The organism is Mesorhizobium sp. M0701 (assembly GCF_040320365.1).
In the GTDB taxonomy this organism is placed as follows: domain Bacteria; phylum Pseudomonadota; class Alphaproteobacteria; order Rhizobiales; family Rhizobiaceae; genus Mesorhizobium.
This window is the reverse complement of record NZ_JAMYPO010000020.1, coordinates 57,672-106,889: the sequence shown is the minus strand read 5'-3', so window position 1 is coordinate 106,889 and position 49,218 is coordinate 57,672. Positions and strand designations below refer to the sequence as shown.

At 62.8% G+C, this 49,218-nt stretch carries 44 protein-coding genes and 1 riboswitch (1 of these 45 cut by a window edge); of the genes, 14 read left to right on the top strand and 30 right to left on the bottom strand.

Features of this window, described 5'->3' with window-relative positions; genetic code table 11:
* Positions 1-303 precede the first annotated feature (303 nt).
* The 7 genes from NKI24_RS19755 to NKI24_RS19725 form a co-directional block, all read right to left on the bottom strand.
* Positions 304-1,113, bottom strand: a complete 810-nt coding sequence (locus tag NKI24_RS19755; protein ID WP_352747570.1) for an MBL fold metallo-hydrolase — start codon at positions 1,111-1,113, stop codon at positions 304-306.
* Between the two features lie 185 nt (positions 1,114-1,298).
* Positions 1,299-1,490: a YdeI/OmpD-associated family protein gene (locus NKI24_RS19750; protein ID WP_352449783.1), complete on the bottom strand. Its 192-nt coding sequence runs from the start codon at positions 1,488-1,490 to the stop codon at positions 1,299-1,301.
* Positions 1,491-1,553: 63 nt separating this feature from the next.
* Positions 1,554-2,348, bottom strand: coding sequence for a helix-turn-helix domain-containing protein (locus NKI24_RS19745; RefSeq protein ID WP_352747566.1), 795 nt, complete (start codon positions 2,346-2,348; stop codon positions 1,554-1,556).
* Between the two features lie 75 nt (positions 2,349-2,423).
* Positions 2,424-2,768 carry a hypothetical protein gene (locus NKI24_RS19740; protein ID WP_352449694.1) on the bottom strand — a complete coding sequence of 115 codons (345 nt, stop codon included), beginning with the start codon at positions 2,766-2,768 and terminating at the stop codon, positions 2,424-2,426.
* Between the two features lie 146 nt (positions 2,769-2,914).
* Positions 2,915-3,685, bottom strand: a complete 771-nt coding sequence (locus tag NKI24_RS19735) for a type 1 glutamine amidotransferase domain-containing protein (protein WP_352449695.1) — start codon at positions 3,683-3,685, stop codon at positions 2,915-2,917.
* Positions 3,682-5,181, bottom strand: a complete 1,500-nt coding sequence (locus tag NKI24_RS19730; RefSeq protein ID WP_352747562.1) for an aldehyde dehydrogenase family protein — start codon at positions 5,179-5,181, stop codon at positions 3,682-3,684. Before NKI24_RS19730 ends, NKI24_RS19735 begins: the two co-directional genes overlap by 4 nt.
* On the bottom strand, positions 5,178-5,819 hold the full coding sequence (locus tag NKI24_RS19725) for an NADPH-dependent F420 reductase (RefSeq protein ID WP_352449697.1): 642 nt from the start codon (positions 5,817-5,819) through the stop codon (positions 5,178-5,180). The genes NKI24_RS19730 and NKI24_RS19725 overlap by 4 nt, the downstream gene beginning before the upstream one ends.
* Before the next feature lie 381 nt (positions 5,820-6,200).
* Positions 6,201-6,316: riboswitch (guanidine-I (ykkC/yxkD leader) on the top strand.
* A gap of 102 nt (positions 6,317-6,418) precedes the next feature.
* On the opposite strand from NKI24_RS19725, the gene NKI24_RS19720 reads away from it, so the two are divergent.
* From NKI24_RS19720 to NKI24_RS19690, 7 genes are all read left to right on the top strand, one after another.
* Positions 6,419-7,483 (top strand): putative urea ABC transporter substrate-binding protein, encoded by a 1,065-nt coding sequence (locus NKI24_RS19720; protein ID WP_352449698.1) that lies wholly within the window; start codon positions 6,419-6,421, stop codon positions 7,481-7,483.
* Positions 7,484-7,521: 38 nt separating this feature from the next.
* Positions 7,522-8,400, top strand: coding sequence for an ABC transporter permease (locus NKI24_RS19715; protein WP_352747581.1), 879 nt, complete (start codon positions 7,522-7,524; stop codon positions 8,398-8,400).
* The gene (locus NKI24_RS19710) at positions 8,397-9,206 is read left to right on the top strand and encodes an ATP-binding cassette domain-containing protein (RefSeq protein ID WP_352747558.1); all 810 of its coding nucleotides are present in this window, start codon (positions 8,397-8,399) and stop codon (positions 9,204-9,206) included. Before NKI24_RS19715 ends, NKI24_RS19710 begins: the two co-directional genes overlap by 4 nt.
* A gap of 10 nt (positions 9,207-9,216) precedes the next feature.
* Positions 9,217-10,425 carry an agmatinase family protein gene (locus tag NKI24_RS19705; RefSeq protein WP_352704165.1) on the top strand — a complete coding sequence of 403 codons (1,209 nt, stop codon included), beginning with the start codon at positions 9,217-9,219 and terminating at the stop codon, positions 10,423-10,425.
* A gap of 2 nt (positions 10,426-10,427) precedes the next feature.
* Positions 10,428-10,967, top strand: a complete 540-nt coding sequence (locus tag NKI24_RS19700; RefSeq protein WP_352747556.1) for a hypothetical protein — start codon at positions 10,428-10,430, stop codon at positions 10,965-10,967.
* A 47-nt stretch (positions 10,968-11,014) separates the two neighbouring features.
* Positions 11,015-11,608 (top strand): HupE/UreJ family protein, encoded by a 594-nt coding sequence (locus NKI24_RS19695; protein WP_352747553.1) that lies wholly within the window; start codon positions 11,015-11,017, stop codon positions 11,606-11,608.
* A gap of 338 nt (positions 11,609-11,946) precedes the next feature.
* Entirely contained in the window at positions 11,947-12,069 is a 123-nt protein-coding gene (locus NKI24_RS19690; RefSeq protein ID WP_352449789.1) for a hypothetical protein, read from the top strand.
* Positions 12,070-12,482: 413 nt separating this feature from the next.
* Here NKI24_RS19690 and msuE read toward each other — a convergent pair whose 3' ends face one another.
* The 6 genes from msuE to NKI24_RS19660 all read right to left on the bottom strand — a co-directional run bounded on the left by msuE (position 12,483) and on the right by NKI24_RS19660 (position 18,132).
* Positions 12,483-13,073 (bottom strand): FMN reductase, encoded by a 591-nt coding sequence (msuE, locus tag NKI24_RS19685; protein WP_352449703.1) that lies wholly within the window; start codon positions 13,071-13,073, stop codon positions 12,483-12,485.
* A 73-nt stretch (positions 13,074-13,146) separates the two neighbouring features.
* The gene (locus NKI24_RS19680; protein WP_352747550.1) at positions 13,147-14,202 is read right to left on the bottom strand and encodes an aldo/keto reductase; all 1,056 of its coding nucleotides are present in this window, start codon (positions 14,200-14,202) and stop codon (positions 13,147-13,149) included.
* Between the two features lie 19 nt (positions 14,203-14,221).
* A complete protein-coding gene (locus NKI24_RS19675; RefSeq protein ID WP_352743833.1) occupies positions 14,222-15,169 on the bottom strand; it encodes an ABC transporter ATP-binding protein in 948 nt (315 codons plus the stop codon).
* Positions 15,147-16,145: an ABC transporter ATP-binding protein gene (locus NKI24_RS19670; protein ID WP_352747547.1), complete on the bottom strand. Its 999-nt coding sequence runs from the start codon at positions 16,143-16,145 to the stop codon at positions 15,147-15,149. Before NKI24_RS19670 ends, NKI24_RS19675 begins: the two co-directional genes overlap by 23 nt.
* Before the next feature lie 2 nt (positions 16,146-16,147).
* Positions 16,148-17,146 carry an ABC transporter permease gene (locus NKI24_RS19665; protein ID WP_352471358.1) on the bottom strand — a complete coding sequence of 333 codons (999 nt, stop codon included), beginning with the start codon at positions 17,144-17,146 and terminating at the stop codon, positions 16,148-16,150.
* Positions 17,146-18,132, bottom strand: a complete 987-nt coding sequence (locus NKI24_RS19660) for an ABC transporter permease (RefSeq protein WP_352449708.1) — start codon at positions 18,130-18,132, stop codon at positions 17,146-17,148. The genes NKI24_RS19665 and NKI24_RS19660 overlap by 1 nt, the downstream gene beginning before the upstream one ends.
* A gap of 314 nt (positions 18,133-18,446) precedes the next feature.
* Between NKI24_RS19660 and NKI24_RS19655 the strand changes: the two genes are divergently transcribed.
* The 5 genes from NKI24_RS19655 to NKI24_RS19635 are packed head-to-tail and all read left to right on the top strand — an operon-like array spanning position 18,447 to position 24,853.
* Complete coding sequence (locus NKI24_RS19655; RefSeq protein ID WP_352747543.1) at positions 18,447-20,057, top strand: ABC transporter substrate-binding protein; 1,611 nt, start codon at positions 18,447-18,449, stop codon at positions 20,055-20,057.
* A gap of 60 nt (positions 20,058-20,117) precedes the next feature.
* Positions 20,118-21,302, top strand: a complete 1,185-nt coding sequence (locus NKI24_RS19650) for an LLM class flavin-dependent oxidoreductase (RefSeq protein WP_352747540.1) — start codon at positions 20,118-20,120, stop codon at positions 21,300-21,302.
* Positions 21,303-21,311: 9 nt separating this feature from the next.
* Positions 21,312-22,349 carry an ABC transporter substrate-binding protein gene (locus NKI24_RS19645; RefSeq protein WP_352449711.1) on the top strand — a complete coding sequence of 346 codons (1,038 nt, stop codon included), beginning with the start codon at positions 21,312-21,314 and terminating at the stop codon, positions 22,347-22,349.
* Positions 22,350-22,367: 18 nt separating this feature from the next.
* Complete coding sequence (locus NKI24_RS19640; RefSeq protein WP_352747579.1) at positions 22,368-23,585, top strand: acyl-CoA dehydrogenase family protein; 1,218 nt, start codon at positions 22,368-22,370, stop codon at positions 23,583-23,585.
* Positions 23,586-23,590: 5 nt separating this feature from the next.
* Entirely contained in the window at positions 23,591-24,853 is a 1,263-nt protein-coding gene (locus NKI24_RS19635) for an FAD-dependent oxidoreductase (protein WP_352449712.1), read from the top strand.
* A 36-nt stretch (positions 24,854-24,889) separates the two neighbouring features.
* Here NKI24_RS19635 and NKI24_RS19630 read toward each other — a convergent pair whose 3' ends face one another.
* Both NKI24_RS19630 and NKI24_RS19625 read right to left on the bottom strand, forming a co-directional pair.
* Positions 24,890-25,981: a rhodanese-like domain-containing protein gene (locus NKI24_RS19630; RefSeq protein WP_352747537.1), complete on the bottom strand. Its 1,092-nt coding sequence runs from the start codon at positions 25,979-25,981 to the stop codon at positions 24,890-24,892.
* Positions 25,978-27,339 carry an LLM class flavin-dependent oxidoreductase gene (locus tag NKI24_RS19625; protein ID WP_502901474.1) on the bottom strand — a complete coding sequence of 454 codons (1,362 nt, stop codon included), beginning with the start codon at positions 27,337-27,339 and terminating at the stop codon, positions 25,978-25,980. The genes NKI24_RS19630 and NKI24_RS19625 overlap by 4 nt, the downstream gene beginning before the upstream one ends.
* 181 nt (positions 27,340-27,520) lie before the next feature.
* Here NKI24_RS19625 and NKI24_RS19620 point away from each other — a divergent pair, with 181 nt between their 5' ends.
* Positions 27,521-28,960: an FAD/NAD(P)-binding protein gene (locus tag NKI24_RS19620; RefSeq protein WP_352747577.1), complete on the top strand. Its 1,440-nt coding sequence runs from the start codon at positions 27,521-27,523 to the stop codon at positions 28,958-28,960.
* Positions 28,961-29,040: 80 nt separating this feature from the next.
* Here the strand turns inward: NKI24_RS19620 and NKI24_RS19615 are convergent, their stop codons facing one another.
* Together NKI24_RS19615 and NKI24_RS19610 are read right to left on the bottom strand one after the other, a co-directional pair.
* A complete protein-coding gene (locus tag NKI24_RS19615; RefSeq protein WP_352747534.1) occupies positions 29,041-30,636 on the bottom strand; it encodes an ABC transporter substrate-binding protein in 1,596 nt (531 codons plus the stop codon).
* A 97-nt stretch (positions 30,637-30,733) separates the two neighbouring features.
* On the bottom strand, positions 30,734-32,329 hold the full coding sequence (locus tag NKI24_RS19610) for an ABC transporter substrate-binding protein (protein WP_352747531.1): 1,596 nt from the start codon (positions 32,327-32,329) through the stop codon (positions 30,734-30,736).
* A gap of 352 nt (positions 32,330-32,681) precedes the next feature.
* Between NKI24_RS19610 and gcvA the strand changes: the two genes are divergently transcribed.
* Entirely contained in the window at positions 32,682-33,692 is a 1,011-nt protein-coding gene (gene gcvA / locus NKI24_RS19605) for a transcriptional regulator GcvA (protein ID WP_352747529.1), read from the top strand.
* A gap of 31 nt (positions 33,693-33,723) precedes the next feature.
* Here gcvA and NKI24_RS19600 read toward each other — a convergent pair whose 3' ends face one another.
* From NKI24_RS19600 to NKI24_RS19540, 13 genes are all read right to left on the bottom strand, one after another.
* Positions 33,724-34,584 (bottom strand): NADPH-dependent oxidoreductase, encoded by an 861-nt coding sequence (locus NKI24_RS19600; protein WP_352449719.1) that lies wholly within the window; start codon positions 34,582-34,584, stop codon positions 33,724-33,726.
* Positions 34,585-34,634: 50 nt separating this feature from the next.
* Complete coding sequence (locus NKI24_RS19595; RefSeq protein ID WP_352747527.1) at positions 34,635-35,729, bottom strand: LLM class flavin-dependent oxidoreductase; 1,095 nt, start codon at positions 35,727-35,729, stop codon at positions 34,635-34,637.
* A gap of 73 nt (positions 35,730-35,802) precedes the next feature.
* Positions 35,803-37,158: an LLM class flavin-dependent oxidoreductase gene (locus tag NKI24_RS19590; protein ID WP_352747524.1), complete on the bottom strand. Its 1,356-nt coding sequence runs from the start codon at positions 37,156-37,158 to the stop codon at positions 35,803-35,805.
* Positions 37,155-38,336, bottom strand: coding sequence for an acyl-CoA dehydrogenase family protein (locus tag NKI24_RS19585; RefSeq protein WP_352747522.1), 1,182 nt, complete (start codon positions 38,334-38,336; stop codon positions 37,155-37,157). Before NKI24_RS19585 ends, NKI24_RS19590 begins: the two co-directional genes overlap by 4 nt.
* 4 nt (positions 38,337-38,340) lie before the next feature.
* Positions 38,341-38,682, bottom strand: coding sequence for a DUF3088 domain-containing protein (locus tag NKI24_RS19580; protein WP_352684476.1), 342 nt, complete (start codon positions 38,680-38,682; stop codon positions 38,341-38,343).
* Positions 38,683-38,689: 7 nt separating this feature from the next.
* A complete protein-coding gene (locus tag NKI24_RS19575; protein WP_352747521.1) occupies positions 38,690-40,045 on the bottom strand; it encodes an LLM class flavin-dependent oxidoreductase in 1,356 nt (451 codons plus the stop codon).
* Positions 40,046-40,060: 15 nt separating this feature from the next.
* Entirely contained in the window at positions 40,061-41,236 is a 1,176-nt protein-coding gene (locus tag NKI24_RS19570; RefSeq protein ID WP_352449724.1) for an acyl-CoA dehydrogenase family protein, read from the bottom strand.
* A gap of 24 nt (positions 41,237-41,260) precedes the next feature.
* The gene (locus tag NKI24_RS19565) at positions 41,261-42,700 is read right to left on the bottom strand and encodes an NAD(P)-binding domain-containing protein (RefSeq protein WP_352747517.1); all 1,440 of its coding nucleotides are present in this window, start codon (positions 42,698-42,700) and stop codon (positions 41,261-41,263) included.
* 1,161 nt (positions 42,701-43,861) lie between these two features.
* A complete protein-coding gene (locus NKI24_RS19560) occupies positions 43,862-46,063 on the bottom strand; it encodes a xanthine dehydrogenase family protein molybdopterin-binding subunit (RefSeq protein ID WP_352747515.1) in 2,202 nt (733 codons plus the stop codon).
* A gap of 3 nt (positions 46,064-46,066) precedes the next feature.
* Positions 46,067-46,525, bottom strand: coding sequence for a (2Fe-2S)-binding protein (locus tag NKI24_RS19555; RefSeq protein WP_352467057.1), 459 nt, complete (start codon positions 46,523-46,525; stop codon positions 46,067-46,069).
* Between the two features lie 237 nt (positions 46,526-46,762).
* Complete coding sequence (locus NKI24_RS19550) at positions 46,763-47,059, bottom strand: DUF4917 family protein (RefSeq protein ID WP_352747575.1); 297 nt, start codon at positions 47,057-47,059, stop codon at positions 46,763-46,765.
* A 675-nt stretch (positions 47,060-47,734) separates the two neighbouring features.
* The gene (locus tag NKI24_RS19545; protein ID WP_352479100.1) at positions 47,735-49,150 is read right to left on the bottom strand and encodes a mannose-1-phosphate guanylyltransferase/mannose-6-phosphate isomerase; all 1,416 of its coding nucleotides are present in this window, start codon (positions 49,148-49,150) and stop codon (positions 47,735-47,737) included.
* Between the two features lie 54 nt (positions 49,151-49,204).
* Positions 49,205-49,218, bottom strand: the 3' portion of a protein-coding gene (locus tag NKI24_RS19540; RefSeq protein WP_352479197.1) for a hypothetical protein. 148 nt of this gene lie beyond the right edge of the window; only the last 14 of its 162 coding nucleotides appear in the window; its start codon lies off the right edge, out of view; its stop codon occupies positions 49,205-49,207.

The window sequence follows — 49,218 nt, the reverse complement described above, 5'->3', positions numbered from 1 at the left end:
TCCCCGAACTTGAAACCGACCAATGGATCGTCACCCATCACGAGGAACGTCACTCCCCGCCGGTACGGAAAGTCGCCGACCGGATTGCCGCCTTGATGCGGGGGCACCAGCCGCTGTTTCGCGGCGAGACGCCGATCCGGTAAGCCTCAGGCAGATCGGCCGCCAGTGGATCAAGAATCAGATATTTTGGTGGGCCGGACGATGGTACCGCCGCCGTTGAGGACGCCGGAGTGCGGCGCGCTGCTCGTCGAGATCCTTGCCTTGGGCGAAGAGAGCGGTATAAACCGACCAGCACAGGGCCGCCTATCCGGTCACTCGTCCTCCTGCCGGCTCATAGCCGTATGCTTCGCCCTTACGCACCACGCGACCGATGCCCGGCCAGCCAAGGTGCGCGCCGGCGATCCACGTCCCCGCCTCGGCCGCGTCACTGAAAACCTTTAGGCGGGTTGCGCGCGCGGTCAGCTGATCGTCGTCATAGCCCCAACTGAACGCGGGATTGCCGAACTGCAAGGCCGGCACATGAACGATGTCCCCGAAGAATAGGAAACGGTCCTCGTCCGTGTCGAACGTGTAGCCAGTATGACCGGCAGCATGACCGGGCAAGGCGACCGCCCTCAATCGCTCACCCACCTGGTCGCCATTCTGGACAGGCTTCAGCAGGGGCCGGAACTGCGCAAGGTGCGCGTAAACGAAAAAGCTCCCCACAGCCGCCTCGGAAATTACGATCGCCTTCAAGTTTGGAAAGAGCACTCGGCCGTCGGGGGTCAAAAGTCCGTGCACATGATCCTGATGGGCGTGGGTGAGCGCCAAGACCGTGATCGAAGCCGGGTCGATCTTGGCTTCCGCCATGGCCTGCTCAAGACGCCCCACTGTCGGGGCCCAGCCCCCTCCTCCGCTGTCGATCAGAACGCCGTCAACGCCTGGACCTGCCAGCGCGAAGCAATTGACAGACAGGCGAAGCGCCCCTGCCAACGCAGCTTGCGGCACCGGATTATCCTGCGGGTCCCGCAGAAGGTCCGCCGGCATCTCGATGTAACCGTCCGAGAGCGACCAGACGCGCCACCTTCCTGACGTGCTGCCGAGCACGTTATTGGTTTGCGATGTCACGATCATATGGCCACCTGCCGCAAACGAAAATGGAGGATAGGTTCGATTGTCACTATTTGGCTCTCTGCATCCTCTGCGCAAAAACGTGGGGAAATCGATGAAGATCAATGCGGAAAGCACCCGATCTCGATAGGCCACGGATCGGAAGATGATCGTTGACGGATCTGCTAGCTTCGCGGCGATGCCAGCTCTTATTGCATTCCCATGTAGATTCCTCCCTTCGTAAGCTCGTCAATCATCTGATTTATGCGCTTTCGGCGTGTTTCCGGGTGACGGGCGCGCTCGATCCAATGCAAGTAATCATTGCGCTGATAGGGAGGCCGTTGCTCGAAAGCAGTTATCAGATTTGCGGCCTCGAGCGCTGCACGCAAACTGTCGGGCATCTTAGCCAACGGACGTTTCAGCAACTCACATCTCCGCCATTCGATGCTGGAATAGATCACAAGTCAGCCGTCGCGCCTGCGAGACCGCAGCCGGCCTGGCGACAGCCCTTTCAATCGGGTCACGACGCGATTCATATGGGCCTGGTGAGTGAAACCCGCGTGCTGAGCAATCTCGGCCAGCGGCAGATCGCTATTTTCCAAAAGCTCGACCGCGCGATCAACGCGGCGGCGTAAAATGAATTGATGTACCGGCAATTGCGTCGCCTCGCGAAAGGCGGCGGTGAAGGCGCGTCGTGGTATTCCCGCGATTCCGGCAAGATGGTCGATCGACACCCCCTTTTCCAGATCGCCGTCAATCGTAGCGAGGACCCGGTCGAACCGCTGCGAGGTTAGGACCGGAGACTTCTGCTGCCGCTGGCGTGCATGCCCGAGACGGAGCAGGTTCGCGAAAACCAGGCCCAGCGCCCATTCGCGGACGATCGGGTTGGCTGGCGAGTCGCCTTCGAGGCGTCGGCACAACTCGGCCACCAGCGAATCGCGTATCGGTCGATCGGTCAGGATGACCAGGTCCTCGGGGGTCCCGCCTGCCGATACCAGGAGCCTTGACGCCAGCGCGGAGTCAACGGTGATCATCGTCAGCTCTCGCGGCTCCTCGATCTTGAACCGCGTGGCACGCTCGGGAAGACTGAGCAGCAGGTCGCCGGGGCGGGTGAAAACGCGCCGCAGCCCGCGGCCAAGATCGATCTCTGCATAGGATGAACCGCTGCGAATCACTCGCAGCTGAACGACTCCGGCCGGCGCGTGGCGATAGTCGCCGGCAGGAAAGAACAACCTCTTTGCACTTGCCGCGGTCACCATCGTTGTACCGGGCGTCCGGACGCAAGTTCCTCCAGGACTTCGATGATCGATCGCCGCATCCTCGATCCTTGATGCCTACACTTTTGCCCGTTTGACTGGTCCACCAGGCGCATCATTTGCCAGGGCAGTCAGTTCACCAATCCGGGGCACAAAGATGTTGTGCAGTGTCTGGGTCATAATGCTCATTTCACGCTGAACTTGCAGTTCCTGTGCGGCGGGAAACAATGTGTCCTGCAAGAAGAGCTCCAGGCCTGCCTTGTCGTCCCATATCTCGATGATGCGATAACCATCGTCTGTGGCATGCGCGATGTGCTGGTAGATGCCGCCAGCGGGCCGCCTCTCCACGCCGATCCGATCGAGGATGCGGCTATAATCTTCGGCCGTCAGGCCGGCAATATCAAGTGTCGTCACTACGGCCATGGTTCATCCCCGCTGCTGATAGTGGTTGTTTGAGGTGGAGTTCTTGGACGGACCCCGGATCCTACTGGGCCGATGTCGTTTGGCATCGCCCGCCCTGACGGCGAGTTTGTCTCCCGAACTTCACCGACAGGAGCGGTCTTTGATCCTCAGCCACCGAGCGCCTCGATGACAAGACGGGCGGTCGCCGCTCCGGAGAAGTTCTGCTGGCCGGTGATCAAATTGCCGTCGCGCACGGCAAAATCGCGCCACAGCCCGGCCTGAATATAGTTCGCGCCGAGCGCACGCATCTCATCCTCGATCCGCCATGGCATCAGATGCGTACCGTGCGGCAGCGCGCCCATCTCCCAGACGGCATTGTCGGCGAAGTCCTCCTCGACATTGGCGAACCCCGTAACAGTGCGCCCTTTGGCCAGCAGCTCGCCGGTTGAGAGGCGCGCGTAGCGCAGCAGCGCGACGCCATGACACAAGGCGGCCGCGACCTTGCCGGCCGCGAAAAAGTTGACGAACAGCCGCTGCAGCTCAGTTGCGCCTTCGAAGGTGAACATCGGCGCCTGGCCGCCAGCGACGACGATCGCGTCGAACGCGTCGACCGACAGCTCTGCGATGGGCCGGGTCGTCTCCACCAGCGCCGCCAGTTTCGGCGTCGACAGGAAACCGAGCGAGATCAGATCCCTATCCGAATAGCCGGACGGATCGCGCGGGTCGCTCAACGCATCCGCCTCGCATTTGCCGCCCTCAGGCGAGAAGATCGCGACTTCGTATCCGCGCTCGGTGAAGGCGAGCCAGGGATGAGTTAACTCGCTCCACCAAAACCCGACCGGCCAGCCTGTGGTGGTTGACACAGCCGGGTTTGAAAGGACCATCGCGACGCGCTTTGGACGCAGCGGGTCGAGTGGGTTGGAATCGCGCACGCTCATCGGGCCATCTCGACTGGTTCGCCAAGATTCGCCCAAATCGTCTTGTATTGGGTGTAGCTTTCCCACGCCTCGCGGCCCTGCTCACGGCCATAGCCGCTCATCTTGAAACCTCCGAACGGCGCATTAGGATGGTACTTGTGCCAGCAGTTCAGCCAGACCGTGCCTGCCTTGATCCGGTCGGCGAGCCGCAAGGCGCGGCCGAGATCGCTGGTCTGGATGCCCGAGGCGAGCCCGTAGCTCGTATCGTTGGCGATCCGGATCGCGTCCTCCTCGCTGTCGAATGGAATCACTGGCAAGACAGGGCCGAAAATCTCTTCGCGCGATATCCTTAGGTCGTTGGGCGCATCGGCGAAGATGGTCGGCTCGATGAAGAGGCCCTTGCCGTTCACCTGGCGGGTGCCGCCGCCCGCGGCCAGTCGCGCGGTGCGCTTGCCCTCTTCGACATAGCTCAAGACCTTGTCATACTCGCCCCGCGATGCGATCGGCCCGATCATCGTCGCAGGGTCCAGCGGATCGCCGAGCGTCGCCGACGACGCCATGGCGCTCAGCTTCTCGACGACCTCGTCATAGCAGGCGTGTTCAACCAGCAGGCGCGATCCGGCGACGCAGACTTCGCCCTTGTTCCAGAAGATGCCCCAGAAGGCTGCCTGCATCGCGGCATCGATATCGGCATCGGCGAAAACGATATTGGGACTCTTGCCGCCGAGCTCCATGGTCAGGTGTTTCATCGTCCCGACACCGTTACGCATGATGCCCTGGCCGACGGTGGTCGACCCGGTAAAGGCGATCTTGTCGACGCGGGCATCGTTGACCAGCGCGTCGCCGATGGTGCCGCCCGGGCCGGTTACGAGATTGTAAACGCCTGGCGGCACGCCCGCGTCGAGGATCACTTGCGCCAAGGCGAGGGCCGTCAGGGGCGTGTCGGTCGCAGGCTTGTGAACGACCGTGTTACCCGCCGCGAGTGCCGGCGCGATTTTCGAACAGGACAGCGCGAGGGGAAAATTGAACGGGGTGATCGCAGCGACCACGCCGAGCGGCTCGCGCCGCGTCAGGATCCTGATATTTGGTTCGTAGCTGGTGCGGTAGGCGCCGTCCATCGCGCTCATGGCGAGCCCGCCATGAAAGCGGAACAGTCCTGAGCAGTGCGGCATGATGATATCGCGGAAATCGCGATAGGGCATACCCATATCCATCGCCTCGCGCACCGCGAAATCCTCGGCCCGCTCGTCCATTAGATCGGCGATGCGAAACAGGATTTTAGCGCGCTCCTCATGATGCATCCGCGCCCAGGGTCCTTGCTCGAAAGCCCGCTGCGCGGCCGCGACGGCATCGCTCGTGTCGGTGACGTCCGCCTTCGCAATATCGGTGATCGCCGCGTCCGTGGTCGGATCAAAAGTCGTCGAAGTCTCGCCGCTGACGGCATCGCGCCATTGGCCATCGATCAGCAGACGTCCTACTGGAATCGCCTTGCGCCGCGCGGGTAGATAATCAGTCATGAACCGGTTCCGTCCTGTCGAATGAGATTGAAGGAAATTGTCGGCCCCATCCCGCGCCGATAGGCGAGCTGGACCAATAGCAGCATCATCGGCTCGATCAGGCGCGAGGCCGTGAGATCGCCGACATCGACCGGCATTGTCGGCAGATCGGCGAGAAGCCGGCAAACCGCCGCCTTGGCATCTGCGTCATTGCCGGCGACATAGCTCGTCACCGGATCGCCGTTGAGACGCGGATCATCCCTGTCAAGCAATTCGGCAAAGGTCGGAATGCACTTGACGACAAGGGCGCCCCGCGCGCGCCTCTGAACCTCCTCGCCTACAGACGTAGTAGTGCCTAGCAGCATCGTGGAAAGGTCAGGCGCGACTGCATTGGTATTGTCCCAGACGATCTTGCCCGACAAATCGCCAAGCGCGTCCATCGCCAGCTCGAGAGCCGGCCATGGCGTCGCCAGGGCAATTACGTCGGCCCATCTCGCTACTTCGTCAGGGGCACCGAAGCCAACACGGAGGGTTGCCGCAATTGCGCGCAACTTGCCTTCGTCACGACTGAAGCTGAGGCGAATTTCGTGCCCGGCGAGGCCAAGACATTTCGCCAAGGCCTTCCCGAGCGAGCCTGGTCCGATGATCGCAACTTTCACAACTGCCTCCCGACACGCGATCGGGCTTGCCTAGCATCATTGCGGTCGCGCTTATTTCACGAATTGCCCTTGCACGATCGGGCGCACTCGTCACATGGGTCGGCGCCAATTGGCATCCGGATCCGCCGCGCGCTCACGCCCTTCCCGAACGTGTCCCTATTGGGCATGTATGTGTGGGCGACCATAGAGCAGGGTGCGATCAGCGGAGGTCCCCAGGGCACAAGCCTGCTCATATTGGTTGACGCTAGATTTTCCTTGCCTAATCCGTCGGCGTTGCGATGACTTTTGTGGCATCAGCATAACGCGATTGCCTGCAAATCCGGGGAAAGGCCGCCTCAGGACGGCTTTCCGGACTGGCACGCCCCTTGCTTCGTTATTCACGTGCAGAGCGTCTAGGGTTCCGGCCGTGTCGATCACGGTGCTGGTCCAAGAGACGCGACCGCTTGAGATGCATTGAGGCATCTGGCGGAACACGGCGGGCCAAAATCCCGGGAGAACCCTGCACGGGTTTGCTGGCGCGAACCTCTCCCGGATGCGCGCTCCGTGAACCCCCCAAACAGACGTTCGGACGTAATCCGGATCGCAAACAGGGGTATGTAATGCTTCGCAAACTGGCCACAATCATCCTAGCCGCATCACTCAGCCTCCCCTTCATCTCAGCCGCGCAAGCGGCGCCCAAGAAAGACTTCAAGATTTGCTGGTCGATCTATGTCGGCTGGATGCCGTGGGGCTATCTTTCCGACAGCGGCATCATGAAGAAGTGGGCCGACAAATACGGCATCAATGTCGAGATCACCCGCATCAACGACTATGTCGAGAGCATCAACCAGTACACGGCCGGCGGCTTTGACGGCTGTTCGATGACCAACATGGATGCGCTTTCGATCCCGGCCGGCGGCGGTGTCGACACGACGGCCTTGATCGTCGGCGATTTCTCCAACGGCAACGACGCGGTCATCCTCAAGAACAAGACCGCGCTCAAGGATATTGCCGGCCAGAAGGTCAATCTCGTCGAGCTCTCCGTCTCACATTACCTACTTGCGCGCGCGCTGGAGACGGTGGGGTTGGCCGAAAAGGACATTACGGTGGTGAACACCTCCGATGCCGACATGGTCGCTGCCTACGGCACCAGTGACGTCACCTCCGTCGTCACCTGGAATCCGCTGGTCTCGGAAATCGCTGCCATGCCGGGCGCCCACAAGGTATTCGATTCGACTGAGATCCCCGGCGAGATCATCGACATGATGGTCGTCAACACCGCGACGCTGAAGGACAATCCGGCCTTGGGCAAGGCGCTTGTCGGTGCATGGTATGAAGCCATGGCGCTGATGACGTCGGGCACGCCCGAAGGCAAGGCGGCCAAGGAAGAGATGGCCAAGGCGTCGGGGACGGATCTTGCCGGTTTCGACGCTCAGCTTGCATCAACGGCGATGTTCTTCGAGCCGGCCAAGGCGGTCGCATTCACCAACGGCGCCGAACTGCCGAAGACCATGGATCTGGTGCGCAACTTCCTGTTCAGCCACGGCATTCTTGGTACCAACGCGCCGAGCGTCGACGTGATCGGCATGAGCTTCTCCGACGGCTCGACGCTGGGCGATGTCAACAACGTCAAGCTCCGCTTCGATCCGGCCTTTATGGCAGAGGCGGCGGGCGGAACGCTCTGACGCGGGAGCGCGACATGCTAGCCAGAGGAACCGGCATCATGCAGGCCGCAGCAGGCCCCGAAGTCGCGCGCCTGCTACTTAGCAGGCCGAAAGGGCGGCTTCGCATCATCAACGCGACGGTCTCCCGCGGCGGAGCGTTGCTGCTTGGGACGCTTCCGTTTGCCGCCGTGGCGATTGCCTATCTCTTCGCTTCGTCGCAAAGGCTGGCGGTCAATCCCAGCGACAAGCTGCTGCCCTCCCCTGCACAGATGTGGTCGGCCTTTTCAGACCTGGCGACAGTGCCGGACAAGCGCTCCGGCGACCTGATCCTGTGGGCCGACACCTATGCCAGCCTGATCAGACTGTTCGCCGGAGTCGGCATGGCCACGCTGGTGGCGCTCAGCCTTGGCGTCGCCATAGGTTTCATCCCGCGCGTCAGGGCCTTTCTACTGCCCTTGGTCACAGTTGTCTGCGTCATCCCGCCACTGGCGCTGCTGCCGATCCTGTTCATTGCGCTCGGCCTCGGCGAAACGGCCAAGATCACCTTGATCGCTCTCGGCGTCACACCGGTCATGGTGCGCGACATCGCCAACCGGGTGATGGAATTGCCGCCGGAGCTCGTCGCCAAGGCACAGACGCTCGGCGGCAACAGCTGGACCATGGTGCTCAGGCTGGTGCTGCCACAGGTCATGCCGCGCCTCATCACTTGCGTACGGCTGGCGCTTGGGCCGGCCTGGCTGTTCCTGATCGCGGCAGAAGCCATCGCCTCCACCGAGGGGCTCGGCTACCGCATCTTCCTCGTTCGTCGCTACCTATCGATGGACGTCATCCTGCCTTACGTCGCCTGGATCACGCTGCTTGCGGTAATGACCGACTGGCTGCTCGTGCGGCTCTCTCACATCATCTCGCCTTGGGCGCATCCGGTGCGGACCAGATGAGCCGGATCCTCGTCCATAGGCTGGAGAAGAGCTACGGCGACGCCCGCGTGCTGGAACGGGTCAACGTCTCCGCCGAAGCGGGTGAATTCCTGTCGCTGGTTGGCGCCAGCGGTTGTGGAAAATCGACGTTCCTGCGCATCCTGCTTGGCCAGGAACAGCAAAGTGGCGGCGTGGTCATCGTCGGCGACCAGCCGATCGTGCCGGAACCGAGGCCGCAGCGCGGCATCGTCTTCCAGCGCTATTCCGTGTTTCCGCATCTGACCGCGCTACAGAACTTGCTGCTGGTCGAGGACTTCCGTTCGGGCGGACCGTTCGGCCGCGTCTTCGGCGCCAGGCGCAAAAGCGCCAGGCAAGAAGCCGAAACCATGCTGGAACGGGTCGGGCTTGGCCATGCGCGCGACCTCTATCCGGCCACGCTTTCTGGCGGCATGCAGCAGCGGCTGGCGATCGCGCAGACCTTGCTCGGCCGGCCGCAGATCCTGCTTCTCGACGAGCCGTTCGGCGCACTCGATCCCGGTATTCGCATCGAGATGCATGAGCTGCTCACCGAGCTCTGGACCGAGCACGGCATGACCGTGGTCATGGTCACCCACGATATCGGCGAGGCATTCAAGCTCGGCACGCGCGTGCTGGTCTTCGACAAGGTGCGCCACGACCCCCAGTTCCCGTCCGCCTATGGCGCGACGATCACCTACGATCTGAAGCTCGACCGCAAGCACCGGGCTTCCGCACGAGACGTGGCCGAAGTGGCCGCGATGGTCGGGACGACCCGACTGGATAGCGCAATCGCGACGACGGCGTCGTGAAGGAGGTTTCATGCACAGAGATAGTCCAGAACGCCGGCATCGTCGCGCCGGGCTCACCGACCACCAGCCACGCCAACGCTTCCACCATCCGAACTTCGAGATCCGCGACATGCAGGGCTGGAAGTCGATCGAGGCGGAAGGAAAGCTGCCCGAGGATGGCTGGCGCAAGGAACAGAAATGGGCACTCGACATGGGCCTGCCCGGATCGGATTCGATCATCGACAAGTCGATCCCGACATTCGCGCGAGGCGAGTTGCCGCATTTCGCCGGCATCAACACCTTCCTCAAGGCGCCCTATGTCGAAAACGTCCGCGATGTCGGCAGATATGACGCTGCCGTCATGGGCATTCCTTTCGACAGCGGCACCACTTACCGGCCCGGAACCCGCTTCGGGCCGCAAGGCATGCGCCGCATCTCGGCGCTCTACACGCCTTACAATTATGAGCTCGGTGTCGACCTGCGCGAGCAGATGACGCTTTGCGACGCCGGCGACGTCTTCACCATCCCCGCCAATCTCGAAAAGAGCTTCGACCAGATCACCAAGGGCGTCAGCCATGTCGCCTCTTCCGGGGCGCTGCCGATCATGCTCGGCGGCGACCATTCGATAGGATTTCCGTGCGTGCGCGGCATCGCCGACGTGACCTCCAAGCGAATCGGCATCATCCATTTCGACCGCCACATCGACATCCAGGAAAAGGATCTCGACGAACGTATGCACACGACGCCCTGGTATTGGGCGACCAACCTGCCGAACGTCTCGGCCAGCAATCTGGTGCAGCTCGGTATCGGCGGCTGGCAGGTGCCGCGCTACGGCGTCGCCGAGGCGCGGAAGCGCGGCACCAACGTGCTGACGATTTCCGATATCGAACAGATGGGGCTGGAGAAGGCGGCGGAGATCGCGCTCGAACTCGCATGGAAGGACACCGACGCCGTATACATCTCCTTCGATGTCGACAGCATCGATTGCGGTTTCGTGCCTGGTACGGGCTGGCCGGAGCCCGGTGGCTTCCTGCCGCGCGAGGCACTGAAGCTGCTCGGGCTAGTGTCGGCGCCCGGCATCTGCGGACTGGAAGTGGTCGAGGTGTCGCCGCCCTACGACACGTCAGACATCACGGCGCTGTTTGGCGTGCGGGTTGTCGTCGAGGCGCTCGGCTCGATGGTCGCGCACGGCAATCTCGGCAAGCACAAATCCATCATCGACAAGCCGACGAGCTTTTGACCATGCACGATGATCATCACCACCACAGCCATGACCATGGCGACGGTCACCATCACGGGCCGAACGGTCATCATCACCATCCCCACCCCGTCGGCCACAACGGGCCGGCCGGCAAGCCATTGCAATGGCAGACACCGCATCTACCGCACGACCATGCGCCCGAACCCGCCGACGCGCCGGCGACGGATCTCGATCTCGTCGAGATCGCGTTTCTCGAAGGGTTTTCGCGGGCGCCCGACCCCTCCAGTTTCCTGCGCCTCGCCGGGATTCCGTTCGTCGGCGAGACCGCCGACGGCGTGCGGCTGCATCTTCTGCGCGTCGAGACGCAGGACATGGTCGATGTCGGCGCCGTCATGCCGCTGATTGGTGGCGCCGGCGTCACCTATCACCCGCTGCCCGCGAAACTGACGTCGCGCCGGCGCCGCCTGGCCTTCGTCTACCATGACGGCAGGGGACAAAGACTCCTCGACTTCGGCGAGGCGCGGCTTCTGGCCGACAGGTCCGGCGCCGCACAATTCACCATGCCAGGGGCCGGACAATGAGCACCGGCCTTGAACCGATCGCACCCCTATCAAACAGGTCCAGAACCATGAACAGAACGCTTTCATTCTTCGGCAGACTCGCCCTGGCAGCCGCCACAACCCTCATCCCCTCATTGGCCTTCGCCCATAGCGGCGGATTTCATGCCCACGGGTTTGTAGACGGCCTTCAGCACCCGCTGACCGGTATGGACCACCTGCTTGCCATGATGGCTGTCGGCATCATTGCCGCTCGCGCCGGCGGCAAGGGGATCATCATCGTGCCGTCGTGCTTTGTCTCGGCGATGCTCGCTGGCGCCCTCCTCGGTATCGCCGGCATCGGCCTGCCCTCACTGGAAACCGGCATAACGCTATCGCTGGTGGTCTTCGGCGCCATGATGGCACTTGCCAAGCCGCTTCCGCTCGCTGTGGCCGCCTCGCTGACTGCTCTCTTCGCCCTCTTCCACGGCAATGCCCATGGCCTCGAAATTCCCGAGACGGCCAGCGGCATCGCTTATGTGGTCGGCTTCGTGGTCGCTACTTCGGCTCTTCACGCGACCGGCGCGTTAGCCGCCCTAACACTTCGGCGCTGGCCGCGAGCCATCCGCACGGCAGGGGTCGGCACGTCGTTGGTCGGCGTGGCGCTGGCGGCACAGATCATCTGAACCGCAGCCCATTCATCTGCGATGAACAGGAGGCGAAGGCGTGATCAACCGGCTAACCGTTTGGCAGCGCATCCGAAACGTGCTGTACCAGATCCTGAAGACCCGGTCTGAGCGACTCTGATCTCATCCGGAGATTGAGGCTAGCAGCTTGCCGTACGCCGCGCGCGCGTACGGAGCGGTCCGCCGTGGGTCGCGATTAACTTCCTAGCTGCAGCCGGACGGTCTTGCCTGACGTCGCCGGCCTGTTCCCAGCTACGCCAAATGATCGCCGTCGTGAACTCCGCGCCGGCGAGCGTGACTTGGACGGCACCGCTGCTGGCGGCCTCCCGGGCGAGGTCATGAAGAACTGGCGTGTCAAAGCGCCGAACACATTCGATCGCGAATTCGGCTTCTCACGCATGGGCTACGAGATCGCCGCAGGGTGGGGTGCGGCGATGGCCGATGTAGCATCCAGACAGTAGTTCGAGGTTGATTGCGACGGGACTATGCGCGGATTTCCATTCCAAACACCCTGCCGGCGTCGTTCAAGCACTTGATAAACGATCCTGACACTCCACCGGCGGTTGGCAACACATCTGCGGCCTCCGGAGGCCCACCATAAGTCAAATAAAATCAAACGCTATGGACGGCGGTTCGCCAGTTATTACTTGGCTACCCGAACCAAAACACACCCCTAAGTCATTGATAAATAATAACAATGGTGGGCCCGGAGGATGCATCAAAAGCTTGATTTCATTGACTTTTTCGTGGGCCAAAATCAGAAATCTTCCCGTATCGTTCCGTATGGTTCCGTCGCCGATGTCGGCCAAAACACCGAACGTTCTGCTTATTTGGCCGTCCAAGGCATCCGGCACCTGCTCGAACCCGATATCCGTCAGGCCGAAGCCGCCCGGACCGGTTGGCTCTTCGGCTGGCGCGGTGAAAGCAGGGCAACGAATTGATCCACGGCCTGCCCGGCCCGCGCCAGAACCAGCGAATCTACGAGCTTGCCGTCGGCAAAGTCGCTGTCACTGCCATAGACGGCGCTCGGCACCGTCAGGGCGGAGTAAAAGCCAAACAGCGGGCGAAGCTGATGTTCGACTACCAGCGCGTGGCGCTGGCCACCACCCGTCGCGCCGATCAGGACCGGCCGGTCGACGAGCGCCAGTGGATCGATGAGGTCGAACAGATGCTTGAACAGGCCAGCATAGGAGCCGTTGTAGACCGGCGTCGTGACGATCAGCGCGTCGGCCTGTTCGACCGCGTTTACCACATTCAGCGCCTCCGGCGTCAATTCCTTTCGAGTAAACGCAGCACCCAGACCACGGCCGGCATCGACAAGATCGAGGAAATTTACTGTGACAGACAATCTTTCGCGCAGCGCCTCGCCGAGATGATGCGCCAGCGTCCGCGACTTCGACGGCCTGTGGGTGTTGCCCGAAAGCACGACGATGTTCTGGCGCAGCCGTTCGACGTGGAAATTCATGGGCTCTCTCATCTGTCCAAAGCAATTGGAAACGCGGGCGGGGCCGCCGGCCCCGCCATTTCGTCGGCGACCGTCAGGCGGCGCGCAGAGGCCGTGTCAGCGGGATCGGCGCGGCCGGCTCCGAACGCGGCACGCGGCCTTCGACCGGATGGCTCGGATCATTGAACCCATGCGTTGAGGCATGGCCGGCGGTGACGAGGCAGTCGACAAAGGCCTCGTCCTCGGCGCTCAGCCTGAAGTCCAGCGCCTTCGCATAGCTGTCCCACTGTTCCTCGGTGCGCGGGCCGGCGATCGCCGCCGTGATCAGCCGGTTGTTCAACACCCAGGCCAGCGCGAAATCGGCGGCCGAGACGCCGCGTGACTTTGCGTGCGCCGCGATCTGCCTGGCGATCTCGATCGATTCCGGGCGCCACTCGGTCTCGGCGATGCGCTTGTCGCCACGGCCGGCCCGCGTGTCGGCGGCAGGCGCCTGGTTCGGCTCGTATTTGCCGGTCAGCACGCCGCGCGCCAGCGGGCTGTAGGAGACGATGCCAAGACCGTAATAGGCGGCCGCCGGCAGCTGTTCGGCCTCGGCGGTGCGGTTGACGATGTTATAGAGCGGCTGGCTGGCCACCGGCCGGTCGATGCCGAGTTCATCGGCCAGATGCGCGACTTCGGCGATGCGCCAGCCACGAAAGTTGGAGACGCCGAAATAGCGCAGCTTGCCCTGGCGGATCAGGTCGGCGATCGCCCGCACCGGCTCTTCCAGCGGCGCATCGAAGACGGCGCGGTGGAAGTAGAACAGGTCGATATAGTCTGTTCCCAGGCGCCGCAGGCTGTTCTCGACCGTCTGGATCACCCATTTGCGCGAATGGCCGCCGAGATTAGGCCCCTTGTCATGCGAGTTGACGAATTTGGTCGCCACGACCCAATGATCGCGCGTCGCCTTGATGCCGCGACCGACGACTTCCTCGGACTTGCCGTTGTGGTAGACGTCGGCGGTGTCAATGAAGTTGATGCCTTGCTCGCGCGCCTTGTCGATGATGCGATGCGCGACCGTCTCCTCGGTCGGCCCGCCGAACATCATCGTGCCGAGGCTGAGCGGCGAAACCTTCAGGGCGCTGCGGCCAAGATAGCGGTAGTCGGACATTTTTCTGCTCCGTTGAATTTCAGTTGATGGTTGGTTCGGCGTAGTGGCAGGCGACATGGTGTCCCGGCGCGATCGCCCGGAACGCCGGTTCCTGCGAACGGCACAGATCGGTCGCCAGCGGGCAGCGGGTATGGAAACGGCAGCCGCTGGGGATGTTCTGCGGGCTTGGCAGATCGCCATGGATCGGCGCGGCCTGACGTCGGCGCGCCGGGTCCGGCACGGCATCCATCAGCGCGCGCGTGTAGGGATGCTTCGGCGAGGTCCACAGCGTCGAATTGTCGGCGCTTTCGACGATGCGGCCGAGATACATGACCAGCACCCGGTCGGCGAAATAGCGGACGACTGATAGATCGTGCGAAATGAAGAGATAGGACAGCCCGAGCTGACGTTTCATGTCGACCAACAGGTTGAGGATCTGCGCCTGGATCGAAAGGTCGAGCGCCGAGACCGGCTCGTCGCAGACGACCAGTTCCGGATTGAGGATCAGCGCCCGGGCGATGCCGATGCGCTGGCGTTGCCCGCCGGAAAATTCATGCGGGTAGCGGCCAAGCGAATCCCTCGGCAGACCGACACGCTCGATGATGTCCTCGACGATGGTGCGCCGCTCGGCCGTGTTGCCGATGCCATGGACCTTCAGTGGTGCTGTCAGGATGTCGCCGATCGTGTGGCGCGGATTAAGCGATGCGAACGGATCCTGGAAGATCATCTGGATATTACGGCGCGCCGCCTTCAGCCGGCGCGCGTCGAGAACGGTGATGTCGGTGCCGTTGAACTCGATCCTGCCGCTAGTCGGGTCGACCAGCCGCATGATGGTCTTGCCTAGCGTCGATTTTCCGCAACCGCTTTCGCCGACGAGACCAACCGTCTCGCCGCGTCCGACTTCGAGGGATACGCCATCGACGGCGCGCAGCGTGCCGCCCTGGGCGTGGAAATGAGTGGAAAGGTCAGAGACCGAGAGCAGCGCCATGCGCAACCTCCGGAATGAAGCTGTAGGGGCAGGCGACTAGACGATCCTCGCTCACCTCGACGAGGGCGGGTACGAAATGGGCACAACTGTCGCGCGCCACCGCGCAGCGCGGCCGGAACGGGCAGCCCTTTTCGCCGGCGGCCGAGACGATACTGCCGGGAATCTCCGTCAGCCTGGCGTCGCGGTAGTGGAGATTGGCCTTCAGCCGCGGCGACGCCGCCAACAGGCCGCGCGTATAGGGGTGAAGGGGTGTTCTGAACAGCACGCCGGGCAGCGCCTGTTCAACCTTGCGGCCGGCATACATGACGACGACCTTGTCGGCCCATTGTGCGACGACACCAAGATCGTGGGTGATGAGCACTACAGCCATCGATAGTTCGCGGCGCAGCGTATCGAGCAGGTCGAGCACCTGCGCCTGGATGGTCACGTCGAGCGCCGTCGTCGGTTCGTCGGCAATCAGCAGGCGCGGTCGGCAGGCAACGGCGATGGCAATCATGACGCGCTGGCGCATGCCGCCGGAAAGCTGGTGCGGATAGTCGTCGATGCGCCGCTGCGGATCGGGAATGCGCACCAGATTGAGAAGCTCGATGGCACGGCTCCGCGCTGCCTTGCCGCGTATGCCTTCGTGCAGCGTCAGCACCTCGGTGATCTGCCGGCCGATGGTCAGCACCGGATTGAGCGACGTCATCGGCTCCTGGAAGATCATGGCGATCTCGCGTCCGCGCAGGTTCCGCATAGCCCTCTGGTCGAGACCGAGCAGGTCCTTGCCGGCGAATTCGATCCTGCCATTGGGGATTTTCGCCGAGCGCGGCAGAAGCTGCATCAGGGCGAGCGCGGTCAGCGACTTGCCGGAGCCTGATTCACCAACGATCGCCAGCGTCTCGCCCTCACCGACCTCGAAGCTCAGCCGGCTGACCGGCTCGGTGGTCGGGAAGCGAACCGTCAGATTGTCGATCCTGAGCAAAGGAGCCGCCATCTCTATCGCTCCTGTGAGAAACGCGGGTTGAGCGCATCGTTGAGGCCGTCACCGATCAGGTTCAGCGCCAGCACGGTAAAGACGATCGCCAGTCCCGGAAGCGCTGTCAGATACCAAGCGGTGCGGATCAATTCCCTGCCCGCTCCGATCATCGAGCCCCAGCTGACGACGTTGGGATCGCCGAGGCCCATGAAGGACAGCGCCGATTCCATCAGAATCGCGGTCGCCACCATCACCGACGAGGTCACGATCAACGGCGGCAGCGCATTGGGCAGGATCTCGCGGAAGATAATGCGGACATGGCCGTAGCCGAGGCTGCGGGCGGCCATGACGAAATCCTTCTCGCGGATGGCCCGGAACTCGGCGCGGGTCAACCGCGCCACCGTCGGCCAGGTGATGACGGCGATCGCCACTGTCACGACAGGCGCGGTCGGCTGCGCGATCGCCACCATGACGACCAGAAGCACGAAGCTCGGTATGGTCTGAAAGATCTCGATCAGGCGCACCAGCAGGTCGTCGATCCAGCCGCCGAAGTAGCCGGCGGCGGCGCCGACCAGGATGCCGAAGCTGAGGCCGAGCGCGGTCGCCACCAGGCCGACGAACAGCGAAATCCGCGCGCCATGCAGAATGCCGGAAAGCACATCGCGGCCCATGGAGTCCGTGCCCAGCGGGAAGGCTGGGTTCTGGCCCGGCCACAGGAAGGGCCGGGCCACCATCGATAGCGGATCGGCCGGATAGAGGACTGGTGCGAGCAGTGCGGCCAGCACGACCAACGACAGGAACACCACGCCGAACATGGCATTGGGATTGCGCAGGAAGACCTTCAGCGCACGCCCGCCAGCGGCTATCGGCACCGACGCTGCCGAAGCGGAGCGTGCGTCGGGCGCGTGGAGATTGCTCCAGCTCTTTGCCTCGGGCTCAGGCGGTGCCGCAGGCCCGCGAGCATCGGCATGGAGACGGCGGGAACGGGCATCGCCCGCGGCGAAATCGGTGGAAGCCATCAGCGTACTCCGATACGGGGATCGAGCCAGGCGTGCAGAAGATCGACGGTCGCGTTGGCGATGATGACCAGCAGCGACGACAACAGAAGGATGCCGAGCAGCACGGTGAAATCGCGGCCCATGACCGCTTCGAAGGCGAGACGCCCGAGGCCGGGCCAGGAATAGACGGTCTCGACAACCACGGCGCCGCCGAGCATGCCGCCAACATGCATGCCGGCCATGGTGGTAATGGGGATCAGCGCGTTGCGCAGGACATGGCGAATGGTGATGATGGCCGGCGGCAGGCCCTTGGCTGCGGCGGTGCGCACGTAGTCCTGCGACTGGACCTCCAGCATCGCCGCTCGTGTCAGCCGCGCATAGATCGCCACGTAGAACAGCGCCAGCGACAGTGCCGGCAGGATCATGTAGCGCGCCCTGTCCCAGAGCCCGGCAAGGCCGGTCAGGTTGCTGCCGATGGTTCCCGAGCCGCCGCTCGGCAGCCAGCCGAGCTTGACCGAAAACAGCACGATCAGCATCAAGCCGATCCAGAAACCCGGGATTGAATAGAACAGCAGCGAAATAACGGAGAGCACACGATCCGGCAGGCGCCCGGCAAACACCGCCATCACCGATCCAAGGGCGAGGCCGAGCACAATGGCGACGGCCAGAGCCACCGCCATCAGCACCAGCGTGCCGGGCAGCCGCTGGCCGATCAGGTCGGCGACCGGCATGCCGTAGCGCGGCGAAAAGCCGAGGCTGAAATGCGCCAGATTGTAGAGATAGTTGAACAGCTGGACGAGAAGCGGATTGTCGAGCCCGAAGCGCTGGCGAAGCGCCGCCATCGTTTCGACAGTGGCCGAGCCAGCCTCGCCGGCCATGACATCGGCGGCGTCGCCGGGCGCGAGCTGCAGCAGGAAGAAATTCAGGATGACGATGCCCAGAACGGTCGGCACCGCCTGGATGGCGGTGCGCCGGAAGGTTCTGCCAATGCGCGTCAGGGTCGACATCGTTTTCGCTATCCCGGCTGTGGCTGACGATGCGGGTTTGCTGTTTCCCGGAAAGTTCCGCGCTTTTTAGTTGACAAGATTTATAGACATTGTCAAACCTGATTTAAGAAATTTTATCCTGCAATTGGCTTCATTGCAGAATAGAATTTTATTTCATACTACAAACTTAGCTGTTTGAAGCATGAAATCTTAAGCGCGGGAGCAGGTCGGCCAAATCTTTTCGCAAACGGACCCGCTCTTGGAACAACGGATTTTTAACCTGGTGGCCGACGATCGGTCGATCGGGTCCGGCAGCAAAAAAGGACCAGGACGCGATGTCTCATTTCCTCAGTCCGAACCGCCGCAGGTTCCTCGGCATCTCGGCAGCCGCGCTCGGAGCGACCCTGTTGCCTGCATCGCGCAGCGCCTACGCCGCCGAGCCGAAACAGGGTGGAACGGCGACGCTGGTGCTCTCGGCTGAGCCGCCTGTGCTGACGACCATCGCCCACACGGCATTCAATTCGGTCTACGTCTCGGCAAAGACCACCGAAGGCCTGCTGACCTATGATTTCGATCTCACGCCGCGCCCATCCCTGGCCAGACAATGGTCAGTCAGTGACGATGGGCTGCAATACACCTTCAAGCTGCGCGAAGGCGTGAAGTGGCATGATGGCCAGCCGTTCACCGCCGCCGACGTCGCCTATTCGATCACCACGATCAGAGAGGTTCATCCGCGCGGCCGCAACACCTTCCTCAACCTTGTAGACATCCAGACGCCGGATCCGCTGACCGTGACGCTGGTCCTGTCGAGGCCGGCGCCTTACCTGATCACGGCCTTGGCCGCGGCCGAAACGCCGATCGTGCCGAAGCACCTCTATGACGGCACAAAGGCAGCCGAAAATCCGGTCAACGTCGCTCCGGTCGGCACCGGCCCGTTCGTCTTCAAGAAATGGGTGCGCGGCAGCCACATCGTTTACGAACGCAATCCTGACTACTGGGACGCACCGCGCCCCTATCTCGACCGGTTGATCGTGCGCTTCATCGCGGACGCTTCGGCGCGCGCGCTGGCGCTGGAGACAGGCGAGATCGATCTGGCGCCGGCAACGCCGATTCCGTACAGCGATTTGCAGCGTTTTGAGACGCTGCCGCATATCGGCTTCGAGGAACAGGGCTACCAATATTCAAATGGCATCAGCCGGGTCGAGTTCAACCTGGAGAAATCCTATTTCCAGGATGTTCGCGTCCGCCGTGCCTTCGCCCATGTCATCGACCGCAACGTCATCCGCGAGACGATCAACTATGGCTATGGCGAAACCATTCCAGGCCCGATCAACCCCAATCTGAAGAAGTGGTTCATCGCCGACCTGAAGACCTATCCGGTCGACACGGCCGCCGCCGATAAACTGCTCGATGAAGCAGGCTTGCCGCGCGACGCCAACGGTACCCGGCTCAAGCTTGTCCACGACTATGTCCCGAGCGGCGAAACCTACAAGCGCGGCGCCGACTACATCAAGCAGGCATTGGCCGCGGTCGGGATCGAGGTCACCGTGCGCAGCCAGGATTTCGCCACCTACACCAAGCGCATCTACACCGACCGCGACTTCGACTTCACCTTCAACGGCATGAGCAATCTGTTCGACCCGACGGTAGGCGTACAGCGCCTCTACTGGTCTAAGAATTTCAAACCCGGCGTGCCGTTCTCCAACGGTTCGAAATACAGCAATGCCAAGGTCGACGAACTTCTTGAAGCGGCCGCCGTCGAGGTCGACCACGAAAAGCGCTTCGAGCAATGGGCCGCGATCCAGCAGATTGTGGTCGAGGACCTGCCCGATATCGGCATCGTCAGCCAACCGGAAATCACCCTCTACAACAGGCGCATAGCCGGTCACACGGTGGGCGCCGAGGGCAATGCCGGCTCCCTCGCAACCGCCCATATCGTCGCCTGAGCCCTGACCCGTGCGCGGTCCTTCGCGCGGGTTCCCTTCCTCCACCCGAGAAAGTTCGCCATGACGCTCGCCCACAAGCCTGGTTCCATCGTCGGCACGCCCTTCTTCAAGGCGCCGACCGACTATCCGGACAGCCCGCTGTCGAAAGCGCTTCAGCAGCCGGTGCTAATCGGGCTGTTCCTGCCGATCCAGGCAGGTGGCTGGACCAACTCGACGCTGCCGCGCTCGACCGACTGGCGCTTCGACTACAATCGCGATCTGACGTTGAAGGCCGAGGAGCTTGGCTTCGACCTCGTCTTCGCGCTCAGCCAGTGGCTGCCCAAGGGCGGTTATGGCGGTTTCTTCAACGGCCAGGCGCTGGACAGTTTCGTGTCCGTGGCGGCGATGGCCGCGATTACCAAGAAGATCATGCTGATTTCGACCATGCATGTTCTCTACGGTCCCTGGCATCCGCTGCATCTGGCGAAATTCGGCGCCACGCTCGACCACATCTCCGGCGGCCGCTGGGGCATCAACGTGGTCACCGGCCATCGCGCCGTCGAACATGAAATGTTCGGCTGGAACCGTATCGAGCACGACCGCCGCTATGAACTCGCCGCCGAGTTCGTCGAAGTGCTGCAGCGACTGTGGCAGGACGACGAGAATTTCTCATTCTCCGGAGAATCGAGCTGGAAGCTCAATGGCGGCTTCGTCACACCGAAGCCGAATTACGGCCGGCCGATCCTGGTCAACGCCACTGGCTCCGATGCCGGCATTTCCTTTGCCGGCCGCTATTCCGACATCGTCTTCGTCACCAGCCCGGCCGGCTCCGACATCGCCAGCGCGCTGGAAGCGCTGCCGGCGCATACGAAGAAGGTGAAGGACGCAGCCCTCGGCGTCGGCCGCAAGGTGCGCACGCTGCTCAACCCGCTGGTCATCAGCAGGCCGACCGAGAAGGAAGCCTGGGCGGTCGCCGATGAGATCGTCGCCCATGCCGACAGCCGCACGCCGAAAGGCTTCCAGACTTTCAACAGCGATGCCCAGGCCTGGAAAGGACGCGAGGGCCGCGACGATCCCTACGCCAAGGTCGGCGGCAACATCTATCTCATCGGCACGCCCGAACAGATCGTCGACCAGTTCGTCAAGCTCAAGGACGCCGGCATTGACGGCCTGCAGCTGTCCTTTTTCGATTTCAAGCCTGACCTCGAATTCTTCGGCGAGAACATCCTGCCGCTGATGAAGCAGGCTGGCCTGCGCAACACCTGAGGAGCAATCATGACCGCGACTGCGATCTCCGAAATCTGGTACACACGCTGCCCGGTGCCGACGCCTGTCGGGCTCGCCGCACAGCTCGGGCTTCTCGACGAGACCTTTCGCAAGGAGGGGATCGAATTGAAGTCGATCATCGATTCGGCCAATCGCGACATCCGCCAGAGCCATTTCAACCACACGCTCGACTGGTCGTTCCGCCACGGCGGCAACGTGCCGCCGATCCGCGCGCGGTCCGAAGGGCGCAAGACGCGTCTCGTCGGCATCACTTGGACCGACGAATTCCAGGCAATCATCGCCCTGCCCGGTTGCGGCATCAGGACAACCCAGGACCTGAAAGGCCGCCGCTTCGGCATCGCCCGGCGCCCCGAGGGAATCGTCGACTTCATGCGAGCGACGGCGTTGAAGGGACTGGTCTCGGCGCTCTCGCTCGAGGGCCTTGGCTATGGCGACGTCGAGATCGTCGACATAGCGCTGGCCGACAGCGTGCTCGACAGCCAGGAAGGACCGTCGCTGTTCGGCCTCAAGCGCAAGCAGGCCTATGGTGAGGAAGCCGCAGCCCTGATCCGGGGCGAGGTCGACGCCATCTATGTCAAAGGCACGGCCGGCATCAATGTCGCCAATCTGATCGGCGCCATCCAGGTCGTGGAATTCGGCTTCCACCCCGACCCGAACATCCGCATCAATTCCGGTTCGCCGCGCGTGCTGACCGTCGATGAACTGCTGGCGGAACAACGCCCCGATCTGGTCGCGCGACTGATCGAGACCATCCTGCGCGCCAGTGCCTGGGCCGAGGCGCATCCGGAAGAGACGCAGCGCTTTGTTGCCCGCGAAGCCGGGGCCACCGAGGAACAGGTGCTGGCCGCCAATGGTCCGGATGTCCATAAGCATCTCGGCCTCGGACTGCAGCCTGAGCTCGTCGCAGCGGTTTCCCACTATAAGAGTTTCCTGCGCGACTGGGGCTTCCTCGCCGGCGATTTCGACGTCGAGCACTGGGTCGATCGCCGGCCGCTCGATCTGGTGAACATTCGCGCCGCCGCCTGAGAGAAAGCCAACGTCATGATGTCGACAATTGCCGAGTTTCCGCAACTCCTCGAGAAAGTGGCCGGCCTTGCCGACGACTTCGCGCTGACCGCCGCGCATCACGACGCGACCGGGGAATTCCCATTCGCGAATTTCGACCGGCTTCACCAGGCGGGGCTGCTTGGCCTGGTCACGGCGCGCGAACATGGCGGCTTCGGTGGCGGGCTGACGGAAGCACAGGCGGTGATCGCCGAGATTGGCCGTGGCGAGCCGTCGACGGCGCTGGTGCTAGCCATGCACTACAACAGCCAGTATGCGATGCGGAAATCCGGAAAATGGCCGCGCCATCTGGTTCAGCGGATTGTCGAGCCTGGCCGTCTTGGCCCTGCTTTGATCAACGCCGCGCAAGCCGAGCCGCGGATTGGCTCGCCCGCCCATGGCAAGCCGCCCGAAACCATTGCCCGGCGCGACGGCAACGTCTGGCGGATATCCGGCCACAAAAACTACGTCACCGGCATTCCTATTCTGAAATGGGTGAACTTGCTGGCGCTGACCGACGAGCCGCAGCCGCGTCTGGCTTCATTCCTGGTGCCGACCGACGCGCCCGGATTGCGCGTCGAAAAGACATGGAACGCCACCGGCATGCGGGCCACCGCCAGCGACGATGTCATTCTCGACAATGTCGCGATCCCTGCAGAAGACATCACCGAGGCGCAGCCGGCGTCCGAGCCGCTGAGGCGCGAGGAAGGCGCGACAGCGTTCTTCTTCTCGCTGATCGGCACGGTCTATCACGGTGCCGCCCGTGCTGCCCGTGACCGGCTGGTCTCCTTTGTCAGCACGCACGCGCCGGCAAGTCTTGGTGCGCCGCTGTCGACCGTGCCGCACATCCAGTCAGGGCTGGGCGACATAGAGGTTCGGCTTGCGAGCAGCGCGCGGCTGCTGCGTTCGCTCGCCGAAGATGTCGACGCCGGCCGGCCTGTGGGCACCGACGGCATGACGGTCAGGCATGTCGTCATCGACAATGCCGTTGCCGTCACCTCGCTGGCGCTGGAGCTTGCCGGCAATCCAGGCCTTAACAGAGATTTCCAGCTTGAGCGCCACCACCGTGATGCGCTGACCGCCCGTTCCCACGCACCGCAGAACCACATGATCCGCACGATCGCCGCCAAGGCGACGCTCAGCCGCCATACCGCCCGACAGCTGGCCGAGACACCGGCTATTGCCGCTGGCAAGCCCAAGCTCGCCGCGGTCGGTTGAGCGCCATGACAACAGAACATGTCGAAGTCGCCATCATCGGCGGAGGCCCCGGCGGCCTGACACTGGCGCAAGGCCTGAAGAAGAACAGCATCAGTGTCGCGGTCTTCGAGAAGGACCGCGCCCGCACCGACTATGTCCAGGGTTTTCGTCTGCGCATCCGCCAGCGCGGCATCGATTCGCTGATCGCCAATTTACCGCCGGAACTCTACGACGCTTTTGTCGCCACGCTCGGCCAGGCGCCGGATCGCAACATCCTGCTGGACGAGAATTTCAAGATCCTGGGCGAGGATGCCTGGGGCGGCGGCAACGCGCCGGGCGAGGCCGACGACACGCATATCGAAAAATCGGTAAGCCGTATCACGCTGCGCCAGGTGCTGCTCTCTGGCCTCGACGGCATCATGCGCTATGGCAAGGTCTTTTCACGCTACGACGAGCAGCCGGATGGTTCGGTCGTCGCGCATTTCGAGGACGGTTCGGCAATCCATGCCGATGTGCTGGTCGGAGCCGACGGCGCCCGCTCGCGCGTGCGCCAGCAGCTGGTGCCGCATGCCAGGAGCTTCGATACAGGCGTCAGGCGCCTAGCCGGCAAGATGACGCTGCATGCGGCAGCCCTTCACCAGATCTCGCCGCTGCTACTCGACTACAATGCCGGCGTCAGGCCAACCGAAGGTCATGGGCTTATGGTCACCAGCCACAGGGTCAATGTCGACGCATTACGAAAGCATGGACTGATCAGGCTGGGCGACGCCACCCACAAGGATTTTTCCGGTTTCCATTTCAACAACACCACCAGCTATGTCTGGTGGAACACGGCTTACGAAAAGGACGAACTTGCCACGGACGACGCGCTGGCAAAGCTCTCCGGTTCAGAACTGATTGACCTGCTGATCTCGAAGATCGCCCACTGGCACCCGGAAATCCTCAACCTCATCCGCTACACCGACCCATCGACGGTGGCGCTGCTTCATGTCCACAGCTCCGAACCTGTCGATCCCTGGCCGACGAAACCGGTGACGCTGCTTGGCGATGCCATCCACGCCATGACCTATTTTCGCGCGCTTGGCGGCAACACCGCGATCTACGACGCCGGGCTGCTGGTGCCAGAGCTGGTGGCCGCCAAACGCGGCGACAAGCCGCTTCTCCAGGCGCTGTCGGAGTATGAGGCCAAGATGCTGGAGCACGGCGCCAAAGCCGTGCGGTCTTCGCTGACGGCGATGCAGAAGAACGTGCTGGCGGGCCGTCGCCGCCAATCGGAAGCCGCCGAATAGTGGCCCCCGAAAAAATCGCCTGACAGTGCTCCTGCCCTACGCCGCTTCCACCAGGCTGGCCGACTGGAAGTCATACAAGAGGATCGCGATCTCGAAGCCGCGCCGCTGCAGCCAATGCGCCGTCGTCGCCGCGCGGACACCGAGCAGATCGTCGATCAGCACGACGCGGGCGCCGCGCACGGCGATGGTGCGATAGGCGACAGCGAGCAACTGCCCGCCCTCAGACGCGATCGACCCCGGAATATGCGCTTCGGCGAACTCGTCGGGCGTGCGCACGTCAAGCAGGCAGGTCGTCCGCTTTTCGTCCTTCGCCCAGTTCGCGGCCGTGGCCGCATTGATGCGGGGAAAGCTGTCGCCTTCGGCAAGCTTTGCGATGTGCTCCCCGGCGAAACGCTTGGCATCCTCGCTTGCCGGACCATAGATTGCGGTCTTGCCGGTTTCGAGTGCAAGACCGGCCTCGCGCCATGCCTTGGTGCCGTCGTGCAGATAGGCGACCCGGTTGGGCACGCCGGCATCGATCAGTGTCTGCGCCCCGATGATGGCGCGCGGCAGGCCGGCGCAGGAGACGACAACCTGCGTCTCCGGTGACGGCACCAGGTCGGCGAAGCGCAGCACCAGCTCGGCGCCCGGCACGCTGATGGCGCCCGGCACATGGTCCTTTTCGAACTCCGCCACCGTGCGGCTGTCGAGCACCACCACCTCGGCGCCTGGGCCTGTGAGCACCGCGAGCTCTTCAACGCTGACGACCGGGGTCCCCTTCTCGTCGCGGATCGCCAGCGAAAAATCGACGCCCGGCGTATCGAAGGTCGGCAGGTCTTCAACGCCGCTTTGCGTCCATTCCGGAATTCCACCGTTCAGCGAAAACAGCTGGGTACGGCCATACCCCACCAGTCGTTCGACAAGTTGCTCGGCAACGCCGCTGCCGTCGTCCGCCAGCACGGTGCGCACCGATTTGCGCGGGATGAAGCGGTCGATCTCGGCCTCGACCTGAGCCGCGGGCAGGTTGGTGGCGAACAGCGGCGATGCGTATCCGACAGTCGCGCTGTCGCGAATGTCTAGCACCGCCAGTTCTTCGCCATCCGCCAGCCATTGGCGAAACATTTTCGAATCGATCGTCCTGTCGCTCATGATGCTTTCCTCTCTTGCTGTTCAGCGGCGCCACGGATCGGACGCGCAAGGCCGAGGTTCTCGCGCAACGTCCCGCCTTCGTAAGCAGTCCGGAACAGACGCCGCCGCTGCAGCTCCGGAATGACGAGGTCGACAAAATCGGTGAGGCCCGTCGGCAGGATCGGCGGCATGACGTTGAAGCCGTCCGCCGCGCCACCGGCGAACCACTCCTCCATCATGTCGGCCACATCCTTTGGCGTGCCGACGATCTGGAAATGGCCGCGCGCGCCGGCAACGGCGAGATACAATTGCCGGATGGTCAGGTTCCGGTTCGCAGCTAATTCGGAAACGACTTTCAGGCGGCTCTTCACAGAATCGGAACTGCCGAGTTCGGGCAACGGCCCATCGAGTGGGTGGCTGGAAAGATCGATGCCGCCGAGCAGTCCGGAAACCAGGGCGACGCCGACCACCGGATCGACCAGCCGCTGGATCGCGTCGAACTTGTCCTCGGCTTCCGCGCGCGTCGGCGCGACGACCGGGAAGACGCCGGGCATGATCTTCAAAGAATCGGCAGAGCGACCAAAGGAGCCCAACCGGCCTTTCAGCTCGCTGTAAAAACCTCGGGCCGATTCGATGGTCGGATGGGCGGTGAAAACCACCTCCGCCGTCCGCGCCGCCAGCTGCTGGCCGGCATCGGAAGAGCCGGCCTGAACGATGACGGGATGGCCCTGCGGCGGGCGGGCGACGTTGAGCGGCCCTTTGACGCGGAAATGCCGGCCGGCATGGTTCGGGGCGTGGATGCCATGCCTGTCGATGGCGATCCCCGAAACCTTGTCGGCGACGAAGGCATCGTCGTCCCAGCTGTCCCACAGCTTCTTCGCGACGGCGACGAATTCCTCGGCGCGGTCGTAGCGGTCGGCATGAACGGGATGCTGGTCGCGGCTGAAATTCGCCGCCGCCGGCGCATCGGCCGAAGTGACGACGTTCCAGCCCGTTCTGCCGCCGCTCAGATGGTCGATCGAGGCGAACAGCCGCGCCAGATGGAACGGCTCCCAATAGGTGGTCGAGGCGGTGGCGACGAGCCCAATCCTCTGCGTCACGGTCGAGAGCGCCGACAAAAGCGTCAGCGGCTCGAAATGCACGACATGGCCGGTGCGCTCGAAGGTCTCGATCGGCTGCTCGCCATTGCGCGCGCTGAGGCTGTCGGCCAGGAACACCATGTCGAACAGGCCACGCTCGGCAGTGCGCGCGGCGTCCGCATAGTGCTGAAAGCTCAGGCCCGGATTGGCAGGCACATCGGGATGGCGCCAGGCAGCGACATGATGGCCCGGTCCGCGAACAAAGGCTCCAAGCCCTATCTTTCGATTTTCAGTCATCAGCGGTTCTCGGGCTGGTCGCAAAGGGCGTTCCTATCTATCGCTTGCCAAACCCGCTGAGTGAAAGAATGCCTTTCGCCAGCTGGCAATTATTGTTTTTTGACATCGGGTTACGGGAAAGCACGATGATCGTTGCCGGGGCGATGGGCTAGAGCCACGACCACCGGCGTCGCAAAGGTTCTTGATGCTTCATACCCCTTCCTCCCCGCTACGCTCGATCCCTCGTTCAATCATCATCGTTGGCGGCGGCTTTGCCGGCGCGGTTACCGCGATCAAGCTGCTCGACCGTTCAACTGAGCCGCTGGCAATCACCATCATCGAGCGCCGGGCCGAGCTCGGTCGCGGCGTTGCCTATAGCACCGTCGATCCACAACACCTCGTCAACGGCGCGGCGCGCATCTTCTCGCTGCATCCGGACGATCCCGATCACCTCGTTCGCTGGCTTATGGCGAATGGGCCGGAGCACGGCTGGACACCGCCCGAGGATGTCCCGGACTCAAGCCCGCCGCGCTGGCTGTTCGGCAGCTATGTCCAGTCGGAACTGACGAGAGCGATCAAAGACGCGGACGGGCGTTCCTGGCTGCGCCATATCAACGCATCGGCTATCGACATGCAGACGGGTCCGTCCGGTGTCTGCGTCGGCACCAGCGATGGCCAGCAACTGCTGGCCGATGAGGCCGTGCTCGCAACCGGGGTGTTCCAGAGCGAGCCGTCCACCACGGAAGCAGCCATCGTCAGCGATCCCCGTTATGTCGCCAATCCCTGGGATTCGGCGGCGCTCGATCGGCTCGCCGGCAGCAAGGAACTGCTGCTGATCGGCTCCAGCCTCAGCATGGTCGACGTCGTCGCCAGCATGGAAGCGCGCGGCTTCAAAGGTAGCTATCGCGTCGTGTCGCGGCGCGGACAGATCGTCGAGCCGAGGCGCAACGCGGAAGCGTGGCGCGATTTCCTCGCGGGGCGGCCGCTGCCGAAAACCACCAGGGCGCTTCTCGCACTGGTCAAGGCCGAACGCCGGGCAATCGAAACCACCGGCCTGGACTGGCAAGGGCTGCCACTGACGATCCGGCCGTGGATCCTGGCCTTGTGGCGAGGCGCCACCGACAGGGAGCGCTTGAAGTTCGCACGCCATCTGCGCGCCTTCTGGGATGTCACCGCGCACCGGGCGGCGCCACCGAGCTTTGAGCGCGTGGCACTGGCGCGAAGCCAAGGCCGTTGGACGGGTGGGGCGGGACGGGTGCTGGCACTCCATCCGCAGGCAAATGGCATCGTCGCTGAAATCCGCTGGCGCGACACCGGCGCGGTCGAACGGCTGCGCTTCGACGGTGTCGTCAACTGCCGCGGCCATCAGGAGCATGACTGGCGGCGGATCGCCGATCCATTCGTCCGCAGCCTGCTTGAGAACGGCATCGTCAGGCCGCATGCGACCGGCTTCGGCATCGACGCGACGCATGGCGGCCAAGTGATTGCCGGTAACGGCAAGACCCATGGCAATCTGTTCGCCATCGGCCATCCGCTGCGCGGCGTCGCCTGGGAATCGAGCTCAATCGGCGAACAACTGGCGCAGGCCATAGCCCTTGCCGGCCTTCTGGTCGGCGCCAGCCCAAGGCTGCGTGCTTTGGCCTGAAGTTGCCGGCTTTGCGAAATGGAAGAAACGAAAAGGGCCGCAGCTCGACGCGGCCCTTCTCTCATGATTGCCCGGCAGATTTAGGCGTTCGGGTCGAGATAGGCGTCGGCGAAATTCGCTGACAGGCCTTCGGCGCCAGGCGCGTAGTTCTTGACGGTTTTGCGGGCGATAATGATGGTCGGTGGCGCGATCAGATTGATGATCGGCAACTCGTCGGCGATGATCTCCTGGAACTTGAAGAAGAGCTGCTTGCGCTTGGCCTCGTCGAGCTCGACCGATGCGGCTTCCAACAACCGGTCAACCTCCGGGTTCTCATAGTGCGCGCCGTTGGAGAACGGCAGCCCTTTCTTGATGTTCTTCGACCAGTAGAGCCGCTGCGCGCCGGCGCTCGGATCGAAGATGTTGCCGCAGGATTCCGTCGACAGGTCCCATGTGCGGTCGGTGTAGATGGTCTTGACATAGGTGCCGAAGTCGAATTTTTCGATCTCGGCATCGATGCCGATCTTGGCTAATGCCTGCTTGAGGAAGTCGGCATAGCCCCACGGGTTGTAGGGATTGTTGGTGAGCCTGAGCTTGAAGCGTACGCCGTCAGCCCCACGCTTGAAACCGGCCTCGTCGAGCAGTTTTTCCGAGAGCGCCGTATCGAACGTCGCGGCCTTCACATCGGGATCGAAATACTTCTTGTTGACGACGCTGATCGGCGTCGGCGAGACTTGGCCATAACCGTAAAACACGATTGCATTGATCGCGTCGAGGTCGATCGCGTGCGCGATTGCCTGACGGACCTTCTTCTGCTTCAGGATCGGGTTTTCGAGGTTGATGATCAGTTGGTGCAGCGGGCCGCTATAGGCGAAGACCGTGCTGTCGACGACGAATTGCGGCAGCGCCTTGAAACGCTCCAGATCGGCGAAGGCCACCGGGTTCGGTCCGATGTCGACCTCGCCCGTTTCGAGCGCCGCGGCGCGCGCGCCCGGATCGGTGATGAAGCGGAAAATGATCCGGTCGAGATAGGGTTTAGGCGCATCCCAATAGGTCGGATTCTTTTCGACGAGGATGTGGCTGCCCTTTACCCATTCCTTCAGCACAAACGGCCCGCTGCCGATGATCTGCTCGAAGGACGGATCGTCGGCCGGCTTCAGCTTCTCGTAAATATGTTTGGGCACGATAGGCGATTCCGTCGCGGCCAGCCCCGAAATCAGCGCGGCGGACGGCTTCGACAACTTGATCTTCACGATATGCGGGTCCGACGTGTCAATATCGGTGACGTTCTGGAAGGTGATGCGCCCGCGCGGATGCGCTTCGCGCAGCCGGGAGATCGAAAAGGCCACGTCCTCGGAGGTCAAATCATGGCCATCCCTGAACTTCACCCCCTGGCGCAGCTTGAAGACGTATTCGAGCCCGTCGTCGCTGATCGACCATTCGGTGGCCAGTTGCGGTCGCGGATTGAGATCGTAGTCGTAGGCGAGCAGGCCGTCGAAAATCTTCGGACCGATGGTGGCCGGTCCGCCGGCGCTGGTGTTGATGGAAACGATCTGGTTCGGCTCGGGATAGTAGACGAAATTGAGCGTGCCGCCGGCCACGGGCTTTGCGTCTTCGGCGAATACTCCAGCGGGGAGCGCGGTACTCGCGCCGGCCAGCAGCAGGAACTGATTGAACAGGCGTCGGTTGATGGTCATGGTCGGTACTCCGCGTTTGCGCGATTTATCTTTCATGGAGAAAAGTCGGGATCGTCGTTTTCACGCGCCGGTCCCAACCAGAGGGCTTGCAGAACGCTTAGGCGTTTGGCGCGAGCCATATCTGCGCGAAGCTGTTGTTGATCCCCTGAGCGCCGGGCGCAAAATCCCGGACCTTCTTGTTGGCGACGATCTGGGCGCCGGCGGCGACCAGATCGACCGACACCACGTCGTCATGGATGATGTGCTGGAATTTGTACCAGAGCTCGCGCCGCTTGGTCTCGTCGGGCTCGATTGCCGCGGCTTCGAGGATCTGGTCGACCTCGGCGTTTGCATAGTGGCTAGCGTTGGAGAAGACGAGGCCGATCTTGAAGTTCTTCGACCAGTAGGCGCGCTGGACGCCGAGCGTCGGATCGAAGGTGTTCGACAGCGACTCGACGACCAGGTCCCAGGCGCGGTCGGTGTAGACGGTCTTCAGGAACGTCGACAGGTCAAGCTTCAGGATCTCGGCATCGATGCCGACCGTCGCCAACGACTGCTTGATGAAATCGGCATAGGACGCCGGCAGGAACGCGTTGTAGGCAAGCCGGAGCTTGAAGCGCGTCCCATCGGCGCCACGCGGATAGCCGGCGTCGTCGAGCAGCTTCTCCGCCAGTTTGGGGTCGGGCTCGCGCGCCTTGATGCTGGGGTCATACCATTTGGGCAGCGCCGTGCTGATCGGGCGCGGCGATACCTGCGCATAACCGTAGAGCGCGATGTCGACCAGCTTCTGCAGGTCGATTGCGTGGGCGATGGCAAGGCGCACATCGCGCTTGGTCAGGATTTCGTTCTCGTAGTTGAAGAACAATTGCTGCTGTGGGCCGGAATAGGCGTAGGTGTTGGTGTCGACGACCAGAGCGGGGTTTGCCTTCAGCCGTTCGATGTCGGCCAGCGGCACGGGATTGGCGCCGATATCGATCTCGCCGGTTTCAAGAGCCGCCGAACGCGCGGCCGGGTCGAGGATGACGTGCAGGACGATGCGGTCGAGGTAGGGCCGAGGCGCGTCCCAATAGTCCGGATTGCGGTCGAAGATCAGATGGCTGCCGGGCACCCATTCCTTGAGAATAAAGGGACCGGTGCCGATCGTCTGTTCGAGCTTCGGCTGTTCCGCCGGCTTGAACGTTTCGTAGACGTGCTTCGGCACAATCGGTGATTCCGAGCTGCTCAGTGCCGTGATCAGATAGGGCGCCGGCTTTGAAAGCACGATGATGGCGGTGTGCGGATCGGGCGTCTCGACCGCGGTCACGTTTTGGTAGGTGATGCGGCCGCGCGGATGCGCCTCCTTCAGCCGGAAGATGGTGAAGGCAACGTCTTCCGACGTGAAGTCCTTGCCGTCATGCCATTTGACGCCCTCGCGCAGCTTGAAAGTGTAGCGCAGGCCGTCATCGCTGATCGACCACTCCGTCGCCAGCAGCGGTTTCGGGTTGAGGTTGTAATCGAAATCGAGCAGGCCCTCGTTCACTTTTGGACCGATCGCCTGACCAGTCCCCGAGGAGGTGTTGATGGCAATCAATGACGTGGGATCGGGATAGTAGGCCCAGTTGAGCGTACCGCCCTGAACCGGCGTGCCTTCGGCGGCGAAGGAAACCCCGGGCAATGCGAAGCTCGCACCGCCAAGCAACAGCAGCTGGTTGAAATGACGACGATTGACAGACATGGTCTTGAGCTCCGGAAAACGGCTTCGATGACATCCGGCGGCCGAACGCATTCCGGCGCCCCAGCGTGATGATCCCTGCCACGCCGCAAAACCGGAAGAATGATTTTCTATCATCTGCGGAAAGCGCCGCTTTGCGCGATCGTTTCATTCCAGGAACCGGCCCAGGATCCAGCGAAGCCGGTCGCCGACAAATCAGCGCTCCGATCTTATTCTACAAGAATAGTAGACATTACGATTTTTTAGGTTTCCGTTCCCGCTGGCGCGACGCCGCGGCAAACGAAATTTTCCGCCGGGCGCTTTGGCGCAAAGCCCGCCCTCGTCGCGCCCGGCATGAACGTGTTGAATGCGCCTCATGGTCGATCTCATTCGCGCAAAATCAAGGAAGCTGCGGCCGACGCTGGCGAGGCTTCCGCCGCTGACGTCGCTTCGCGCTTTTGTCGCAACGGCCCGCCACCTGAGCTTTACGCGGGCGGCCGAAGAGCTCCATGTCACCCCCGCCGCCATCGGCCAGCAGATCCGCCTGCTCGAGGATCATCTCGGACAGCCATTGTTCCACCGCAACCGCGGCGAGCTTCTTTTGACCTCGGCCGGCCAGGCGCTGATGCCCGGCCTCACCGAGGCTTTCGACGTCGTTGTCGAGTCGGTCGCGCGCATTTCCGGCGACGAGGAGGATGCGCCGATCAAGGTGTCGGTCGCGCCTTCCTTCGCCAGCAAATGGCTGATCCCGCGCCTCGACGCACTGCGCGACGCGGCACCCGGCCTAGAAGTGCTGGTCGACGCATCGACCAGGCTTGCCGACTTTGCCAGCGAAGACGTCGACTGCGTCATCCGCTACGGGTCGGGCGCCTATAGCGGCCTGCTGACGGAACGGCTTTTTTCGGAAGCGGTGCTGCCCGTCTGCAGCCCGGAATTTGCTCGCATGCACGGTCTCTATCGCGGGCCGGAGGGGCTGCGTGACGCACCGATCCTGCATGAGGACGGTCCGGAACGCGATCCAAGCTGCCCTGACTGGAAGGGCTGGCTGAGATCCAACGGCCTGTCCGGCCGCTTTGTCGAGGGCGGTATACGGCTTAGCCAATCGTCACTGGTGCTCGACGCAGCTGCTGCCGGCAAGGGCATCGGTCTCGGCAAATTCCGGCTGGCCGAGCCTGACCTCGCCGCAGGGCGTCTGGTCAGTCCATTCGGCTCACCGCAGCCGGTCGAGTTTTCCTATTATTTTGCGACGACGCCGCACAAGGCGAAGCTGGAGACGGTCGAGCGCTTTCATGGCTGGCTGAAGGCCGAGGCGCGCCAGCTCGGCGCTCTCGACTTCCCACCGCCGGCGGCGCTTCCGGCGCGCATCGCCATTATCGCGGCCGAATAGCCTCGCCGCGGTCTCGCGAGCAGGCGCGCGCCTATTTGAGCTTGAAGCCCAGGGCCTTCAGCACTTCGCCCAGGCGATCACGGCCTTTCAGCGCTGCTTTGCTGCCGATGCGGTTCGAAACCAACTCTGTCCAGTCCACCACAGGCATCGCCTGCTCCTGCTGGAATAAACGAAGCCTCTGGTTGTAGGCTGCAAGATCGTCCGGATCGGGCTCTGATCGATAGCGCTCGCGGTGCAGCACCACAGCCTGCGGCAGTCTGGGTTTGATGTCAGTCGCAGCCAGGAGATCGGGATAGCCGACGGTCAGGCCGAACACCGCAACGGTTTCCGGCGGGAGGCCGAGTTCGCGCGCCACCTCCTGCGGATGATTGCGCATCGCGCCGATGTAGCAGGAGCCGAGCCCGAGCGCATCGGTCGCCACCACGGCGTTCTGTGCGGCAAGTGCGGCGTCGATCACGGCCAGCAGAAAACTCTCCTGATAGTCTAGCCCCTCGCCCACCCGGCCTTTTGCCTCGGCAATGGCACGCAGCCGCGAGAGGTCGGCCAGCCAGACCAGCAGCAGCGGCGCCTGCTCGATATGGCGATTGATCGCCGCCAGTCCGGCAAGCCGCGCCTTGCGCGCCGGATCCTCGACTGCGATGACGCTCCACGCCTGGAGATTGGAAGAAGTCGGCGCCGACTGGGCGGCGGCGACGATCAGTTCCAGCGTCCCTTCGGGCAGAGGCTTGGCGAGATAATTGCGGACCGAGCGATGCGAAAGGATCGCCTCGAGGGCTTCGTTCCAGTTTCCGGTATGCGTATGTTGCGGCGCCCGGTAACGCCGCCGCAGCGCCGCTTCACCACGCAGGTCGGCGTCGGAAGGGCGGATGCTGAATGCGGCCGGCTGTGACATCGTCTTCCCTACTGGCAATCTGGCTTATTCGGTGTTCTGACGACCCCAGGTCATTCAAGAAGCGCGGCTTCTGCCCCATTGCGCAATAGCGGAAGCAACTGATCGCCCTGCCGCTTGATCTCGTAAAGATACGGCGTGTCCGAGAGCACGAAATGCTTGATGCCCAGATCCCGGTATCTGCCGAGCGAGCGGGCGACGTCGGCGGCCGAGCCGACCAGCCAGGTGGTGCCAGCGCCGCCGCCGCCATATTTGCCCGGCGCAGTATAGAGATTGTCGTCCAGCACCTCGCCGCGCGCGTGCAGATCGAGCAGACGCTGCTGGCCCACCGCTACCGCCCGACCGTGATCGTTCCAGCCGGCTCCCTGGCCCTTGGCCATCTCGTCGACCTTCGCTTCTGCGTCCGCCCAGGCCTGCCCAGCGGTGTCGCGGACCAGCGTGGTGACCCGCAACCCGAACTCCAGAGGCGGGAGGTCTCGGTCGAGTTCCCTGCTCAAGGCTTTGAGCCGCTCGATCCGCTCCCGGACGCCGTCGAGCGGCTCTCCCCAGAAGAGCTGGACATCCGCCTCGCTGGCCGACACCCGCTCCGCCGCCTCCGACGCGCCGCCGAAATAGAGCTTGGGATGGCGACGATCGCCACGGACATGGATGCGGGGCATCACGGTAGAGCCAGTGACCTGGAAGTGCTCGCCCGCAAAGGTCACGTTCTCTTCAGTCCAAAGTCTGCGAACCAGGTGCATGAACTCTCTGGTACGGGCATAGCGATGTATCTGGTCACCTTCGCTGTCGCCATACGCAGCGAGGTTGTCCTTGCCTGACACTATGTTGATACGCACGCGACCGGCGGTCAGCTGGTCGAGCGTGGCTACGGCGGATGCGAAGTGCGCCGGCCGCCAGTAACCCGGGCGGATCGCGATGAGCGGCTCGAAGGAGGTGGTCCGCGCGGCGAGCGAGGCCGCGACAGTAAAAGTGTCGGGCCGACCCCAGCCGGTACCGATCAGCGCGCCCTTCCAGCCGTGTTCCTCAAGCGCCTTCGCGTGGCTGGTCAGCGTCTCCAGGCTGTTGTGGTCCTCGACGGCCGGCTCGCCGCGGTGACCGGGATCGACCTGGTTCGGGATGTACCAAAGAAATTCGGTATCAGCGCTCATTGTCGGGCCTGTATTTTGGCCGGGCATGAGGTCAATGGCAGGACCTTCCGCTCCGTTGTATTTTGATGACCATTCAATGGGTGGCCTCATGCAGCGCTGGCGCCTTGTGCGGCTGCGGTGCAAAGCGGCTTTCGGGTCTGGCAAGCCCGAGATGGTCGCGCAGCGTGCGCCCCTCATATTCGGTGCGGAACAGGCCGCGCCGGCGCAGGATCGGCACCACCGTATCGACAAAGACCTCCAGTCCGGTCGGCAGCACGTCCGGCATCAGGTTGAAGCCGTCGGCGGCGCCGGCGACAAACCATCTTTCGATATCGTCGGCGATCTGCTCGGGCGTGCCGACGATGGTGCGGTGGCCAGTGCTGCCGTTCAGCGCCCGGATCAGCTGGCGAACCGTGAAATCATTGCTGCGGGCGAGCGCGAGCGTGGCCTTGAAGAAGGTGTGGCCGCCGTTGGGGGGCAGTTGAATCCCTTCCGGCAACTTCTCGTCCAGCTTCAATCGCTCGCGGTCAATGCCGAGCACGCCGGACAGCCGCCCAAGGCTGTAGTCGAGCGGAATGCGGTCCCACAGCTCTTCTTGCCGCCGCTCCGCTTCCGCCTCTGTGCTGCCGATGATGGTGGCTAGGCCGGCGAGGTTGAGCGGCACGCCGCCGGTGCGGCCATAGGCGACGGTACGCGCCTTAAGTTCCCGCGCATAGCCGAGCGCTTCCTCGAAAGACTGCGATGCGGAAAACACGGCTTCGGCGTGGCGGGCGGCGAGGTCCTTGCCGTCATCGGACCCGCCGGCCTGGACGACCACCGGATGCCCTTGCGGAGAGCGCGGCACATTGTGCGGCCCATACACCGAAAAATGCGCGCCCTTGTGCTCGATGGCATGAACCTTGGCGGCATCGACGAAGCGCCCGCTGGCGACGTCGCCGATAAAGGCATCGTCCTCCCAGCTGTCCCACAATGCCTTGACGATCTCGGCGAATTCCGCCGCCCGCTCGTAACGCCGGCCATGATCGATCGCACCCGTCAGGCCGAAATTGCGGGCCGAGGCCGGGTCGGCCGTGGTCACGATGTTCCAGCCGATACGCCCGCCGCTGACGTGGTCGAGCGTCGCGAAACGACGGGCGATGTTGTAGGGTTCGTTGAAGCTGGTCGATACCGTGGCGATCAGGCCGATGCGCTCGGTTGCGGCGGCTACCGTCGCCAGCACGATGGTCGGCTCCAGCGACGTGATCGGACGATAGTCAATGCGGTCCGATATCGCCGCCTGGTCGGCAAGGAATACGGCGTCGAGCTTTGCGCGCTCTGCGATCTTCGCCACCTGCACATAGTGGTCGACGGTGAAGGCGGCATAGGGGTCGACGCCGTCCATCCGCCATGCCGCCGGCGAGAAGCCGGCATGCAGGATGTTGACGTTGAGATGGAGCTGCCGGCCGCTCATCGAAAGACGCCGGGCTCGGGATAAGCGCCGGTCAGATACCAGGTGCCGACAGTGCGGGTCTTGTATTCGGCAGGGTTGTGCAAGGTGTGAATGCGTGCGTTGCGCCAGAAGCGGTCGAAGCCGTATTTGCGCACTGCGGAGCGGGCACCCATCACCTCGAATATCTCGGTCGTGACTTCGAGCGCGACATCGCCTGCCAGCACATTGGCCGCGGCGACGGCAACCGCCGCCTCGCCGCGTTCTTGCTCGGTCAGCGCCTTGCCGCGCGCGATCGCATGATCGATCGCCGCCGCAGCCCGATCGGCCAGCACTGTCGCTGCCCGCGTCTTGACCCAGAGTTCGCCATACTGCCGCTTGATCCATGGATCGTCGATATGGCGCTCGACGCCGGAATACATCCACGGCCGCGAACTATTGAGCGTGTAGTCTCGTGCCGCCAGCAGCGCGCCCTGGGCCGTGCCTATGAAGACATTGAGCAGTACACTTTGCTGCTGCAGCGGGCCGATGGTGCGGATCGGCAGTGACGCGTCGACCCAACCGCGCACCAACTCGCTGTCGTGGATCCTGACGTCCTTGTAGGCGACCTTGCCGCTGCCGGTCTGCGTCTGGCCGATGCCGTCCCAGTCATCGAGAACGGTGATGCCTTCGCGGTTCGCGGGGATCGCCGCGAATTTCCTCTCGCCGCTGACCTCGTCTTCCCACGAGGTCGAAAGATAGTCGGCGACATGCGAGCCGGAGGCGAAGGGTTTGAAGCCGTTGACGATCGTCCACTCGCCATCTTTGCGGCCGAACAGCGTTTTGGAAAAACTGTTGCCGGTGTTGCCCCAGAACCAGTCGCCGGCAGCCGAACGCCGTAGCAGATCGGCTGAGCGCGGTTCGTCCGAATTGAGCCTGGCGGCGATCAGCGCGCTGAAATGGTAGCCGTAGATATGGCCGATCGAGCCGTCGACCTTGGCGAACTCGCGGCCGATCTTCAGCGCCGTCGAATAGGGTTCCCCGGCGCCGCCGAATTCCTTGGGGATCACGATGGTGAGCAGGCCGCTTTGCTTGAGCAGACGGATCTGTTCGGTAGGCCTGCCGCCAAGCTGGTCGCGCTCGACCGCATCGCGGGCAAAGATGTCGCGCAGCTCGACCGCCTTGGCGATCCATGGATTGGACGTATCGGGATCGAAGGTCATCGTCTCACTCATGCAGATGCGGGAAGCCGTGGCGCTCGGCAAGCAGTGCAAGAATGCGCCTGGTGTCATCGGCGAAGACCTTGCCCTTGGCCGTCGGCAAGTCGGCGGGCGGATCGCTGCCGATGATCAGCACCGGCAGCGACTGGTGCCGTTCGCCGAGCGCGTCGATCACCTTGCCCCTCGGCCTTGCGAACGGGACGCGTTCGACGTCTAGTCTGCTGGCGAGATCGGGAAAGGCAGCGAGCAGCCCTTCGACCTGGTTGCAATAGGGACAGACGAAGGCTCGGCCGGGGTGCTTTGGGTCGGCGAAACCCGGCTGAATGAGAAAGAGCGTGTCGCGCACCATTGCCGGCCTATTCCGCAGCCGCCGCGGCATGCCGCGAAAAACGGTTTGCCGGCCGCTTCAGGCCGAGATTGTCGCGCAAGGTCCTGCCCTCGTACTCATCGCGGAATAGCCCACGGCGGCGAAGTTCCGGCACGACCAGCTCGATGAAATCCTTCAAGCCGCCAGGCATGATCGGCGCCATGATGTTGAAGCCGTCGGCGCCGTAATTCTCGAACCGCTCTTCCATGGTGTCGGCGATCCGTTGCGGCGTGCCGACCACCTGCCAGTGGCCGCGGGCGCCTGCGATGCGCAGATAGAGCTGCCGGATCGTCAGTTTCTCGCGCCGCGCCAGATCGATCACCAGCGCTTGCCGGCTCTTGCCGGCATTGGTCTCCGGCAATTCAGGCACGGGCCCATCGAGCGGGTAAGAGCTGAGGTCGAAGCCGCCGGCCAGCGCCGAGACCAAACCGAGGCCGACTTCCGGCTGGATGAGGTCCTGCAGCTGTTCGAACTTCTCCTGCGCCTCGGCTTCGGTGCGGCCGACGACCGGGAAGATGCCAGGCAGGACCTTCAGATCATCCTCCGAGCGGCCGTATTTGCCGAGCCTGCCCTTGACGTCTGCGTAGAAGGCGGTTGCTTCGTCGAGCGTGATCTGAGCGGCGAAGATCGCTTCCGCCGTGCGCGCCGCCAGCTCTTTGCCCGGATCCGACGCCCCGGCCTGGACCACGACCGGATGACCTTGCGGCGTTCGCGGCGTGTTCAGCGGACCACGCACCTTGAAGTGCTGGCCCTTGTGGTTCAGCACGTGAAGCTTGTCCTTGTCGAAATAGCGCCCGATTGCTCTGTCGCGCGGGAAGGCGTCATCTTCCCAGCTGTCCCACAGACCGAGCACGACATCGGCGAATTCCTCGGCGCGGTCGTAGCGCTCGCCATGCTGGATATGCGTCTCGTGACCGAAATTGAACGCTGCCTCCGGATCGGACGAAGTGACCAGATTCCAGCCGGCCCGCCCGCCGCTCAGATGGTCGAGCGACGCGAACTGGCGGGCCAGATTGTAGGGATCGGAAAAACTGGTCGACGCCGTGGCGATGAGGCCGATGTTCCTGGTCACAGCCGACAGTGCCGACAGCAGCGTGATCGGCTCGAACGGATAGACGCCGCTATGCGCCTTGCGGCTGGCGGCCTCCAGATCCTTCAGCCGCGCCGCCACGCCGTCGGCAAAGAAGATGGTGTCGAACTTGGCTGCTTCCGCCAGCCGGGCAAGTTCGACATAGTCGCCGAGGCTGGTCCCCTCGCCTGCCGCCGGATGGCGCCAGGCCGCCACATGATGGCCGGTGAAAAGAAGAAACGCTCCGAGCTTTAGCTTGTCCTTGCGCCTGGCCATTTTTTTCGCGCCTCCTCAGCGGTACAGTCCGCCGGCCGGGAATTCCCCGGTCAGCAACCAGGTGCCGATCGTGCGCTTCTTGTATTCGGCGGGGTTGTGCAGCGTGTGCGTGCGCACGTTGCGCCAGAACCTGTCGTAGCCGTTGGCCTTGGTGGCCGAACGGGCGCCCATCACCTCGAAAACCTCGCTCGACGCATCGAGGCCGATTTGTCCGGCGTAGACATTGGCGGTGGCGAGATCGATCGCCGTCTGCCCGCGCCGCTCCAGGGTCAACGCCTCGCCCTGGCCATAGGCGGCATCGAGGCTGCGTGCTGCTATATCGGCCAGTTCGGCCGCGGCGAGCGTGCGGATATAGAGGTCGCCATATTTGCGTTGCACGAACGGATCGTCGGTATGTTTCTCATAGCCGGAATAGACCCAGGGGCGCGATTGCGAGACCGTATAGTCGCGGCCTTCGCTCAGCGCTCCTTGCGCGCTGCCGACGAACAGGTTGAGCAGGACCGCCTGCTGGAACAGTGACGTCAGCGTCTGGAACGGCGTCAGCGGCACCGCTGGCGAGCCGATCAGTTCGTCGTCGCCGACATGCACGTCCTTGAACGTCACCTTGCCGCTGCCGGTCTGCCGCTGGCCGACACCATCCCAGTCATCCTCGATGACGATGCCCTCACGGTCAGCCGGGATTGCGGCTGCCAGCCGGTCCTGACCGTCCTCCCAGGCAACCTGGATGTAGTCTGCGATGTGCGACCCGGAAGAGAACGGCCTGAAGCCGCTAAGGATCCAGCCCGTGCCGTTGCGCCTGGCCGTCGACGTCTTCGACATGGCGTTGCCGGAATTGCCCCAGACCCAGTTCTCCCTTGCCGAGCGTGTCAGCAGCCGGTCCTTCTGCGCCTCCGTGCCACGGAACAGCACGCCATTGAGCGGCAGATGATGGTATCCGTAGAGATGGGCGAGCGAGCCGTCGGTGCGGGCGAATTCGCGCACGACGCGCAGCACCGACAGCCAGGGTGCGCCCTTGCCGCCATAGCGCTTGGGAATCTGCGCCGACGGCAGGCCGCTTTCCTTCAGCAGGCGGATTTGCTCGACCGGCCGCCCGCCGGCCTTGTCGCGCGCCACGGCATCCCGATCGAAGATATCGCGCAGTTCGACCGCCGTGGCGACGAACGGGTCGGAAAGGTCAGGGCTGAAGGTCATCGGCGTTTGTCCATGGAAATGCGTCTATTCCGCCGCGATGGTCCGCGCCGGCCGCCAGACGGAAGCGGCATAGGCGTCTTCGCCGAACTCGGCCGGATGGCTCCCAGTTATGCGACTCTCATGGCTGTCGAGATCGGCGAGGAAGAGATCGCGGCTGATGCGCGCGACAACGGCCGGCACATCGCGCCTGATCGACGGCACATCGCCGATCGGCAGGCCGAAACTGACAAAGCCGCCGGGATTGAAGACATGGATATTCCTCAGGAATGGCGCCTCCCCCGGCGCCTTCTCGAGAAATTCATGGCCGAGGCCGAGATAAGGATGGGCGCCGAAAAATTCATCCAGCTCTGCTTCCGGCGGCGCGTACTGGTCGCGCCATAGCCGGATGGTGGCGGCGAAATCGGCGAACTCAGGCTTGCGCGTCGGGTCGGCGAAATAGCCGGTGCCGGCGACGACGAAGTCGAACGCAAACGTCTCGCCTGCGATATCGGTGACGACCTTGCCGTCTTCGACATCCGCATTTGTCCAGGGGGCACCGAGATGGAGATGAAAATTCTGGTGCCGCACCGCCCGCTCCACCGCATCGAGCGGTGGCGTCGAACCGGCCTCGCGGAAGCGCAGCGCCTGGCGCCAGCGCACCGCATCGGGCAGCAGCGGATAATTGTCATAGGCGCCGGGATAGCCGCGCACGCGGTTGATCGGCACACTGGCAATGCTGGTGCGTCTGGCGAACAGACGCACCGATTTCGCGCCGGCCTCAAGGGCAGCTCCGGCCGCATCGAATGCCGAAGCCGCCGACCCGACGACAGCGATTGCCTTGCCGTTGAGCGAGGCAAAATCGATTGCCGCAGAACTGTGTGCGACAAAGCCCTGCGGCAAGGCGGCAAGTACCGTCGGTATCACTGGACCGCCGCTGCCGCCAAAGCCATTGGCCAGAATGATCTTGCGCGCCGTTTCGATCGAGGGCCTGCCGTCGGCTTCGAGGTGGAGGCGAAAATGCCCGCCAGCCGGCTCGATGCGAATGAGACGTGTGCCGTAACGAATGCCGATGCCGAGAAAGTCGCGATACCATTTCAGGTAACTCGCCCAATCCGTCCGCGCGATGCGGTCGAAACCGGCATAGGCTTCCACACCATGGCGGGCTTCATACCATGACTGAAAGCTCAGGCCTGGCAGACCGAGTTCCGGTCCCGGCAAGCCCTTTGGCGTTCGCAGCCGGTTCATCCGTGCATGAGCGAGCCAGATGCCAGCCTTGCTTTCATCCGGTGCCGCGTCGACGACAGTGACCTTGCCAATGCCGGCACGCCTCAACGCGAAGGCAAAGGTCGCCCCCGTCTGCCCACCGCCAACGATGAAGACATTGTGGTCGATGCCTTCCCGGTCCGGCACCCAGTTCTGCGGATCGGGGCCGATCAGCCGGAGCGTTTCCCGGGCGTGGTGATCTGGATCGGTCGGTAAGGCCATTTCGGTCCCGGCTGAAGTTCAAGCGTCGCGCCAAACTCCGCCCCAGTCGGCAAACAGTCCAGAAATGTCTGCTTTGATTGCCCGGTAGTTTTTTTCACTTGCATCCGATTTCACAATCGGGAGCGCCATCGGGCAAATGGAGATCGGAGCTTCCAGGAGATGCGATACTACCCGGCCAGCGGATGACCGGGCCGCAGCCGCGGTCTACGGACCGCCGCGGCCGGTGCAATTGGTGCCGGTATTCCGCTCGCGACTGGAGCGGCGATTGGCGAAGGGTCATGAACCTGCAAGCGGATGGATCCACGCTTTGCTCCGCACAAGGGCATTTTGAGACTACGGCCGAGTTCAGAACCCGCCTAATTGCACGTCGTTGCCGCCAATTGCCGTACGCATCGCTGAAGGGTCTTTTGAAGCCGGGAGTGTTGAGCTACCTGTGACGGGTGCCATCAACGAGACGGAGAAAATCGACGAACGGGCCCAAAATCATTTCGCTAAAAGTCACGGATTTACCCGACAGCGCTCAATTCAAACCCGAAGAATTAAGCGTAACATATTGATATGTAATAATATGGTGGGCCCGGAGGGTATTCAGAAAGCCATAAAAATCAATTGGTAAGAGATCAGTGGGACTTCAGAGCATTCAAATCTTTTCCAATGTTTTTCAATGTTGTTGTCCCACTCAGAAGTGCCTCAGTCCACCAAGCCGACGCACTGAACGCCTCACTCGGAAGGGAGGTTTGCGCAAGGCGAAAGGAAGATCGCGTCGGTGTGCAGCCTTCCTGAGAAAGGTCGCGGTAGCGCCAACTGCTGACGCTCAGCGCGAAGACATCAATGTCCTGTTATGGGGCCGTCAGAGGACCGGCCGCTTCTCGCGCCAAGAAGCGATAGCAGACATGCAACTAGGTGGTACAAAATCTCTAGCGTGACCCTTTCGAGACATTTGCGTGCGGCATTTGCGTCTCGAAAGCGGATCTTTAGTGCTACCAGCACCAACGACCGTCTGCGGTCGTTCAGAACACGGGTTACCGTCTCTAAACCGTATATTGGACCGGGCAGCCGCCGGAAATTGATCGAATGGAGGTGATCGCATGTCAGGAGGCGTTCAAAAAACGACCTACGACCGCGATCTTCATCGCGGCCGTTTTATGGTGTCATTCCCGGCTATGCTGACAAGTTCTTTATGATCGGCAGCTTGCGGATCGTCTTGCCCGTCGCCGCCCGTAGCGCGTTGGCGACGGCCGGGCCGATCGGCGGCACACCCGGCTCGCCAACGCCCGTGGGCGGCTCGTCGGACGGCACAATGTGCACCTCGACGCGCGGCATCTGCTCGATCCTGAGCGGCATATAGGTGTCGTAGTTCTCTTGGTCTACGACACCGCCCGTCAGGGTCAGCTCCTCCTGGAGAATCGCGCCTAGCCCGAAGCCGATACCGCCCTCCATCTGAGCGCGGATCTGGTCAGGATTTATCGCGGTGCCGCAATCTACCGCGCAGACGACGCGGTCGACTTTGAAATCATTTCCATCGTTGAAGGTGATCTCCACCACCTCGGCGACATAGGTCGAGAGGCTTTCATGCAGGGCCACGCCGCGGAAATGGCCTTCCGGCAGAGGCTTGTCCCAGCCTGCCTTCTCAGCAGCCAATTTCAGCACGCCGGCATGCCGTGAATGCTGACCGAGCATCGACAAGCGGAAGTCGACCGGATCACGGTTCGCAGCGGCGGCGAGCTCATCAATCAGGGTTTCCATTGCGTAAGCGGTGTGGGTGGAGCCTACCGAACGCCACCACAGCACTGGGATGTTCACGTCCGTGGTGGTCAGCTCGACCTTCAGGTTCGGGATCGCATAGGGCAGGTTGGTGGCGCCCTCCACGGAGGTCGGATCGATGCCGTTCTCGATCATCGCCGCAAAGGGCGAACCGCCCGCGATCGATTGGCCCACGATGTGGTCATGGAGAGCGACGACATTGCCTTCCTTGTCGAGCCCCGCCTTGACTGCGTGCACATAGGCCGGCCGGTACCGCCCACCCCGCATGTCGTTCTCGCGGGTCCACTGCACCTTCACTGGCTTGCCGGGTCCCAGTGCACGCGCTGTGGAAACAGCTTCGATAATGAGATCTGCGTCCGAGACCGCTCGGCGGCCGAAGCTGCCGCCGGTCTTCATCACGTGCAGCCTCACCTTGTCCGGCGTGGTGCCGCCTACTTGAGCGGCAGCCGCCTGATAAAGGTCGGGCATCTGGTGTCCGCCCCAGACTTCGATGGTGCCGTCTTCGTTGATTCGGGCGGCCGCGTTGAGTGGCTCGATCGAAGCATGGACAAGATAGGGGAATTCGTAGTGCCCTTGGATGACTTTCTCAGCACTGGCCAACGCTGCGGGAGTGTTACCGTCGTCGCGCGCGGTGGCCGCGCCCGGATCGTCTGCTGCCTTAGTGTATTCGGCCATGATCTCGGCCGTGCCGCGCCTTTCGGCCTTCTCTTCGTTCCAGGTCACCTCCACGAGATCGCGGCCCTTGAGCGCCGTCCACATGTCCCTGCCGACCACGGCAATGCCGCGCGGCGTCTGGACGACATCGACAATGCCGTCGAGTGCCTTGGCCTTGGAGGCGTCGAAGCTCTCGATCTCAGCGCCGAACTTCGGCGGATGGATCATAACGGCCGTATTGAGTCCATCCATCTTGAGGTCGATCGTGTAGGTCTGCGCGCCATTGGTCTTGCCGGCGGAATCGTAGCGCTTGAGGCTGTCCGATCCGATCTGGGCCCACTTGTCGCGCGGCTTTAGCGGCACGTCGTCGGGAACCGGCATTCCCGCTGCGGCTTCAGCCAGGTCACCGAAGCGCGCCTGCATCCCTGAGGCGTGCGACACGACCCCGGAAGCCACTGTGATCTCGCCGGCTGGCACGTCCCACCGCTGCGCCGCGGCCGCCACCAGCATGGCCCGTGCGGCAGCACCCGCCTTGCGGTAGCGCCCCCACGACGAGCTCATCGACGTGGAGCCACCGGTTCCCTGCGCGGCCCCGCCCCAGGCGAGATTGCCGTAGAGCGCGGTATTGCCATATCCGCCGACCACGTGGACCTGCGCCCAGGCGCCGTCGAGCTCTTCCATAACCAGGGTGGCGATGCCGAAATAGGAGCCTTGTCCCATCTCGAACTGCGACGAGTAGATGACGATTCGGTTCTCCGGTGTGATCTCGACATAGGTCTGGAAGGGGTTCGCCTGGACCGCTGCAGGCGTCGTTTGTGCGTTGGCGGGCGCGGCCATCATTAGCCGGTAGCCCACGGCGAGGCCCGCGGTGGTGACGGCCGTGCCGAGGAGGAACTGGCGGCGCGTGGGCCCCACGGCATTATGCTTCGGGAGAAACTGCAACATGCCTCAAGTCTCCAGCCGGTTGGCGGTCTCGTGGATGGCCGCGCGGATGCGATGATAGGTGGCGCAGCGGCAGAGATTGCCGCTCATCGCCGAATCAATATCATCGTCCGTCGGCTTCGGCGTCTCTGTCAGGAGGGCCACGGCCGACATGATCTGGCCAGACTGGCAATAGCCGCATTGAGGTACGTCGAACTCGGCCCACACGGCCTGAACCGTTTCGCCGATCTTGCCCGACACGCCCTCAATGGTGGTGATCGAGGCTCCTTCGATGTCGCCGACTGCGGTCTGGCACGAGCGCGTCGGCATGCCGTTAACGTGAACCGTGCAAGCGCCGCACTGGGCAAGGCCGCAACCGAATTTCGTTCCTGTGAGTCCGATGCCGTCACGGATCGCCCAGAGCAGCGGCATCTCTGGATCGACGTCGAGTGTTCGCGCCTCGCCATTGAGGGTAAAAGCGACCATGGCTTGCTCTCCTTGTCCTAAGCTGGCTATCTCGTTGCGCCTCCGCCCGGCTAGGAACCGGACTCTTCTTGCTGAGGCATAGCGACCACAGACTAGGATCGCGCAGCTCGAGCAACAAGCCGCTAGCTGGCAATCGCGAGATCGTGAAGTGGCTCGTGTCGAAAGGCTGGAGGCAACTGAATGTCATTTTTGGGCCGACCGGCCGGTCGGTTTCCGGCTCGATGACCTGGTTGGCAGTCATTCCGCTTCTAAGCCTAAACCCCAGACATGAACTGTAGCAGCATCATAAAAGACGACATCAAGCGGCGATTTTTCGTTGCGCTGCACCGCTAGCTCGTTCGCGTGGTTCATGATCCGCTGGTTATCCGCGGATGCTGGTTCACCAAAGATGCCAACACAGATCTTGCGAAACTTGCCACGCGCTATGCGGTTAAGGATGTGGTCGTCATTCGTAGCGAGCGAATGGCCGAAAATGAAGAAGCAATGGCTGGCGGTCTTCACATTCGCGGTGAACTGCTTGAAGCCTTGGTACAGGTAGGCATTGTGACGGATCTTCGCCTTCTTCTGGGCGCTGGTGGGCTGATGAAGGGCGGCTTAGGGTCATGATTTCCGGTCCATCGCGCTGCAATGACCGATGAGTCACAGACGCTGCATTTCGCGCTAGACCGCAGCTGCGGTATTCTCGATCACACGCTCAGCCATCCTATTCGCACCTCGTTGCCGCCGTTCGCCGCACCTATCGATCGGAGGCTTCCAGCCTCGCGATAGCCGCGCTATGTGGCTGCACACAACCTGACGACGAACAGGAGCAAGATTGGACATACAAGCCAGCACAAGATCGCCCTCCCCCTGTCCTTGCTCGTTTTCATGCGAAAATAATCAACTGAGTGCTGCGGGGATAGCGAGGCCGATTTGGCCCACTTCAGAGCGAAGTCGGCCATAAGCCATTGACATTAAACATTTTGGTGGGCGCGGAAGGTGCTTGGAAAGTCAGAAATATCAAAGGCTATTCGACAGTGGGACCGTGTTGCGTTACTATGCTCTCCGGTCTTTTCCGGTTGATTTGTCCCACCCTGATGCCGATTGCGGTCATTCGCCGCTGCCTTGGTCAATTCCCGATTCCAAGCATCCGGTCCTGAGTGGGCAGACGGCCTTCCTAGTGGTAATTAGTCAGCGACACGTTGACCGTTCTCGTCATGCGGGTGAAATCTACGTTCGACCATATACGTCGTCGAAGCGAACGATATCATCCTCGCCGAGATAATCGCCGCTCTGCACTTCAATGATCACCAGGTCAATTCTGCCTGGGTTCTCCAGCCGATGCTTATGGCCGCAGGGAATGTAGGCTGATTGGTTTGTCGCCAGGAACAACTCCTGCTCGCCATTGACGATTTTCGCGGAGCCGCTGACCACGACCCAGTGCTCCGAACGATGATAGTGCATCTGCAGGCTCAGCCGCCGACCGGGCTTCACCTCGATGCGTTTGATCTTGAAGCGCTCGCCTTCCTCAAGAACCGTGTAGGTACCCCACGGCCGGTGTACCGTGCTATGGACCAGGTGAGCTTCATGTCCTGAAGCCTTGAGGCCCTCGAACAGCTTCTTGACGTCCTGAACGCGGTCGCGGGATGCGACAAGCAAAGCGTCCGGGGAATCGACGATCACCAGATCGCTGACACCGACCGTGCCGATGACGCGCTTGTCGGAGCTCACATAGCTGCCGGTCGTGTCGACCATATGCACATCGCCGCGTATCCTGTTCCCGCTTTCGTCGGGGGCGATCAAATCGGCCATTGCGTTCCAGGATCCGATGTCGTTCCAATCCATGTCGCAGGCAACCACGGCAAGTTTGTTCGTCTTCTCCATGACAGCGTGGTCGAGCGAGATTCGCGGGGCGGAGCCGAAATGCTCAGGCGCGAGTTCGATTTTGGCAAAGCCTTCGCCTTGACTGAAGCGCCCGTTCTCGTAGCTGTCGGAGGCGGCCTGGATCACCGCGGGGCAATGCGATGCCATCTCGTCGAGCATGGTTTGTGCGCTAAAGCAGAAAATGCCGGCGTTCCAGAAGAAGCGCTTGGACGCGACATAGGCTTTGGCTGTGTCCAGATCCGGTTTTTCAACGAAACGGACGACTTTCTCACCATCCGCTTCGATATAGCCGAATGCCGTGTCCGGTCTGGTTGGGGTGATGCCCAATGTGGCGATCCGCCCGAGCTTCGCATGTTCGATGGCCCGGCACATGACGTCTAAAAATGCAGGCAGGTTGCCAACCATGTGATCGGCTGGGAAGACGCATAGAATCGCGTCAGGGCCTTGCGTTGCCTTGGCATGGATGGCGGCTGCCGCAACGGCTGCGGCCGTATCCCGGCCTTCAGGCTCGAGCAGAAAGGTGCGTGGCAGGACCACGGAATCTAGTTCGTCGAACTCGTCCTTGGTAAGGAAGAGGTGTTCCCCAGATGTCACGGCGACGAGTTCCACTACGCCCTTTATCGAACCGACGCGCAGCACAGTGTGCTGAATGAGAGAATGTCCATCTGCTACTTTAAGGAAAGGTTTGGGGTGCGATTGCCTCGAAGCGGGCCATAGCCGCGATCCGGCTCCACCGCTGATGATGACGGGAACCACTTTCATTAAACACCTCGATTTCGTCTCTGGACGTCATTGCCCGCGCCCTTAGCGTCAGCGTCACGACCGCCGTC

Coding starts and splice junctions, on each gene's coding strand:
- NKI24_RS19585 (WP_352747522.1), bottom strand. CDS start 38,336: ATGACCTTCGATCCCGATACGTCCAATCCATGGATCGCCAAGGCGGTC.
- NKI24_RS19555 (WP_352467057.1), bottom strand. CDS start 46,525: ATGGTCGCTTTTACCCTCAATGGCGAGGCGCGAACACTCGACGTCGAT.
- NKI24_RS19715 (WP_352747581.1), top strand. CDS start 7,522: ATGCAGGCCGCAGCAGGCCCCGAAGTCGCGCGCCTGCTACTTAGCAGG.
- NKI24_RS19595 (WP_352747527.1), bottom strand. CDS start 35,729: ATGAGCGCTGATACCGAATTTCTTTGGTACATCCCGAACCAGGTCGAT.
- NKI24_RS19590 (WP_352747524.1), bottom strand. CDS start 37,158: ATGAGCGGCCGGCAGCTCCATCTCAACGTCAACATCCTGCATGCCGGC.
- NKI24_RS19645 (WP_352449711.1), top strand. CDS start 21,312: ATGACCGCGACTGCGATCTCCGAAATCTGGTACACACGCTGCCCGGTG.
- NKI24_RS19750 (WP_352449783.1), bottom strand. CDS start 1,490: ATGCCCGACAGTTTGCGTGCAGCGCTCGAGGCCGCAAATCTGATAACT.
- NKI24_RS19710 (WP_352747558.1), top strand. CDS start 8,397: ATGAGCCGGATCCTCGTCCATAGGCTGGAGAAGAGCTACGGCGACGCC.
- NKI24_RS19635 (WP_352449712.1), top strand. CDS start 23,591: ATGACAACAGAACATGTCGAAGTCGCCATCATCGGCGGAGGCCCCGGC.
- msuE (WP_352449703.1), bottom strand. CDS start 13,073: ATGAATTTCCACGTCGAACGGCTGCGCCAGAACATCGTCGTGCTTTCG.
- NKI24_RS19660 (WP_352449708.1), bottom strand. CDS start 18,132: ATGTCGACCCTGACGCGCATTGGCAGAACCTTCCGGCGCACCGCCATC.
- NKI24_RS19700 (WP_352747556.1), top strand. CDS start 10,428: ATGCACGATGATCATCACCACCACAGCCATGACCATGGCGACGGTCAC.
- NKI24_RS19565 (WP_352747517.1), bottom strand. CDS start 42,700: ATGGCCTTACCGACCGATCCAGATCACCACGCCCGGGAAACGCTCCGG.
- NKI24_RS19650 (WP_352747540.1), top strand. CDS start 20,118: ATGACGCTCGCCCACAAGCCTGGTTCCATCGTCGGCACGCCCTTCTTC.
- NKI24_RS19680 (WP_352747550.1), bottom strand. CDS start 14,202: ATGTCCGACTACCGCTATCTTGGCCGCAGCGCCCTGAAGGTTTCGCCG.
- NKI24_RS19665 (WP_352471358.1), bottom strand. CDS start 17,146: ATGGCTTCCACCGATTTCGCCGCGGGCGATGCCCGTTCCCGCCGTCTC.
- gcvA (WP_352747529.1), top strand. CDS start 32,682: ATGGTCGATCTCATTCGCGCAAAATCAAGGAAGCTGCGGCCGACGCTG.
- NKI24_RS19575 (WP_352747521.1), bottom strand. CDS start 40,045: ATGGCCAGGCGCAAGGACAAGCTAAAGCTCGGAGCGTTTCTTCTTTTC.
- NKI24_RS19600 (WP_352449719.1), bottom strand. CDS start 34,584: ATGTCACAGCCGGCCGCATTCAGCATCCGCCCTTCCGACGCCGACCTG.
- NKI24_RS19730 (WP_352747562.1), bottom strand. CDS start 5,181: ATGACTGATTATCTACCCGCGCGGCGCAAGGCGATTCCAGTAGGACGT.
- NKI24_RS19720 (WP_352449698.1), top strand. CDS start 6,419: ATGCTTCGCAAACTGGCCACAATCATCCTAGCCGCATCACTCAGCCTC.
- NKI24_RS19545 (WP_352479100.1), bottom strand. CDS start 49,150: ATGAAAGTGGTTCCCGTCATCATCAGCGGTGGAGCCGGATCGCGGCTA.
- NKI24_RS19705 (WP_352704165.1), top strand. CDS start 9,217: ATGCACAGAGATAGTCCAGAACGCCGGCATCGTCGCGCCGGGCTCACC.
- NKI24_RS19630 (WP_352747537.1), bottom strand. CDS start 25,981: ATGAGCGACAGGACGATCGATTCGAAAATGTTTCGCCAATGGCTGGCG.
- NKI24_RS19640 (WP_352747579.1), top strand. CDS start 22,368: ATGTCGACAATTGCCGAGTTTCCGCAACTCCTCGAGAAAGTGGCCGGC.
- NKI24_RS19745 (WP_352747566.1), bottom strand. CDS start 2,348: ATGGTGACCGCGGCAAGTGCAAAGAGGTTGTTCTTTCCTGCCGGCGAC.
- NKI24_RS19695 (WP_352747553.1), top strand. CDS start 11,015: ATGAACAGAACGCTTTCATTCTTCGGCAGACTCGCCCTGGCAGCCGCC.
- NKI24_RS19560 (WP_352747515.1), bottom strand. CDS start 46,063: ATGTTGCAGTTTCTCCCGAAGCATAATGCCGTGGGGCCCACGCGCCGC.
- NKI24_RS19735 (WP_352449695.1), bottom strand. CDS start 3,685: ATGAGCGTGCGCGATTCCAACCCACTCGACCCGCTGCGTCCAAAGCGC.
- NKI24_RS19655 (WP_352747543.1), top strand. CDS start 18,447: ATGTCTCATTTCCTCAGTCCGAACCGCCGCAGGTTCCTCGGCATCTCG.
- NKI24_RS19675 (WP_352743833.1), bottom strand. CDS start 15,169: ATGGCGCTGCTCTCGGTCTCTGACCTTTCCACTCATTTCCACGCCCAG.
- NKI24_RS19740 (WP_352449694.1), bottom strand. CDS start 2,768: ATGGCCGTAGTGACGACACTTGATATTGCCGGCCTGACGGCCGAAGAT.
- NKI24_RS19755 (WP_352747570.1), bottom strand. CDS start 1,113: ATGATCGTGACATCGCAAACCAATAACGTGCTCGGCAGCACGTCAGGA.
- NKI24_RS19580 (WP_352684476.1), bottom strand. CDS start 38,682: ATGGTGCGCGACACGCTCTTTCTCATTCAGCCGGGTTTCGCCGACCCA.
- NKI24_RS19670 (WP_352747547.1), bottom strand. CDS start 16,145: ATGGCGGCTCCTTTGCTCAGGATCGACAATCTGACGGTTCGCTTCCCG.
- NKI24_RS19690 (WP_352449789.1), top strand. CDS start 11,947: ATGAAGAACTGGCGTGTCAAAGCGCCGAACACATTCGATCGCGAATTC.
- NKI24_RS19620 (WP_352747577.1), top strand. CDS start 27,521: ATGCTTCATACCCCTTCCTCCCCGCTACGCTCGATCCCTCGTTCAATC.
- NKI24_RS19615 (WP_352747534.1), bottom strand. CDS start 30,636: ATGACCATCAACCGACGCCTGTTCAATCAGTTCCTGCTGCTGGCCGGC.
- NKI24_RS19570 (WP_352449724.1), bottom strand. CDS start 41,236: ATGACCTTCAGCCCTGACCTTTCCGACCCGTTCGTCGCCACGGCGGTC.
- NKI24_RS19610 (WP_352747531.1), bottom strand. CDS start 32,329: ATGTCTGTCAATCGTCGTCATTTCAACCAGCTGCTGTTGCTTGGCGGT.